Here is a 57,671-nt window from a genome sequence, read left to right as displayed (position 1 = left end):
GATGAGCTTGCGCAGGCCCGGATCGGCCTGGAACGGCATGCGCCGCTTGATCACGCCAGCTTCGCCGAGCGTGCGGTCGAGATCGTTGCCGAGCGAGGCGCCGGTGATCAGCGTGATGCCGACCGGATCGTGGCGCGCGCGCTCGGCCAGCGCCATCGGCACGGCTTTGGCTTCACCTGCACGCGTGAAGCCGCTCATGCCCACGGTCATGCCGTCCTCGATGAGCCGGGCCGCGCTTTCGGCCGACACCACTTTGGCCCACAAGGAAGGATTCTTGATGCGATCGAGATACATGCCGGCTCCGGACGACAAAAACGAAGACCGCGATGTTCGGCCGCGCCCCCATGAGGTGCTAGCCCACTTTGGTCTAGGTCTTCATCGTTTCGCTTTGAGGCCTCGTTCGGTGTTTTGGATGCTGCTGCTCGCGCTCTGTTTTTCGAGCGCGTCTGCGGCGGGTTTCGTCTACCGACCCGTGGGCCTGAAGCTCTACCAGGCCGACGAGGTCGTGCGCGATCGGGTTCCGGGCGGCCCGATCAAGCTCGGCGGCTACGTGCACGGGCTGTCGCATGCGCTGCGCGAGGTGTTGTCGGCGCGAGCGGCCGGCGCCGGCTTCACGGGCGCGGCGGTGGTCATCGTCGAACCCGGGCAGCAGGCGCGCTGCTGGCTCGTGACGTCGGCCGAACTGCCGGCCGATTTGCGCAGCGCTCTTCTACAAGCGCTCGACAAAGTAGCGGCCCCAACCGTACAGAACGGCCCGCTGGCGCTCGCGATGAAGTTCGAAGCCTGGGGCGGCGCAGGAGCCCAGGGCGAGGCACTGCCGACGCCAGCGGAGTGGCTGCCCGTGCTCGGCGGGCCGGCGCAGTCGCCGCTGACGGACACGCAACTCGACAGGCTCTGGAACACGCCCCGGGCGCCCTGACCGTACAACTCGGAGCGCCGCCGGCCCGCTACTTGAAATACCGGCCTCGGACATTAGTGAGTTCCGACCAGCCCTCGCCCGTGGGTCAACGGGCGTAAACTATGTTTTTGCTTGAGCCGATAGCGAAAAGCCCATGAGCGTTCCCCCCAGCGACACCAGTGCCCCCGTCCGCCGTCCCGCCCCGGTCGTTGCGGGCGTCAAGCTGCGCGGCGCCGAGAAGATGGCCCGCATTCCGATCAAGGTCGAGGCCCCGGCCGACCTGCCGATGCGCAAGCCGGACTGGATTCGCGTGCGCATGGGCCAGTCGCAGCAGGTCGACCAGATCAAGTCGATCCTGCGCGAGCAGAAGCTGCACACGGTCTGCGAGGAAGCCAGCTGCCCGAACCTGTCGGAATGCTTCGGCAAGGGCACGGCCACCTTCATGATCATGGGCGACATCTGCACGCGCCGCTGCCCGTTCTGCGACGTCGGCCACGGCCGCCCGAAGCCGCTCGACACCGACGAACCCGCGCACCTGGCCCAGACCATCGCCGCGCTCAAGCTGCGCTACGTGGTGATCACGAGCGTCGACCGCGACGACCTGCTCGACGGCGGCGCCGGGCACTTCGCGGCCTGCATCCAGGAATCGCGCAAGCTCTCGCCGAACCTGGTCATCGAAGTGCTGGTTCCGGACTTCCGCGGCCGCATGGACCCGGCGCTCGAAATCTTCAAGGACAACCCGCCGGACGTCTTCAACCACAACCTCGAAACCGTGCCGCGCCTCTACAAGCAGGCGCGGCCGGGCTCGGACTACGAGTGGTCGCTCGACCTGCTCGAGCGCTTCAAGGGCTATCACCCGAAGGTGCCGACCAAGTCCGGCCTCATGCTCGGCCTCGGCGAGGAGATCGGCGAGATCGAGCAGGTGATGCTCGACCTGCGCGCGCACAAGGTCGACATGCTCACGCTCGGCCAGTACCTGGCGCCGTCCAAGCACCACCACCCGGTCATGCGCTACGTGCACCCCGACGAGTTCGAGCGCCTGCGCATCGTCGGCGAGAAGATGGGCTTTTCGCACGTGGCCAGCGGCCCGATGGTGCGTTCGAGCTACCACGCCGACCAGCAGGCCGAACACGTGCTCGCATGAGGGTTCGCGGCTTCGCCTGGGTCGCGTTGCCGCTGGGCTTCGCCTCGATCGGGGCGCAGGCCCAGCCCAGCGATCTCGAAACCGCTTACCGCCATTGCCGGACACTCGCCGACGCGAGTTCGCGGCTCAGCTGCTTCGACCGGCTGCTGCCGACGCCGACCACCGAAGGCATGAACGAGATGCCGCCGGCCCCGCCGCCAGTCGCCACCACCCCGGATCCCGCCATGCCGGCTCCGGTTCCGCCTGCACCGGACCCGGCCGCGTTCGGCGCAGGCGACCTCGCCAGGCCGGCGGCCAAAGCCCCCGAGCCCGACCAGATCGAGACGCGCGTGCTCGGGCCGCTCGACCGCATCGTCAAGGGCAACCGCTACACGCTCGAGAACGGCCAGGTCTGGCTCAACGTCGACGACCGCGATGTCGACGTCCAATTCAGCAGCCCGGCCGTGACGATCGAGAAGAACTTCCTCGGCAATTACTGGATGCGCTTCCACGATCGCAACCTGCGCATTCGGGTTCGTCGAATTCAATAGGGTGAAATCGACCCTTCCCTAGCGTCAATTGCTTTCCTACGTCCATCCGGGCGTTTCCCTATTGCCAAACGGCAAGGTCCCGCCGATCTTCCTGACAGCACAGTCGGGTCCGTTCCGAGGCCCGTCGTCCACGTGAGAAGGGAGACTCAATGAAACGCAACGCCATTCATGCCGCTCTGGCCGGCGCACTACTGCTGCTCACCGTCGGCGCCGCGGACGCCGCCACCATCGAACGCAAGGGCGTCAACGCGGTGCCCGACCAGTACATCGTGGTGCTCAAGAAGGATGCGGCCAGCCGGGCCACGCCGATCCGCACCCTCGCCCAGCGCCTCGTCGGCGCGGTGGGTGGCGGCGAAGTGCTGCAGAACTACGATCACACGGTGCGCGGCTTCAGCGTGCGCCTGCCCAAGGCCGCGATCGAAGCGCTCGCCAACAATCCGGCGGTCGAGCACATCGAAGAAGACCAGTTCATGGAACTCGTCGAAACCCAGTTCAACGCCCCGTACAACCTCGATCGCGTCGACCAGCGCGCCCTGCCGCTGAGCGGCAGCTACAGCTACCCGGTCGGAGCCGGCGGCGGCGTGCACGTCTACGTGATCGACACCGGCCTGCGCGCCTCGCATACCGATTTCGCGGGCCGGGTCGGCAACGGCCGCAATTTCGCCCCGAACAGCAGCCCGCTGCTATGCACCCTGCTCGGCCTCGGCTGTCCGGCACCGGTTCCGACCGACACCACCGATTGCAACGGCCACGGCACCCATGTCTCCGGCACCGCGGTCGGCAGCACCTATGGCGCCGCCAAGAGCGCGATCGTGCATCCGGTGCGTGTGTTCAGCTGCGGCGGCACCACGGCCACCTCCACGATCATCGCGGGCGTCGACTGGGTGGCCGCGAACCGCCAGCTACCCGCGGTGGCCAACCTGTCCCTCGGCGGCGGGGCTTCGGCCACGCTCGACCAGGCCGTGCAGGCGATGATCAATGCCGGCGTGGTCGCCGTGGTGGCCGCGGGCAACGACAACGCCGATGCCTGCAACTCCTCGCCGGCCCGCCTGCCCGCGGCGATCACCGTCGGCGCGACCACCAACACCGATGCGCGCGCCTCGTACTCCAACTACGGCACCTGCCTCGACATCTTCGCCCCGGGTTCCAACGTGGTCTCGGCGAGCTATCAGAACGACACCGGCACCTCGACGCTGAGCGGCACCTCGATGGCCAGCCCGCTGGTCGCCGGCGTCGTCGCCCGCTATCTCGCCACCTCCGGCGCGAGCGCGGCGCAGGCCGAAGCGGCCCTGGTCGCCGCATCGACTCCGAACGTCGTCACCTCGCCGGGTACGGGCTCGCCGAACCGGCTGCTGTACGTGGCGCCGAACTGATGCGCCGATAGCGGCCGTTCGGCAATCCCCGGCCCCGAAGCGCGCAGCTCTTCGGGGTTTTCTTTGACCCTCGCTGAAGCCGGAGCATCAAGCGGCATACGAACCGGCATACGTTGATCGATAAAATGGAATAGTATCTATTCCAATCAATCGATTAACACGGCATTTTAACCGGCATATGTTGCCTGCCACCCGCCTGTCTTTCTACGCACTGGAAGGCCCTGAGCTGCGGGAGCGGGAAACTGCGATCGCGCGCATGTCCGGCGAGCTCGCTGGCCGGTTGCCGCCGCCGACGCGCACGGCGCTCGCAGAGTGCCTTGCCGGCATCAACAGCTACTACTCCAACCTGATCGAAGGCCAGAGCACGCGACCGATCGAAGCCGAACGGGCGCTAAAGCGCAGCCTCGCCGAGCGCCGTCCCGGGCGCGCGGACGAACTCGCCACGCTGGCGGTCGCCCACATCGAAACCGAGCGCTGGATGCGCTGGCGCCTTCGCGACGAGCCCGCGCTGGACCTAGCCGGCAGCGATTTCATCTGCGAACTGCATCGGCATTTCGTTTCGCAACTGCCCGAAAGCCTGCGCATCGTGACGGGCCGCGAGGGCGAGACCGCCGTCAACGAGCCAGGCGAGTTGCGCACGCGGCATGTCGATGTCGGCGCCCATCTGGCCCCGGTGCCCGAAGACCTGCCGGACCTGCTCAGCGCTTACGCCGACGCCTGGAAGCGCCTGCCCAAAACACCCGCGCATATCCTGCTCGCCCATCACCGCTTCGCCTGGATCCATCCGTTTCTCGACGGCAACGGCCGCATCGCCCGCCTGCTCACGACCGCGATGCTGTCCCGGCACGGCTTCGAAGCCGACGGTCTGTGGTCGCTCTCGCGCGGCCTGGCGAAGCAGCGCAGCCGCTACTACGAACACCTCGCCCTTGCCGACTCACCGCGCCAGGGTGATTTCGACGGCCGCGGCGCCTTGTCGCTCAAGAACGCGGTCCGCTTCGCCGACTTCATGCTCGACACCTGCGAAGACCAGATCGGCTTCATGGCTGCGCGCCTGCAGATCGAGCACGTGAAGGATCGCGTCCTGCGCTTCTGCGCCGAGCGCAGGCTCGTCACCGGCCACGACGAACGCGCCGCACCGCTGCTGATCGAAGCCATGTTCATGGGCCGGCTCGAACGCGGCGCTGCGAGTCGTCTGCTCGGTCTGGGCGAACGCGCGGCGCGAAACGTGGTGTCCGAATGCGTCGCGGACGGCCTGCTGACGGCCACGAGTTCAAGGGCCGATCTGCTGCCGGCATTTCCGGTCTACGCGGCGGCTTACCTGTTTCCGAACCTGTTCGAGATCGATGATCCGCAGGAAGCGATGCGCCAGACGCTGTCGATCGAGCCGCAGGGTGGCTTGGCGGCAAAGCCGTAAACCAACCTACGGCTTGCATCCATTACAACCGCCAGTTCACACCCGCAAATACCGCAAACCCATCGCCCGGCTCGTACAGCAGCGAAGCCGGCGTCGCGACCGCCGCGACGCTCGCGCTCGCGATGTAGCGCTCGTCGGTGAGATTGCGTGCGTCGACGTACACCGACCACCGCTGACCGTTGTCGTAGCCGGCACGTAGTCCGAGCAGTGCGTAGGCCTTGGTCTTCTGCGTGTTGGCGTTGTCGACGTAGTACGCCTCGGGCACCCATTCGAGCGACGGGCCGGCGTAGAAGCCGCGCGTGAGCTGATAGATCAGCTCGCTGCGCAGATAGTGCTTCGGCGCTCCAGGGAGATCGTTGTCGCCCCAGCTCGCATCGCCATCGAAGAAGAAATCATTGAGCGTGTAGGCGAGCTTGAGCGACAGCGCGTCGTCCGTGAGCAGCTGTCGCGCAAAGGTCCATTGGCCGGCGACTTCCAGGCCCTGATGCACGGTGTCGTCGGCGTTGGTGACCTGGTAGTTGCCATTGCCGTTGAGGTCGAAGTACTGGAACTCGTGCTCGATCTGCGCGCGGTAGATCGCGATGTCCCAGCGCAGCCCGCCGTGCTCGCCGCGTGTGCCGATTTCGAGCGTCGTCGCGCGCTGGGCCTTGGTGTCGGACAAGGCGGCGTTCGTGAAGTTGAGCTCGCCGAAGCTCGGCGCTTCCGCACTGCGCGACAGGTTGCCGAACACCTGCACGCGTGGCGCCGCCTGCCAGAGCAGGCCGACCTTGGGACTCACGAAATCGTAGTCCGCGCGTCCCGAGGTATCGGTCGCATCGTCGGTGATGTGATCGCTGCGCTCACGGCTTGCGTCGAGATATTGCAGGCCGCCGATCAGCGAAAATTCCGGCGACAACTGCAGCGCGTCCTCCGCGTACAGCGTGAAGTTCTTCGAGCGATCCGCCGAGGCGGACCTGACGTCGCCACGCTGCGCTCCGGGCAGATTCACGAACTGCCGGTTGTCGATGCGACCCCCGAACCAGTTCGTTCCCAAAGTCACGCGATTCGGCAGCCCTGCGACGCGGCCATCGTAGACCGCTCGCGCGAACGCGCCGCGATCGTTGTACTGGTAGTCGAGGTACTGGAAGATCGGATGGATCAGCTGCTTCTCGACGGCGAACACGCCGCCTTCGAGCGTCAATCCACCGATCTTGTACGTGGTCTTGTTCGCGACGCGCCAGGTCTGCATGTTGCGCTGGTAATCGAGCGTCAGATTGTTCGGCTGCGCCGCCTTCGGATCGTGCAAGGCCGCCTCGCGCGTGACCGAGCCCGGAATGCGCTGCTCGATGTCGGCGGCGATCAGATAGAAACGCGTTTCGAGCTGCGACGTGAATCGATAGCCGAGATTGCCGGCGACGCGCCTGGATTCGCCGTCGCTGTGATCGCGATAGCCATCCTGTTCGAGATACGAGGCACTCAGATAGCCGTCGAAATCGCCAAGCTGTCCGCCAGTCGATGCCTGCGCACGCCAGAAGCCGAAGCTGCCGCCGTCGACACGCGCCTGCAAGGCCGAAGCATCGAGCCCGGTCGGCGTGACGAAGTTGATCGCACCACCGAGCGAGTTCGCGCCGTAGCGCAGCGCGTTCGCGCCTTTGTAGACCTCGGTGTAGCGAAACGCGCTCGGATCGATCTCCTGAAAATCCGCGCTGCCGTCGGCCGCGTTGAGCGGAATGCCGTCGACGAGCAATTGCACGCCGCGCAGATGGAAGTTGCGCGACAGGCCCGACCCACGGATCGACAGCCGCGTGTCCTCGCCCCACTTGGGCTGCACGAAAACGCCCGCGCTGTAGTTCAGCACGTCCTTGATCGTGCGCGCCTGCGTGTGCTTCCAGACGTCGTCACCGATGACTTCGACCGCGCCCGGCGTACGCTCGATCTGCTCGCGCGCCTGTTCCGCGGTCAGAGAAGTCAGCGACGCTTCCGCGTTCGCATGGACTTCGATACTCGGCAGCTGCACGGCTTCGTCAGATGCAAAACCAGCGTTGGAAGCGAACAGCAGCGTTGCGGCCAGCGAGCGTCTCGCGGCCTGTGATTCCAGTTTCATGTGATCCCTAAGGTTTTTATGGTTGAACGAACGGCGATAGACCGGCATCGCCTGCTGGTTTCCGCTAGTCGATGCCGGCTCAAGGAGTTTTTTCGATCAACTTGAAACCGGAGGACCACGCGCCTCGAAGGCGAACCACTGCGACTGCGCGCGCAGCGCTTCGGCGAGCGCACGCACGAACTCATCACCACCAACCAAAGCAAATAGCGGCGGCGAAGCGGCAAGCCCGGCGGCGAGCTGCGCATGAACGCCGACGCAGAGATCGCAGAGCGCGTCGCTGCGATTCGCTTCGTTGCGGCGCTTCGCGAGCGCGGCGAGTAGTTCGCTCGGCGCATTCGCGCGAAACGAGCGCAGCGTCTCGTCGCTCGCGATGCCGCAGAACACATCGGCGACGCCGCGTCGCGGCATGAGCCGCTCGTGCAATACCGCGCCTGCGCTTTGCGCGAACCAGGCGACGCACAGCAACACCAGGGCGAATCGATCGCCCCAGGCGCTGCGTCGTCCGGCTCGCGCTTGGGTCATGCGGCGGCCTGCAGGCCGAGAAAGTGGCGCGCAGCGGGCATGCGCCGCAACACGCCGCGCTCGATCGCAAGCACGAGCAGCAGCGACAGGCCCATCAGCGGCAGCAGCAGGCCGAGCGCGATCACGAGCGCGAAGAACAGCAGGGCATAGCGCGGCTGCCCTTCCGGCACACGCGGAGGCAGCGGCGCACCGAGCGTTCCGCCGGGCCTGCGCTTCCACCACATCATCACCGCGCTCACGCACAGCAGCATGAGCCCGACCGTCGTCAGCGTGCCGAGCAGCTGGTTGATCCAGCCGAACAGCTGGCCCTCATGCGCAGCGATGCCGACGCCGACGATGCGATCGATCAAGGCGCGCTGGGCGAAGTCCTGGCGATTTACGATCGCGCCCGTGTCGCCATCGACCTGCAGCGTCACGCGCAGCGGCCGGTTCTGCGCATCCGAGCGCGCGGACCACAGTGCATCCTGCGTCGGCGGCGTGATGATCACGGGCGCCGCGAGCGACAGCGCCCGCACGCTCTCGACGACGCGCTCGTAGTCGGCCGCATTCGACGCCATCGGCTCGACGTGATGATGATGCCCTTGGTGATGCGCATGTTCGTCGGCGACGACCGGCTTGCCGCCGAGCGTCCAGTCGAGCCGCACTTCGCTGCTGCTGCCGAGCTCGCGCAGCGATTTCAGGCTGCTGCCCCAGAACTTCGCCCACGGCAGGCCGCTGAAGATCAGGAACAAGGCGAGCACCGAGATCCAGAATCCCGTCACCGCGTGCAGGTCGCGCAGCAACAGGCGGCGCGCCTGCAAGCGTGGCCACAACAGGCCGCCGAGCCGGAAACGGCCGCGTGGCCACCACAGGTAAAGGCCGCTCAGGATCATCACGATCGCCCAGCAGGCCGCGAGCTCGACGAGGTTCGAGCCGCGATCGCCGAGCCATAAAGTGCCGTGCAGCCTCGAGATGACTTTCATCGGCCGCTGCGCATCGTCGACGCGCTGCAAGACTTCGAGCGTCTGCGTATGCACGTAGACGCGCCAGCTGCGCGTGTCGTCGTCGACGAGCACGCGCGCGGCCGATCGCGGCGTCGCCGGCAGCTCGTAGCTCTTGAATCGCCCGTTCGGCACGGCCTGCACCGCGGCCTGCACCTGATCGAACACGCTCGCGCGCGTGCCGTCGATGCTCAGCTCGTCGTAGGGCGCATCGAGCCAGGCCTCGATCTGCGGCTTGAACAGGTACAGCGTGCCGGTGAACGCGAGCCAGAGCACGAACGGAATGCAGAACAGGCCGGCGTAGAAATGCCAGCGCCAGACCGTGCGGTAGTCGGGCCAGCGGCTGGCATGCGTCTGCTCTCGAGCGTGAGTCGTCATGGTGTTTTCCTCAAAACTTCAAGCGCAGGCCGGCGAAAACGCTGCGCGGAGTTCCCGCGTAGATCGAGCCCGTCGACGCGAGCAGCACATCGCGTCCGTTCTGCTCTCCAGTGCCCGCATTGAGCGTGTTCGAGACGTTCGAGGCCGAGGCGATGTAAGTCTTGTCGAGCAGGTTCTGCACGGCCGCGTAGGCGCTCAAGCGCGACCAGATGCCGTGGCCCTGCGGCGCCGCGTAATGCAGGTTCAGATTGACCAGGCTGTAGCCCGGCGCATCGAGCAGGTTCGCGTTGTCGAGCGTGGTGTCGTCGCGCCAGCTCAGCTCGAGGTAGCCGCCGAGCCCGGCCAGCGCGCCGCTGGCTTGGTCGTAGATCAGGCGAGCATTGAGCGTCTGCGGCGTCACGCCCGGAAGATCGTTGCCGTCGCGCTCGAAGGTCGCGGAGCGATCGCCTGCGCTGAGCCGCTCGGTGTAGCGCTCGTAGCGCTGGTCGTCGAGCAGATACGAGAGCGAGACGTGCGCACCCGGCAGGGCATTCGGCAGCGGGTGCCAGTCGAGCGCGGCTTCAATGCCGCGATGCTCGGAGCGCGGGGCATTGAACGTGTAGTTCTGCAGATTCGCGCCGGCGGACTGCGTCACGAGTTCGTTGCGGAAGAATTCGTGGAAGCCCGTGAGGCTCGCCTGGAGTTGACGCGCCACATTCCATTCGGCGCCGATGTCGAAACCGAGGTTGCGCTGCGCCTCGAGCTCGGTGTTGTTGCCCGCGACGCCGTCCGGCGTCACGAACAGGTTGCCGACCTGAGGCGTTCCGTAGCCCACCGCCGCGCGCGCATGCAAGGTCCATTGCTCGCTCGCAGCAAACCGCAGTCCCAGCTCGGGCGCGACGTTGACGAACTCGCGATCCGCATCGATGCGCGTGATCGTCGGCGGCGTGCTGTTGTAACCGTAGTTGCGCAGCTGCGCCTGCAGATGCGTGTATTCGACGCCGATACCGGCGACCACGGTACTGCGCGCGCTCAGCGTGAGTTCTTCGCGAACGCGGGCGCCCGCGTTCAGATGTTCGCCACCGAGTCCCTGCGTCTGCCCGCCCAGCGTCGCATGGCCTGCAAGCGTCAGGTTGAAGACGTTGTAGTTGAGCTCCTCGCGATTCGCATACACGCCGATGACGCTCTTGCTCGGCAGCCCGAACCAGGCGCCGCGATGCGTCAGATCGCTCATGAGATTGAACGACGGGTAGGTGCCGTTGAACGAGGTGTTGCCGGTCGGCTGGCGAATGTCGCGGTTGTCGAACACGAGCTGCGTGCGCAGATCGGTGCTCGCGTCGAAGGCGTGCTCCCAACGCGCGCCGACGATCGTGCGGCGGTCGTCGCGACCGATGCCGGCCTGCTCGGGACTCAGCGGCACGCGCGTGCCGTTGAAGCCGTTCGCGAACACACTCAGCGTGGCGCAGCCCTGGCCCGATTGATCGGCACAGCCGCGCTGATACGGGTTGAGCTCGTACTGGTTGCGCGAGAGCCGCAGCGACAGATCGGTATCGAGATCGTTGTGGATGAACTTGAAGGTCAGCCGATCGGCCGCGGTGGCCTGCCAGCTCGTCAGCAGGTTCAGCGTCGTCGTGCGATAGCGCGTGTGCTCGGTGGCCGGATCGTCTCCGCGCACGTGGCTCGCGAAAGCGCTGTATTCGAAGCGCTCGTCACCGCCGCCGGCCGTGAGGTACTCGTTCGAATAGCCATAGCTGCCGAGATCGATGCCGCCTTCGACGCCTTGCAGATCGCGGCCCGGGCGCGTGCGGAAGTCGATCGCACCGCCGGTCGCGTAGTTGCCGTAGCGCGCCGACGAGGGGCCGCGCATGACCTCGATGCTGCCGTATGCATGCGGATCGGTCAGGTCGGTGCGTGCCAGGCCGTCGGGCTGCGTGACCGCAAAGCCGTCCTCGAACACCTGCAGGTTGCGAACGCCGAAAGTCTGCCGCGCGTTGGAGCCGCGCACCGAGATCGACACGTCGCGCGGGCCGTTGCCCTGCACGAAAGTCACGCCCGGAACCAGCGCGAGCACTTCGCCGATGCTGGCCGAAGGCATGGTGGCGAACTGCTCGCGCGTGAGCGTGCTCGCGGTCTGCGCGATCGAAGCCTTTTCATCGTCGCGGCGCACACCGATGACCTCGATGGTTTCGGGCTCGATCGAATCGGCTGCGGCGACTTCGGTCGCCGCAGGGACTGCGGCAGTGGACACGGTGGCCGCATCGGCCAGGCACAACGTCGGCAGCGCGAGCGAGGCGCCGGCCAGCGCACGTAAGCGTGCATGCGAGAACAGCATGGGAACTCCTGATGGGGCGCCGACAAGAAGCCGGAAGCCGGACCAACGACAGTCGACGCGGGGCGCGTCGGGCGTGCGCTAGATCAGGAGTGGGAGGGAGGACCGCGTTGAGAAGGCTGCCGCGTCGATGCCGCCAGCGGCGCCGGCGCCTCGACCACGACGGCGAGGACCGGGCCGTTCGCCGCGAGTGCGAACGCCGGCGCCTGGCCGCCGAGCGCCGCGAACTGCAGCGCGGACAAGCCGGCGCACAGCGAGCAGGCCGAGGCGACCGCGCGCTGATGGGTCTGCTCGTCCGAGTCGGCCGCCGTGCCAGCCTTGGCCAACGCTCGCAGCAGTTCGGGCGGAGCGGTTTCGCGCAGCGTCTGCAGCGCCTGCGCCGAAGCCAGTCCGCAGAATGCCCGGTGCAGCGGATCGCCCGTGCCCGCGTGGCCCATCGCCGCCGCGTGCGTCGCGGGCAGCAGCAGCTGCGCGAGGATCGCGAGCAGGGCCAGCCAGCTGAAAGGGCGTGAACCGCGTAGGGCGTTCATGGGGCAGGTCGGAGAAGGCCGGCATTGTCCGGGCAAGCGCCGCGCCCGCACAAGCAACCACGGGCGCTATCGATATTCCCGGACGAGCGACTCGGTCAGGCGCCGAGTTCGCGTTCGAGTTCGGCGAGGCGCTGCGGGGTCCCGACATCGGACCAAAGGCCGTCGTAGCGCTCGGCGCTCACCGCACCGCGCCGGGCCGCGGCCCGCAGCAGCGGAGCGAGCGGGAAGCGTCCAGGCTCGCAGCCGTCGAACAGCGAATTCCGCAGCACCGACAGGCCGCTGAAAGTGGCGGTCGGCGCGGCATCGGGCGCCGGCTCGACGACGCGCCCGTCCACCAGCGCGAAATCGCCCTGCGGCCGATGCGCCGGATTCGGCACGAGCACGAGGTGGGCCTCGACGTCATCCGGCAGCGCGGCCGCGCGCTCGATCAGCGCCGCCCACGGGTAATGCGTGTAGACATCCGCATTGGCGACGATGAACGGGCCGCCGCCGAGCAGCGGCAAGGCCTTGTGCAGGCCGCCGCCGGTTTCGAGCGCCGGATCGCCCTCGTCGGAGTAGTCGATGCGCACGCCGAAACGGCTGCCGTCGCCGAGATGCTCGCGAATCTGCGCCCCGCGATAGCCGAGGTTGACGACGAACTCGCGCACCCCGGCCGCCGCGAGGGCGCGCAGCGGGTATTCGATCAGCGGCCGGCCGCGCAGCGTAACGAGCGGCTTGGGCCGGTCGTCGGTCAGCGGGCGCATGCGTTCGCCGCGGCCGGCGGCGAGGATCATCGCCTTCACGTTCGAGGTCCGGTTCGAACTCACGTCCGCGCTCACCGAGCCTGCAGGCCCAGTTCGTCGAACAGCTGCGTCAGCGGCGCGAGTTCGGCGTAGCGGCTCGCGGTCTCGCGCACGTAGCGGATGAAGCGCGGCGTGTCGGCCAGATAGTGCGGCTTGCCGTCGCGGTAGTTGATGCGCGCGAAAATGCCGAGCACTTTCAAGTGCCGCTGCACGCCCATCCATTCGAACTCACGCAAAAAGCGGCCGAAATCCTCCGCCACCGGCAGGCCCTCCGCCCTCGCCCGCTCCCAGTAGATCCGCGCCCAGGCCTCGACGCGCGCGGCCGGCCAGGACAGGAAGGCGTCCTTGAACAGGCAGACCGCGTCGTAGCTGATCGGCCCAAAGACCGCGTCCTGAAAGTCGAGCACGCCCGGATTGGGCTCGGAGATCATCAGGTTGCGCGGCATGTAGTCGCGGTGCACGAACACGCGTGCCTGCGCCAGCGCGGAATCGACGAGCAGGGTCTGCACCCGATCCCACAGTGCGGCCTGCGCGGGCGTGAACTCGCGCTGCAGATGGCGGGCGACGTACCAGTCCGGGAACAGTGACAGCTCGCGGCGCAGCAGGGCCTCGTCGTACGGCGGCAGCAGGCCTTCGGTCGAGGACCGCTGCCAGCGCACGAGCGCCTCAATCGCCGCATCGAACAACGCATCGGCATTGTGCTCGTCGATGACGTGCAGATAGGTCTGCCGGCCGAGATCGCTGAGCAGCAGGTAACCGCGCCGCAGATCCTGCGCGAGGATGCGCGGGCCGTTGAGGCCGGCCTGCTCGATCAGCCCGGCGACGTGGATGAACGGGCCGCAGTCCTCGCGCTCGGGCGGCGCATCCATGACCACCCAGCTGCGCCCCTCGCTGACGATGCGGAAGTAGCGCCGGAAGCTCGCGTCGGCCGAGGCCGGAGCGAACTCCGCGTGATCGAGCCCAAGGGCCTCGAGGGCGAAACGGCGGGCCTCGTCCATGCGCGGATCGAGTGGAGCGTCGGGCTGGGTCGAAGTCATGAAGGAACGCGGCGGCCAAGGGTGACGGCGGAGAAGCGAAATCATATCGGCATCGCCGCCACGCACCACAAGCAACACCAAGGGCGCGACGGCGCGCAAGAGATTGCGGAGCCGGCGACCGAACCCGGATACTGAGCGCTCGCATGCGACCCAATCGTCCTCTTCTGCTGGCAGCGCTCTGCCTACCGGCCTACCTGCTCACAGGCCCGCTGGCGCGCGCCGAAAACGGCGTCTGCGCCCAGCCCGATTATTCGGTGGGCCTGCGCGTCGACGGCGGCGGCGAAGGCCTGGGGCTCGACCAGAAGATCACCGTCGAGGCCGATTCGGCCCAGCTCACGCGCGACGGCATCTCGCAGCTCACCGGCAGCGTGCACCTGCGCCAGGGCGACAAGGAATTCAACGCCGAGAACGTCGATTACGAGGACAGCACGCAGCGCATCACCGTCAACACCGAATCGGTGTTCACCAATCCGCAGCTGATCATCCGCAGCCAGCAGGCCGAATACAGCCTGGCCGACGACAGCGGCTCGTTCAGCGACAGCGACTACGTGCTGCCGACGCGCAAGGCGCGCGGCAGATCCAGCCGCATCGTCGTCGACGCCGACGGCAAGGCCCGGCTCTATTCGTCGGCCTACACGACCTGCGCCCCGGATTCCGATGCCTGGTACATCGAGGCCAGCGAAATCCGGCTCGACCAGGAGGAAGGCCTCGGCACCGCCCGCCACGCCCGCCTGCGCTTCGGCGGCGTGCCGATCCTGTATTCGCCGTGGGTGCAGTTCCCGATCGACGACCGCCGCCGCACCGGCCTGCTCTATCCGACCATCGGCAACTCGGATCGCACCGGCTTCGACATGCGCTGGCCGGTGTACCTGAACCTTGGGCCGAACTACGACGCCACCGTCACGCCACGCTACATGTCCAGGCGCGGCCTGCAGATCGGCACCACCGGCCGCTACCTGCTCAGGCACAGCGAGGGCGTGGTGTCCTACGACTACCTGCCCGATGACCGCGTCTACCACGACGAGAACAACGGGGTCGGCGGCAGCGACCGCAGCCTGCTGCGCTTCGACCACGTGGGCCTGCTGAGCTCGCGCCTGGGGCTCGAGGCGACCTATTCGGAGGCCAGCGACACGCGCTACTTCGAAGACCTCGGCGGCACCTTCGCGAGCGCCTCGACGATCTACCTGGAGCGCAGCGCCCGGCTGACCTACCAGGCGCCCGATTCGTACCGCATCCAGGCGCTCGTGCAGGGCTACCAGACCATCGAGAACCGCTTCGTCGCGGTCGACGATCCGTACAAGCGGCTGCCGCAGGTGAAGTTCGACGCGCTCACGCGCAACGCCTTCCTCGATACGCGCGCCGGCCTCAACGCCGAGTACGTGAATTTCGTGCGCGAGGATTCGGTGCAGGGCCAGCGCATCAACCTGCAGCCCTACCTGCGCTATCTGCACGACGAGAACGCCTGGTACCTCACCTCGCAGCTCGACTGGGACTACACCCAGTACCTGCTCACCGACACCGCCGCCGACCAGAAGGACGATCCGTCGCGCTCGCTGCCGGTGGCCTCCGCCGAGGCCGGGCTGCGCTTCGAGCGCATGGCCAGCGGCGGCGACGCGATCCAGACCCTGGAGCCGCGCGCCTTCGGGCTCTACGTACCGTACAAGAACCAGGACGAGCTGCCGGTGTTCGATACCGGCGAGCCGGACTTCGACTTCGTGCAGCTGTTCGCCCGCAACCGCTTCTACGGCGAAGACCGCGTCGCCGACGCGGCCAACGTCGCCGGGGCCCTGACCACGCGCTGGATCGACGCGGCGAGCGGTGAAACGCGGTGGACCGCGAGCATCGGCCAGCTCTACCGCATCGAAAGCCCGCGCGTGGAGCTGGTGACGCAGAACCCCGACGGCTCGCAGGGCCTGAACTTCCCGGCGCCCGAGCGCGGCGCGACCAACTTCATCGGCGAAGTGACCTACAACTTCCTGACCCGCTGGAGCGCCGCCGCGGTTTCGCAGTGGTCGCCCGAGGATTCGGAGTTCCAGCGCGCCAACCTGGGCCTGCGCTACCGCGACCTTGAGCGCGGCAAGCGCCTGGACCTGGCCTACCGCTACCGCCGCGACCTGCTCGAGCAGGCCGACGTCATCGTCGCCTGGCCCGTCAGCAGCAGCTGGCGCGTGGCCGGCCGCACGCGCTACTCGATCCGCGACGAAAAGACGCTCGAGAACTTCGTCGGCCTGACCTACGAAACCTGCTGCTGGGCGCTCAGCGGCGCCTGGCGGCGCTACATCGCCACGCGCGATGGCAACCTCGACAGCGGCATCTACTTCCAGCTCGAACTCAAGGGTCTCACGCGCATCGGCACCGGCTACAGCGCCCTGTTCCCGAAGGACGACGGCGACGACGACGAGAGCGCCGGCGGCATCAGCAACAGCAGCCGGCTGAGTTCGGGCAACCGGCTCACCAGCGGCTCGCCGACCACTCCATAGGCGGACGGCCAGGTGAGCGCGGCCGCGGGCACTGCGGAATTTTTGCCCGTGGCCGCAGTCTGAGGCTGGCGCCGGACCACCATGCTAATCTTCCGCGCCCCCGTGCCCCTTGACTCGGCCGCTTTCGATCCGATCCACCGGGGTTCATCTTTCTCCCACCCGTACGCTCCCGCCGATGGCCTTGCCGAAGACCTTAGCCGCCTCGCTGCTCACTCTTTCAGCGCTGCTGACCCAGCCGGCCCGGGCCGAGGTTCTCGACCGCATCGTCGCCGTGGTCAACGACGGCGTGGTGCTGCAGAGCGAGCTCGACACCGCCATGGAGTCGACCAAGGCGCAGATCAAGTCGCGTGGCGTGCAGCTGCCGCCGGACGACGTGCTGCGCCCGCAGGTGCTCGAACGCGTGATCGTCACCCGCCTGCAGACGCAGCGCGCGACGCAGGCCGGCATCCGCATCGATGACCGCGAGCTCAACGACATCCTCAACAACATCGCGCGCCAGAACAACATGACGCTGGCTCAGCTCGCCGAATCGGTGAAGGCCGACGGCATCGACTTCCTGACCCTGCGCGAGCAGGTTCGCGAGGAAGTGCTGGTGGCCCGGCTGCGCCAGCGCGAAGTCGATGGCCGCGTGGTGGTGACCGACCAGGACATCGACCTCTACCTCGCCAACCAGGGCGCCAACGCCAACACCGAATACCACCTGGGCCACATCCTCGTGAGCATTCCGGACGGCGCCAGCAGCGACGAGCGCGACAAGCGCCGCGCCAAGGCCAACGACCTGCTCAAGCGGCTGCGCGCCGGCGAAGACTTCGCCCAGCTTGCGATCAGCTCCTCCGACGGCCAGCAGGCCCTGCAGGGCGGCGACCTCGACTGGCGCAAGGCGGCCGACCTGCCGTCGCTGTTCTCGACCGCGGCGGCGCGGCTCAAGGACGGCGAAGTCAGCGACGTGATCGAAACCGGCACCGGCTTCCACATCATCAAGCTGCTCGGCACGCGTGGCGGCGAAGAGCGCCTGACCACGGTCGAAACCCATGCGCAGCACATCCTGCTGATGGCCAACGCCTTGCGCACCGAAGACCAGGCGCGCGTGCAGATCCAGGAGCTGTCCGATCGCCTCAAGAAGGGCGAGGACTTCGCCAAGCTCGCCAAGCAGTTCTCCGACGATCCGGGTTCGAAGAATTCGGGCGGCGATCTCGACTGGCAGCCGCCCGGCGTGTTCGCGCCGGACTTCCAGAAGGCGCTCGACGCGCTGCAGCCCGGCGAAGTCAGCGCCCCGTTCCACACCCAGTTCGGCTGGCACATCGCCAAGGTGCTCGACCGCCGCACGCGCGACACCACCGAGGAAGCCAAGCGCGCCAAGGTTCGCCAGGCCATCGCGCAGCGCAAGTCCGCCGAAGAGTACGAAACCTGGGTTCGCCGCCTGCGTGACGAGGCCTACATCGACTATCGCCTGGCCGGAACCGGCGGGGCCGACAAGTCGTCCTGACGGACGCGACGCGGTTGGCCGCCCTGCGTCTGCTCCTGACACCGGGAGAACCGGCCGGCATCGGGCCCGACCTCGTCGTCGAGCTGGCCCAGCTGGCCCACGCGGCCGAACTCGTCGCGGTCGCCGACGGCGGCCTGCTGCAGCGGCGGGCGCGCGTGCTCGGGCTCAAGCTCGATCTCGTCGCGATCGATCCGGCCGCCAGGCCGGCGCCGCTGCCGGCCGGCAGCCTCGGCATCATCGAGGTTCCGCTGCGCCGGCCCGAGCGTCTCGGCGTGCTCGACGTGGCCAACGCGCCCTACGTGCTCGAGACGCTGGAACGCGCGACCGACCTCTGCCTCGCCGGCCAGGCCCAGGCCATCGTCACCGCGCCGGTGCAGAAGAGCGTCATCAACGATGCCGGCATTCCGTTTTCGGGCCACACCGAATTCCTAGCCGAACGCGCCGGATCGAAGCTGCCGGTGATGATGCTGACCGCCGGCCAGCTGCGCGTCGCGCTCGCCACCACGCACCTGCCGCTGCGCGCGGTACCCGACGCGATCACACCCGCGCTGCTGCGCCAGGTGATCCGCATCATCGATCACGACCTGCGCGAGCACTTCGGCATCGATCGCCCTCGCCTGCTGGTCTGCGGGCTCAACCCGCACGCGGGCGAATCCGGGCATCTCGGGCGCGAGGAGATCGAGGTCATCATCCCGGTCCTGCAGGCCCTGCGCGCCGAAGGCCTGCGCATCGAAGGCCCGCTGCCGGCCGATACCGTCTTCACGCCGCGCGTGCTCGAACGCGGCGACGCCGTGCTCGCGCTCTATCACGACCAGGGACTCACCGCGCTCAAGTACGCCGGCTTCGGCCAGGCCGTGAACGTCACGCTGGGACTGCCGATCGTGCGCACCTCGGTCGACCACGGCACCGCGCTCGACCTCGCCGGCAGCGGGCGCGCCGAGAGCGGCTCGCTGCACGCCGCGCTGGAGCTCGCGATGGAACTCGCCCTCGACAAGTCACAACGAAACAGCCGCACATGAAATTTCCGGCAGCACCCGCAGCATGAGCGCACCCGTCGCCAAGAAACGCTTTGGCCAGCACTTCCTGCACGATCCCTACGTCATCGACCGCATCCTGCGCTCGGTGAATCCGCAGGCCGGCGAGGCGATCATCGAGATCGGCCCGGGCCCGGGCGCGCTGACCGCTCCGCTGCTCAAGCGCGTCGACAAGCTCACCGTCGTCGAACTCGATCGCGACGTGATTCCGCACCTGCGCGCAGCCTGCGGCCACTCGGACGCGCTCGAGATCGTCATGGCCGATGCGCTCAAGATCGACTACGCGGCGCTCGCTCCGAGCGGCGCGCCGCTGCGGCTGGTCGGCAACCTGCCGTACAACATCTCGACGCCGCTGCTGTTCCACCTGCTGAGCTTCGCCGAACGCGTGCAGGACATGCATTTCATGCTGCAGAAGGAAGTGGTCGATCGCATGTGCGCGGGCCCCGACGACGACGCCTACGGCCGTCTGAGCGTCGCGCTCGCCGCGCGTGCGGAAGTGGTGCATCTGTTCGATGTCGGGCCCGGTGCGTTCAAGCCGCCGCCCAAAGTCGAGTCGGCCGTCGTGCGGATGGTTCCGCGCAAGCCCGACTTCGAGGTTCGCGAGTGGGCGATGTTCGATCGCGTCGTCACCGCCGCGTTCCTGCAGCGCCGCAAAACACTCTCGAACAGCCTGCGCCCGTTCTTCAGTGCCGACGAAATCCGCGCCGCCGGCATCGATCCGCAATGGCGGGCCGAGCGCCTGTCGGCCGCGCAGTTCGCGACGCTGGCGAACCGGGTGTCGGAACGCATCGCCTAGCGCCAGCGACAGGCTATCGAGGCGGCGGCGCGACTTCGAACGCGAGTTCAGCGGCCCCGATCGACAATCCCGCCACGAGATCGCGGCGCTGCCCGAGCCGCTCGATGAAGGCGCCCCGCTCTTCTTTGGCGATCTCGAGAAAGGCCAGGCTCGATTCCTGCTCGCGCGCGAGGGCCGCCATCTCGATCAGGGACTCGGGCGTCTGCTCGCGGCTGCGATCGACCACGAGCATGGCGAGCGGCGGCAAGCCGCCGCGGCGAATCCCATCGACGATCGCCGGCGCGGTGTCGTGGAGCGCCAGGCGCACGCCTTCGGAACAGAGCCGGTAGAGATTGTCCTGGGCCGAATTGCGCGCTTCGCGCAAGCCCGCCGCATCGCTCGCGATCGTGAGCTTCTGCGCGGGCAGCCCGAAGGCGCGTAGCAGGTCGATCACGCGGCTACCGAATTCCGGATGCTGCCAATGCCATCCGGCGATCGGCACGATCATGTCGACGCCGCGATCGGCCATCGCGCTCGCCGCGAACACGGCCGCGCGCAGGCGCCAGAGTTCGATGTCGCCGACCAGGCCGGCGCGCCCGGCGCTGACGATCGCTTCGGCCGGCTCGATGCGACCGTGCTCCGGGTGGCTCCAGTAGAAGCCGGCGAGCAGCGCGCTGGTATCGTGGGGCGGCTCGAGGCGCTGCAGCGGCGTCAGCAGGAGCCGGAACTGCCCGAGCGTGAGCCCGGCCTGCACATCGCGTTCGAGATCGAGACGGCGACGGCGCTCGGGCGAAACCTCGATGCGGTTGAGCGTGCAGCGCCCGCGCCCGGACTGCTTGGATCGATACATCGCCTGATCCGCGTGGCGCAGCAGGGTTTCGGCATCGCCTTCGTCGACCGGGCACAGCGCCACGCCGATGCTCAGGCGCACGTCGAGTTGCCGGCCTTCGATCGACATCGGCTCATTGAAGCGCTCGAGAATCTTGCGGGCGAGCGAGAGCGCATCGTCTTCTAGCCGCAGGCCCGGGGCGACGATCACGAACTCGTCGCCGCCGAGTCGCGCGACCGTGTCGCTCGCACGCAGCACGCGACGCAGGCGCTCGGCGATCTGGCGCAGCACTTCGTCGCCGGCCTGATGGCCGTGCTGATCGTTGATCGACTTGAAGTGATCGACGTCGAGATACAGCACGCCGATCTGCCGGTTGCTGCGCCTGGACGCGAGAATCGCCTGGCCGAGCCGGTCGAGCAGCGTGACGCGGTTCGGCAGGCCGGTGAGCGCATCGTGATGCGCCATGTGATGCAGGCGCTGCTCGACCTGCTCGCGTTCGGTGATGTCGACCGCGATCGCCATGAACACCGGCGGCTCCTCCTCGCGCGAGTAGTTGAGCCGCACCTCGACCGGATAGCGGCTGCCGTCCGCGCGCCGATGCAGGCAGCGGTAGGTCACGTGCTCGACCGCGCCTTCGCGCAGCCGGTCGAGATAGCCGTGCAGCGCCGTCGCGTCGAGCTGCTCGCTGATCACGAGCGGCGTCATGTGCGTCATTTCGCTCGGGTGATAGCCCAGGTTGCGCCGCGCCCCGCTGTTCACCTCGACGAAGCGCAGCGTCTGCGCGTCGAAGATGTAGACCTCGTCGGAAGCCGCGTCGAGCAGGCGGCCGAGACGCTGCGACAGATTGTCCGAGCGCAGCCGCTCGGTGATGTCGCGCACGATCACGAGCAGGCCCTGCGCATGTTCGATCGTGAGGTTTTGCACCACCAGCTCGGCCGGAAACGTCGTCGCGTCCTTGCGCCAGCCGACCACTTTCGGCAGCCCGACCGCGCGTTCGGAGCCGATGTAGTCGGTCAAGCGCACAGACGGTGAATTCAGGAACGGCACCGGCATGAGCTTGGCGACGCTGGCGCCTTCGATGTCCTCCCAGACGTAGCCGAACATGCGCAGCGCGCGTGCGTTGGCGAAGCGGATGACGCCGACCGGATCGGTGGTCAGCACGCCTTCGCTCAGGTGATCGAGCACGCCCTGCGTGAGCCGCGCCTGGCGTCGCCATTGATCGATGCGTTTCTCGCGTTCGCTGATCTCCGAAAAGATCATCATCGCCCCATCGGGCTGACCCGACGGCCGCTTGAGCGGCAGGGCCATCACTTCGATCGGGCTTTGCGTGCCGTCGCGTGCGCGCAGGCGCAGCTCGGTCGGCGGATACGGGCGCTCGTCGCGCATGCAGACCTCGGCCGGCGTGAGCATCGGCGAATAGCGCGCGTCGAGCGGATGAAAAACCGAATAGACGAGCCGGCCCTGCACGTCGGCCGAAGTCCAGCCGGTCAGCTGCCTCGCGGTGTCGTTGAGATAGCGAATGCAGGCTTCGTTGTCGACGACGATCAGTGCGCTGCCGAGCGCGTCGAGCTGCGCGCCGAGGCGCTCGGGCATCTGCTCGTGCAGCTTGTCGTCGAGATCGACATAGCTCGGGGCGGCCGGCGCCTTGAGCTCGGGCGCGAGGCGCTCGGCCCATTGCGCCGGATTGATCAGCATGCGCCGCCACGTGAAGATCGAGGCGATGCCGGTGATCGAGGCGAACAGGAACGCGATCACGCCCGACCAGGCCAGATGCAGCACCGCGCGATCGCTGACCTGTCCGGCGACGCCCGGCGCGATCACGTACAGGGCTTCGGCGAACGGCGTGAGCGGATCGCCGGCGGACATCGGCTCGCCGAGCGGATTGCGCAGTTGCTGGCGCAGAAAACGGCCGGTCCAGCGATAGGCCCATAGCCGCAGCGACCGCGTCATCGCCAGCGGAGCACCGGGCAGCTGCCAGCGCTCGTAGCGGCCGGCATACGCGAGCACTTCACCGCGTGGTCCGGTGATGGCGATGTAGACGAGCCCGAGAGCGTCGGATTCGATCAGCGCATCGAGCTGCGCCTGCAACTCGTCGTGGCGACCCGCCGCGATCGCGGACGACAGCTTTTGCTGAAAGATGGGCTCGACCGCGGCGCGCTTCTGGGCGACCGCGAGGCCTTCGGCCATGCTGAGCTGCCAGAGGCCGAACACCGCCATGCAGGCGGCCGCCGCGCTGATCGCAAGCGAGGCCAGCCACCAGGGAGCGATACGTCTGGGCATATCGCGAAGTATCTCTCAAAGCCGCGGCGCACTGGCAGCGCCGCGGCCATCACCGCACTACGCCTGCGGATTACTGCCCGCCCGCACCGCTACCGCCGCTGTTCGAGAACTTCTCGCGCTCGAAGCTCTCGGGAATCGGGTGCGAGAAGCTTTTCACGTAGCGCGAATAAACCTGGTCGGCGACTTCGCCGGGCATCGGGCGTGCGGTGCCGAGCGCGGCGTTGTTGCTGACCTGCAGGTCGACCAGGGCCCGCGTGTCGCTGCCGAACGCGGGCTCGCTGGCGTCTTGCGCGTACGCGACGCCCGGGGCGACCAAGGCCAGAGCCAGGATTCCGATCAAGTTCTTGTGCATCGTGCTTCTCCAGCTCGGCTGTCAGTTCGTACCACGAATTCGTCTCGACATCGGTGTCGACGCTTGTACCGCGATCCGCGCCCGGCTCACGAAGCCTTCTTCGCAGCGGCAGCCTGCGGCGGCTGAACGGCGGGCCTCGGCGCCGCGGCGGCGGCCATGCTGCTCGCGCGCTTGCGCAGATCGGCCAGTGTCGCCGCATCGATACGCGATTCGCGCACGATGCGCTGCACCGAAGCCTCGTCGCGCATGAGCATCATCAGAATGAGCAGATTGTTGCGGCTCTTGCCGTTGCCCGGTTCGAGCTCGACCGCGGTCGCGAGCTGCGGCAGGGCATCCGGATAGCGGCGCGCGAGCATCAGCGCGTAGCCCAGATCGTTGCGCATCTCCACGTTGGTCGGCATCAGCCGCACCGCGCGCTGCAGGTAGTCGAGCGAGACGGTGGGATTGCTGCGCGCCGCGATCAGGCCGAGGCCGTGGTACGCCTGCGCGGAATAGCTCGTGTTGAGCAGCGCCGTGTAGAGCTGCTGGGCCTGCGGATACTGGCCGAGCTTGCGCCGCGTGTCGGCCTCGAGCAGGCGCAGCTGAGTGTCGTTGCCCTTGCGCTGCAGGGTTTCGATGTGCGCGAGCGCGGCGTAGTTCTGGTCCTGATCGAGCATGCGCTGGATCAGGTCGAGATGAACCTGGCGATCGCGCGTCGGATCGGGAGTGGGCAGGTCTTCGCCGCTGTCGATGCGGCGCTCGACCTGGCGCGTACCGCCCGAGGCGCAGGCGCCCAGCACCGTCGCGAGCGCGACGCAGCACAGCACCAGCGCCGGTCTCATTTGGCCGCGGCCCCGCCGAGCGCGCCGATCAGCGAGATATAGGCCGGCCCGGCGACGAAGATCAGCAGCGCCGGGAAGAAGAACAGCACCATGACCACGGTCATCTTGCCGGAGATCAGGTTGACCTTTTCGCGCAGCTCCATTTCGCGGCGATCTTCGATCACCTGCAAGGTATCGAGCAGCGGTTCCTTGACCTCGCCGCCATAGCGCTCGACCTGGCGCAGCAAGGCGAGAACGGTGGTCAGGTCCGGAACGTCGAGCGCCTCGGCGGTGCGCGTGAGCACGTCGGAGATTTCGGCGCCCGCCTCGACCTGGCGCAGCACGAGTTCGATTTCCTTGCCGAGTTCGCTGAGCACGCCGCGTCCCTCGCGCACCATGCTCGCGAAGGCCTGGCGCGTCGACAGGCTCGATTCGAACAGCAGCACGAGCACGTGGATGAACAGCGGCACCTCGGCGTTCATGCGCTTCTGCCGCGCTTCGGCGACGCGCGTGCGCACGATCGAGGGCAGCAGCAGGCCGATGATCAGTGCCATCGCGCCGATCAGCACGAGCATCAGCGTGGTCTTGAGCTTGATCGGCAGCAGCGGAATCAGCAGGAAGAAGCCCCCGACGAACAGCAGCGGCGACAGGAACCACAGCGTGTAGAAGATCAGCCGGCTGCTCGAACTGCGCCAGCCCGCGCGGATCATCAGCTTGTCGCTCGATACGCCTTCGGTGTCGAGCGCGCGTTCGATCGCCTTGCCCTGCTGGGCGATGCCCTGCAGCAAGGGGTTGGGGTTGGTGTTGCTGTCGCCGAAATCGTTCGGTGTTTCGCCACCCGGTTGCAGGCGGCGCTGCAGGTGGCGGCTCTGGCTCGCGGCCAGCGCCCACCAGATCAGCGCAATGATGCACAGGCCGCCCATCATGATGGCCGCAGCGACCACCGCCGCGAAGATCGCCGGGCTCATCAGCCGTTCTCCTGCGTGGACTTCATCATTCGCCAGATCACCAGCACGCCGGCCACCTGCAGCGCGGCTGCGAAGATCAAGGTGTAGGTGCCGCTGGTGGTCGCGAGCATGTCGGCGTAGAAGCCACGGTTGCGCCAGAACAGGAATACCGACAGGCCCATCGGAATCGCCGCGAGCACCAGCGCCGAGAAGCGCGTTTCGGCGGTCAGCGCACGCAGCTCGCGCGCCGCGGCCTCACGCATGCGGATGGCCTGGATCAGGCTGCGGAACACGTTGCGCAAGGTGCCGCCGTAGCGGCGGTTGATGTTGGCGGCGAGCGCGATCACGCGCAGATCCTTGATCTGGTGAATGTCGGCGGCCTCGGCCAGCACGACGTCGACCGGCGCACCGAGACGCACCTGCCGGCTCACCGACAGGAACACCGAGCGCGAAGGCTCGGCCGCTTCCTTGGCGGCGGAGCCCAGCGCCTCTTCGAGCGTATTGCCCGCCGCGAGCACGCGAATCACCGCTTCGAGATAAGCCGGCAGCTGCGAGACGATCTGGGTTCGGCGGCGAGCCGCGAGCGTGCTGAGCACCAGGCTCACGATCATCGTGACGCCGAAGATGATCAGCAATCCGCCGATCCAGTCCGCGGCGAGTATCGCCAGCGGCATCAGCGCGATCGCGATGATCATCATGAGCACGACCGACGACGGCCTGACGTCGAAACCCGAGCGCCACAGCAAGTGGCAGCCCCAGCGCACGATCGCATTGTCGATTTTCTTGCGCTCGGCCTGCGCGGCGACCGCGATCGCCTCGTCGCCAGCGCGCAGACGCATCTGCACGTCCTCGGCGCGTTCCTGGCGGTTCGCGTAGAAAAACAGGCCGATCGCGATGCCCGCCGTGCAAAGCGACAGCAGGACCAGAATCCACGTCATGCAGCGCCTCCCCGCAAATCGAGATGCCGGCCGGCCTCGACGTCGTAACGAAACAGATCGCGAAAGCTCAGCTCATCGGCATTGGCGCCGGTGAGCTCGGTGATCGACATCACGCGGCGCTCGCCGGTCGGCAGGCGGCTCACGTGAACCAGCAGCTGGATCGCCGACATCACCTGGCCCTTAAATGTGTTCTCGCTGCCCGAATAGCCGGCGAAACCGGCGAGCAGCTCGAGACGATGCAGCGCATCCTTCGGCGCGTTCGCGTGCAGCGTGGTCATCGAGCCGTCGTGACCGGTGTTCATCGCCTGCAGCATGTCGAGCACTTCGTCGCCGCGAACCTCGCCGACGATGATGCGATCGGGGCGCATGCGCAGCGCGTTGCGGACCAGATCGCGCGCGGTGACCGCACGCTGGCCCTCGAGATTCGGCGGACGCGTCTCGAGCCGCACGACGTGCTCGTGATGCAGCCGGAGTTCGGCCGCGTCTTCGACCGTGATGATGCGTTCGCTGGCCGGAATCCACTGCGAGAGCAGGTTCAGGAAGGTGGTCTTGCCCGAGCCGGTGCCGCCAATGACGATCAGGTTGGTACGGCCGTGCACGCGCTGCCTGAGATATTCGACCTGCGAGGCGGTGATGCTGCCGCGCTCGATGAGGTTCTCGGCCGACAGCGGCTGCTTGCGGAACTTGCGGATCGACAGGCAGGGGCCATCGAGCGCGATCGGCGGCACGATGGCGTTGACGCGCGAACCATCGGCCAGGCGCGCGTCGACCATCGGCGTCGACTCGTCGACGCGGCGACCGATCGGCGCAAGGATGCGCTGGATCACGCGAATGACGTGGCCGTCGTTGACGAAGCGAACCGGCGCAACCGACAGACGCCCTTCGCGTTCGACGAAGACCCGGTTCGGGCCGTTGACGACGATGTCGTTGACGGTGTCGTCGTCGACCAGCGACTGGATCGGGCCAAAGCCCATGAGTTCGTCGCGTGCGTCCTGCGCCAGCGCATCGCTCTCGCGCTGGTTCACCGGCAGGCGCTGCTGCATCACGTACAGGCGCACCTGCTCGTTGACGAAACGTTCGACGCGGATCGGCTCCCACTGATCGATATCGAGATTGCGCTCCTCGATCAGGCTGATCAGATGGCGATGCAGCGCGCTCTTGAGCTGCTGGTATTGGTCCGTGAGCCGGAACCTCGCCATCGGATCGTTCGCGGGCGCGCTCATGTCGGCACTCAGCGGAACAGGCGACCGAGCAGGCCCTTGTTGGCGGGCTCGTCCGCGGGCGCGACCGGGGCGCCGGCGACCAGCGTCGCCGCGATCCGGCGCATCTCGGTCACGTAGCTGTCCTTGGGCGCGATCTTGAACAGCGACTCGCCCGCGTTCATCGCCTGGATGCGCGCCGACGCGTTCGCACTCAGCGTGGCCTGCAGCGGAACCGCGAGCAGTTCGGCGAGGCTTTCGGGCTCCAGGCCCAGCCGGCTGCGGTAGTTGTCGATCACCAGCCCGAGATTGTCGAGCGGCGCGTCCTCCGACCGCAGCGCGCGCAGCAGATACTTGTTGTGGCGCGATTTGAGGATCGACTGGTCGGTGACGAGCAGGCTGCGCTCGGATTGCGCGAGCAGCCCGCGCAGCAGGCCGAGCGGCGCGAAGCCGTCGACCGAAAGCACCACGCAGGCGAACAGGCCGCGCAGCACGCCGACCAGGCGCAGCGCGGCGTCGGTGTCGATCTGCGGACGGCCGATGAACTCTTCGGGCAGGCTCAGGATGTACAGGCCGCTGTCGTGCTTCGGAAACGCGGTTTCGACGAGCGTCGCATCGCAGCGATGCACGTCGTTGAGCGCGTCGAGAATGCCGTAGGTCGGCGACAGATTCAGGAACACCGACGAAGCGCCGGCCGGCGTCGCGAGATCGAGCAGCAGCACGCGCTCCTTGAGCCGCAGCCGCTCCTGGCAGGCGTAGGCCAAGTGCTCGGCGAGGAACGCGATGCCGTCGTAGGGATGCGCCGACAGCACCGTGGCGAGCACGCCCTGCTTGCCGCGGGCTGCCGGAGCCGGAGCGCTCGAGCGGCGCAGGATCTTGCCGATCAGCGCCGCGATGTTGGCCTCGTCGCGACGCAGCACGAAGAAATCGCGGGCCCCCGCGCGCATCGCCGCGAGCACGAGCGCCGGATTGTTGTCGACGCCGAGCCCGACGATGCTGATCTCGGGCATGCGCTCGGACACCGCTTCGACCATCGCCGCGCGGGCATCGGCGTTGTCCGGATGAAACTCGATGAACAGCATTTCGGGCCGGCCAGCGAATTCGAGCCGGCTCAGGAGGTCTTCGGGATCGGTTGAGCGCACCAGCGAGAAATCAGCGGCCGAAACGGCGGTCTGCAGCCAGTTGGCGTAGACCGGGTCATCGGCAACGACTAGAGCCTGTGTCTTCACTTCTCGTCCGTGAATATGAGCGGTGAGTCAGCTTAGCGACCGAAGCCGTAGTCCGCAGGCTTGAAATCGCCCTTCTCTTCGAATACGAGGCGCCCATAGTCCGGTGTCGTGCTGTCGTAGGCCTGACCGGGCAGCGCCGGCAGCTTGGCCGCGCGCGCGAGCGGGCGCACCAGGTGCGGGGTCACGATCATCACGAGTTCGCGATTGGTGCGGTCGGTCGAGGCGCTCTTGAAGAAGGCGCCGAGGATCGGCACGTCGCCGAGCCACGGCACCTTGTCGACGTTCTGCACGAGGTTGCTGCTGACCAGGCCCGAAATCACGAAGCTCTCGCCGTCACCGAGTTCGACCGTGGTGTCGGTGCGGCGCACCGAGAGCGCCGGAACCGCCACGCCGTTGAGCTGGATCGCCGCGGTGAAATCGAGATCGCTGACCTCGGGCGCCACCTTGAGCGCGATGCGGTCGCGCGAGAGCACGGTCGGCGTGAGGTTCACGCGCACGCCGAACTCCTTGTAGGTGATCGTGATCGCCCCGCTCGTGTTGCCGCCGCCCTGGGCGACCGGAATCGGGAACTCGCCGCCGGCCAGGAAGCTCGCGGTCTGGCCGCTCATCGCGGTCAGGCTCGGCTCGGCGAGCACGCGCGCCATGCCCTTGCCTTCGAGCACGCTCAGCACGCCGAGCAGGCCGTCGGCGGCGCTGCCGAAGACAAGGCTGAAGGCATCCTGCAGCGGGACGAAGCCGGAGCCGCTCCGCAGCACGATCTGATTGCGATCCGTCGTCGGATTGACCTCAATACCGGACAACCCGCCTGGGCCGGCGATGCCGCCCGTGGTGTTGCCGACATTCTTGAAGAAGTTGAAGCCGTAGCGCTGGGCCACCGTGCGGTTGACCTCGGCGATCTTGATCTGCGTGAGCACCTGCGTATCGAGATCGACCACGCTGCTGTCGGGCGCCTGATCCTTGCCGTTGGCGGCCGCGATCTGCGCCCGGCGATGGGCGACCAGGTTCGGCAGCTTGCCCTGCAGGCTATAGCCCTTCTCGACCACGGCCTCGCGCAGCTCAGGGTCGTTGGTCGCCGGCTGCACCGGATCCTTGATCGCGCCGACGCGGATGCGGTACTCGATCGGGTTCGGGCCGGTCCAGACCATCAGGCTGGTGATGCCGAGCTTCTTGCCGCTGACGAGCACTTCGCGCCCGTTGATCACGTTGACGTCGGCCACCGCCGGGTCACCGACGGCCACGCGCTTGATGACCGCGCTTTCACGCACCAGCGTGTGCGTGCCGGCCTCCACCTGCACCACGCGCTGCGGCGGAATGTCCGCAGCCTGCACTCCCTGCGCGCCGAGTACGAGCACCGAACCGAGCGCCGCTCCGCGTGCGAACCGAGTCCATCCGTAGCCAAGCTTCATTCGAGCATTCACCGTTGTCCCCACCTTGTCCGATTGCAACGGCCCGGGCGTCCTGGTCCGTTTCGCGCCCGCACTCGCGGGCGCCTGATGATGCATCCCCAATCAACTCGTCCCGATGCGTCCGCTAGGGACGAACCGATACCGTTTCGACCTTGTCCGCGCGATACACCGGCACCTGCACCGGGGCGCTGCCACGCTTGGACGGCGGCGGCTTGATGCGGGCGAGCTGCTCGAGCGACAGCGCCTTGTCGGGCACCTTGTTCGATTCGATCGTCGCGAGCGTCTTGTCGTTGGCCGGCAGGCCGCCGGCGACCACCGTCTCGGGCGCGGCCACGTCTTCGGTTCCGGGCGGGCGCTGGCCGTAGAGGGCCAGGCGCAGCTCGCCCTGGCTCGCGCCGAGCATCAGGCGCGTGGTCTCGAGCTCCGGCACCGCGAGCACCGCGGTGCGGGTACGGCGCGCGGCGCTCGAATTGTTGCGCGCGTTCGCCGAGCCGCTGCCTTTCTTCTCGTCTTCCTTGAGGCCCTCGGGGCGTTCGACCAGCGCGTCGTCGTAAGCCAGCACGCGCACGTTGCGCAGCAGCACGCGGGACTGCGGCTCCACGTCCTGGCCGTTGCGCAGATAGAGCAGCACGTCGACGGTATCGCCCGGGCGGATGAAGCCGCCGACCGCGACGACGTCGTTGACCTCGACCGAGATCGCCTGATGTCCCGGCGGAATCGCGCGGGCCAGGATGTTGCCCTGGCCGAAGTAGCGCTTGGTCAGCGGCGCACCGCCGTCGATGTCGATGATCGGCTGCTTGCCGATCACGTCGTTGACGTTGGCGTAATAATCCGTCGGCGCCACCGCGAACTCGACCAGGGTGACGTCTTCCTTGGTGATGGGCTGGTAGGCGGCGAGCGGCTTGAGCGCAGCCACCGCGAGCGTCTTCGGGATGGCCGGCTGTGCCGTCCCCGAAGCGCCCGGCGCCGTCTTGGCGACCGCTGGCTGATTGGTCTGCGCGTACTCGCGGCTCAGCCGGTAACCGGCGAAGGCCAGCGCGGCCGTCAGAATGACTGCAATGATCGCGACTACCTTGGCGGCAGAACTGCTCATCCCCATACCCCTGTTGAGATCGTCCAAACGACCTTGATCGCCAACCCCTGGCTTACTAAGAGCCGGCGCCTATGGCAGCACCGCGACGCCGACACCGGAAATGGTGGCGGGCAGCGGCGGAATGGTACCGACTCCAGGCAGAGTCAGGACCGGAAAAATGGAAGTGATCGGAAAATTGATGCGAACCACGAGGGCTTGGCCACCGGTATCCTGCAAGGGACAGCCGGGGGCTCCACCGCCACCTTGATTACAGAAATTGACCTCGACGCTCGAACCGTTGGCTCCGATCGACATTGCGCGCTGCTGTGCCGGCATCCAACCCAGGGCACCCGCAACGGTGTTCCGAACGTTGGTCGTGACGTTTCCGAAATAGCTGCTGGTGCCGCCGCCGCTGTCCGCCAGACTCGGATCGACCGAGACTGCGGACTCGGCGCCCTGCTGCGCCGCGTAGTTGATCGACTCGAACACGATATAGGTGTACGAGTAGACGACGATGGCGTAACTCAACGCCAGCAATAGCGGCAGCACCAGCGCGAACTCGACCGCCGAAGCCCCGCTCTGCCGGTGCAGGCGAGCCCCCCAAACTGCGTAATCCTTGTTCAAGCTACCCATCGGAATCCCCTACGCAGTTTGGAGGCTCCCGCTTTTCCGCGGGAGGACGGCTGCCCGGCCAGCACGCCGATTACGGCGTCGAAGCGCCCTGCACCTGCGTGTTGACGTTGCCGAACAGCGTGTCGAGGTTGCCACTCAACAGCCCCAGCGTCACGGCGATCGCGAGGACGATCAGGCCGGCGATCAGCGCATATTCGATGGCGGTGGCGCCTTCCTGCTTGGCGCGCGAGACAGCTTTCAGATAGTGCTTCATTTGGTCGACTCCAAGTATTCCCTGACCCCAGCGTCAGTGGAGCTACTATGCTGGCGGGTCCGTTCAGAATCAAAGCTCCCGGGCGCGTCATTCTGTACCGCTCGTCGGGCTCGATGTAATGCCTGTTATCTACCCTACCGGACAGACCGTTCATGTCGACTTTCGCCATCGGCGACCTGCAAGGCTGCAACGACGATTTCCGCAAGCTGCTGGCCCTGATCCGCTTCGATGAAACGCAGGACCGGCTGCTGCTCGTCGGCGACCTGGTCAACCGTGGCCCCGCTTCGCTCGATACCCTGCGCACGGTCCGTTCGCTCGGGACAGCCTGCATCTCCGTGCTCGGCAATCACGACCTGCATCTGCTCGCCGCGGCGCAGGATCGCAGCCGGCTCAAGCCCGGCGATACGCTCGACGAGATTCTCGATGCGCCCGACGCCGACGCCTTGCTCGACTGGCTCGCCGAACGCCCGCTGGCCTGGCGCGATCCGGCGAGCGGCGTCTTGCTGCTGCACGCGGGCGTGGCCCCGCAGTGGACAACCGAGCAGACGCTGACGCTTGCCGACGAAGCCGCTCAGGTGCTGCGCGAATCGCGCGGCAGGGCTTTCTTCGAGCAGATGTACGGCGACCAGCCCGATCGCTGGAGCGAGGATCTGCGCGGTACCGAGCGCACGCGCTTCGTGATCAACTGCCTCACGCGCCTGCGCTACTGCACGCCGGACGGCCAGCTGCGCCTGCGCGACAAGGGATCGCCGGGCTCGCAGTCCGATGGCGCCCTGCCCTGGTTCGAAGTGCCCGGCCGCCGGACCGCCGGAACGCCGATCGTCTTCGGGCACTGGTCGGCGCTCGGCCGCGTCGAATGGCCCGATCACCAGGTCTACGGCCTCGACACCGGCTGCGTCTGGGGCGGTCAGCTGACCGCGCTGAACCTCGATACGGGTGAACTCACGCGCCTGCCCTGCGCCGGACATCGGAGTCCGGGCGGCGGCGATTGAGCCGACCGGGTCCGAAGCCCCGTTTTTTGACCGGCGTGCGCGAGGCAGTCCCAACGGTCCGCTGCGCGGCCCGGCGCTGACGCGCGACACCAGGGTCCCCCGCTAAGTCAGGGGGCCCTCCACGCCGCTCGCAGCGCTAGTGCTTCGAGACCAGCTTCGGCTTTTCGCCCGGAGCCAGTTCGCGCTCCTTGAGCAGGAACGAGGCGATCGCCGGCAGCACCAGGATCGCGCCGAACATGTTCGCGGTGAACATGAAGACCAGCAGCAGGCCCATGTCGCGCTGGAACTGCAGGCCCGACCACAGCCAGGTCGCCACGCCGAGGCCCAGCGTGATGCCCGTGAAGATCACCGCCTTGCCGGTCATCTTGAGCGTCTTGTAGTAGGCCTCCTGCATCTTGTAGCCGCCGGCGACGGCGTCCTTGAGCGTGGCGTAGACGTAGATGCCGTAGTCCACGCCGATACCGACCGCGAGCGAGACGATCGGCAGGGTCGCCACCTTCATGCCGATGCCGGCGAGCGACATCACCGCATAGGCCATCCACGACACGAGCGACAACGGCAGCAGGATCGAAGCCAGGCTCTTCCACTCGAAGAACGACAGGTACACGCAGACGATGATCGCGATGTAGACGTAGAGCAGCGTGAGCTTTTCGAGGCGATGCACTTCCTCGTTGGTCGCGGCCATCACGCCGACGTTGCCGGTGGCGAGCGCGAAGTTGACCGGGCATGCCTTGTCCATGCCTTCGAGCTTGGCCTGGGCCTCGCCGACCTTGCCGTTGGCCTTCACGACCGCATCGTTCTTCGCAAGGTCTTCGTCGGAAATGCCCGGATTGCGCGCCTTGATGCGCTCGGTGGTCTTCTGCAGATCCGTGCGCGCGATGCCGACATCGCGGCGCGCTTCGAGCTTGGCGTCGCAATACTTGTGGTCGACGTCCTTGTGCGTGTCGAAGAAGTCGGTCGCGTTTTCCTTGTTGAAGGCCTTCACTTCGTCGACGACACGGTTGACCGTGGTCGCCTTGTGATCGCGCATGAACGTGAACACCGCCATCGCCGAACAGTTCGGGCTCAGCAGGCCCGTCGAGGTCGGGATCGGCGTGATCGCCTGCGCCATCACGTATTGATTGCGCGGCAGCACCAGATATTTGGGATTGGCTTCGGAGAACGCCGAATTCACGAGCTTGGCGGCCTGCGGCAGCGACAGCGTCGACTGCACGCCGGGCAGATTGTCGAGGCGCCAGGCGAAGCGGTCGATCTGGTCCATCACGTCGAACTTCACACAGGCTTCCGGATCGGTCTCGGCGATGATCTTGAGGATGTCGACGCCGATCGCGAAGTTCTCGTTGACCGCGCGGAAATCCTGGTTGAAGCGCGAATCCGGCAGCAGCTCGGGCACGCCGGTCTGGCTGTCGCCGATCTGCAGGCCCTTGCCCTCCCAGAGCGCCCAGCCGAACAGCACGGCCGAGATCAGAATCGCGGTCACCGCGGGCACCGGCTTGACCATGTTCGACAGCAGATGCCACAGGCCGTCGAAGATCGAATCGCGCTTCTCCTGCTTGGCCGCGAAGGCCTTCGGATCGCCGACGCTGACCCAGGTCAGCCAGATCGGCATCATCACCTTGTTGGTGATGATGATCGCGGCCATGCCGAAACAGGCGTTGATCGCCATCTCGCGGATGATGTCGATCGGGATCAGGTAGATCGTCGCGAAGCCGGCGACGTCGGTCAGGATCGCGAAGGTGCCGTAGATCGCCAGACGGCGCCAGGTGAACAGCGAGGCGTCGAAAGCGTTGCGGCCGTTTTCGGCGATCTCGCCGACCCAGGCGTTGACGTATTGCACGCCGTGCGACACCGAGACCGCGAGGATCAGGAACGGCACCAGGATCGCGAACGGATCGAGTCCGTAGCCGAACAGGCGCAGCAGGCCGAACTCCCAGATCACCGCGGTGATCGAACACACCAGCGGCAGCAGCGCGAGCTTGAAGCTGCCCAGATAAAGCCACAGCAGGACGAAGGTCATCACCAGCGTGACGACGAAGAAGATCACGACTTCCTCGGTGGCCTCGATGACGTCGCCGACCACCTTGGCGAAGCCGACGACATGCACCTTGATGTCGTCGTCCTCGTACTTCTGGCGAATTTCCTCTAGCTTCTGCGCCATCTGGCCGTAATCGAGTTTTTCGCCCGTGACCGGATCGACTTCGAGCAGTTCGGCGAAGATCATCGCCCCGCGCTGATCGTTGGAGACGTAGCGGCCGATATGCCCGCCCTTGGTGACGTTGCCGCGGATCAGGTCGAACATCTCCTGCGTCGGCTGGTATTCGGCCGGAATGACGTTGCCGCCCTTGAAGCCGCCTTCGACGACCTCGATGAAGCGCACGTCGGGCGTGAAGATCGACGACACACGCGAGCGGTCGACGCCCTTGAGGAAGAACACGTCGTCGGTGACGCCCTTGAGGCGCGTCAGGAACTTCTCGTTGTAGATGTCGCCGTCCTTCTGGATCAGCGCGATCAGCACCGTGTTCGCGCCGCCGAAGTCGGTCTGGTACTGCTTGAGCACCTGCATGTACGGGTGTTCGAGCGGAATCGACTTGTCGAAGCCCGCATCGGTGCGGATCAGCGTCATCTGCCAGAAGAACAGGGCCGTCATCACGAGCAGGATGCCCATCGACAGCGCGCGCTTGGCGTAGATCAGCGGCTCGATCGCGCGAAGAACCTTGTCGCTCACGCTCAGTTTGGAGTTGTCGCTCATGTCGGTTCTGGTTCTTTAGTTGAGCTGGGCGGCGATCAGATGCGGGCCGCGCTCGCCCGAGACGAGCACGCCGTTCTTGAACTGAAGGCCACTGGTCAGCGAGAACGACAGGCCGGTGGCGATCGCTTTGGCCGTCTTCGCCGCCGGGTCGATCAGGTAGGCCGCGCCCGAAGAGCCGACCAGCAAGGCGCGGCCATCGGCGAGCAGGCTGCCGCCGAAGAACGAGGCGATGGTGTTGGTTTCGAGCTTCTGCCAGTTGCCGGCGTTGACGTCGTCCGACACGTAGACGTTGCCGCGCAGGCCGAACACGATCGCGCCTTTCTCCTTATAAGGAAGCGCGCCGAAGAAAGTGCCTTCGTACGGCGAGGTCAATCGCTTGAAGCTCGAGCGATCGGGCGTCGAGACGCCGAGCATGCCGGTTTCGCCCGCGACGAGCAGGCTGCCGTCGCCGAGCTTGGCGATGCTGTGGAAGTAGAGTTCCTCTTCGCGAACGGCCGGCGCTTCGACCTCCGCCCAGTTGTCACCGCCATCGGTGGTGCCGTAGAACAGGCCGAAAGCACCGACCGCGTAGCCGTTCTGCGCATCGACGAACAGCACGTCGAGAAATGCCTGCTCCTTCTCGGGCTCGAAGTTCTGCAGGCGCCAGGTCTTGCCACCGTCGCTCGTGTGCAGAATGGTGGCGTCGTGCCCGACCGCCCAGCCGTTCTGCTCGTCGATGAAGGTCAGCGCGGTGAGCGTCGCACGTACCGGCACCGCGACCTGCGCCCAGTCGACGCCATTGTTCGAAACCAGGATGTGCCCGCGCTCGCCGACGGCGACCAGGTGTTTGCCGGTGTTGACCATGTCGAGCGCCGCCCGCAGCGGAGCGCGGACGAGCAGTTCGGAAGGCCGCGGCTTGACCGGAGCGGCGGGCGCCGAACTTTCCTCGCCGGAGGAGGCGCCGCCGGAATCGTCCTGCGCCTGCACGAACAAAGTGTGCAGACCCAGCGACAACGCGGCCGACACGGCCAACGCCTTGAGCTTCGGACTCATCAACATCCCCTCTCAAGCACAGCTCCTCGACGGAGCCTAATTAGGATTCTGACGGCCCGAAGCGAAGGTCGAGCCGGCGGTGAGCGGCGAGCATAAGACTATTCGGGCACAGGGCCGATTGCCACAGAGACGCGACAATGCGTTTCCACGATCACCGGTGCCCGGCACCGCTCGCTCAGTCCTGCAACCAGATCAGGCTCGCCATGCGCCCGCAGCGGGCGTCGCGGCGAAACGAGAAGAAGTGCTCGGCTTCCGAGTGCGTGCAGCGATCGCCGCCGCTCACGCGCCCGACGCCGGCGCGACGCAGGATCGCGCGGGCCAGCGCATAGAGATCGGCCATGTAGTGACCCGCGCGGGCCGAGGGCTCGAAAGCCGATTCGAGCGCCGCATCCTGATCGAGAAAACGCGCGCGCACTTCGGGGCCGACTTCGAAAGCGCTCGGTCCGATCGCGGGACCGAGCCAGGCCATGAGCTTGCGCGGCTCGGCCGGCAGTTGCGCGACGGTGGACTGCAGCACGCCGTCGGCCAGGCCGCGCCAGCCCGCATGCGCGGCCGCCACGCATCGGCCGTCCTCATCGCAAAACAGCACGGGCAGGCAATCGGCCGTCATCACCACGCAAACCGAACCGGTCCGATCAGTCCACGAGGCATCGGCCTTGCAGCCCGGCGAAGCTTGGTCCGCCGGCAAGGCCAGCGTGCCGTGCACCTGCTCGAGCCAGGCCGGCTCGCCCGGCAGGTTCAGGGCCTTTCGCAACAGAGCCCGGTTCGCCGCAACGGCCGCCGCATCGTCGCCGACGTGCTGCGCGAGGTTCAGGCCTGCATAGGGTCCGGCGCTAACGCCGCCGATGCGCAGCGTGCTGGCCGCGCGTACGCGCGGCGGCGCGTTCCAGTTCGGCCGAAGAAGCTGCAAGGCGCTCACCGCCGCGATCGATCAGCGACGGCGACGACCACCGCCGCCACCGCCACCCGAGCGACGCGGGCCACCACCGCCGGGCCGGCGCCCGCCGCCATACGACGACGAGCTGCGCTTCACGCGCACGAAATCCTGCGGCATCCACTCTTCGGGCGGCTGCTCGACCGGAATGCGGTTGCCGATGTACTTCTCGATTTCGGGCAGCGAATAGACGTAAGTCTCGCAGCAGAGCGAGATCGCATCGCCGCTCTGGCCGGCGCGCGCGGTGCGGCCGATGCGGTGCACGTAGTCTTCGGCGTCCTGCGGCAGGTCGTAATTGATGACGTGCGTGACGGCCGGAATGTGCAGGCCGCGCGCGGCGACGTCGGTGGCGACGAGGATCGGCAGCTTGCCTTCCTTGAACTCCTCGAGCAGCCGCAGGCGCTTGTTCTGCGGCACGTCGCCCGACAGCGTGCTGGCCTCGAAGCCGTTGGCCTTGAGCGTATTCTCGACCTCTTCGGCGCCACGCTTGGTGTTGACGAACACCAGGCTGCGCACCGGCGCGTGATGGCGCAGCAGGCCAACGAGCAGCGGCAGCTTGTCGTCGTTGGCCACGTGCATGAGCACCTGGCGCACGCGCTCGGCGGTGACCTGCTCGGGCTCGACCTCGACTTTGGTCGGCGTGTTCATGTGCTCGTAGGCGAGCTCGAGCACGCGGTGCGACAGCGTCGCCGAGAACAGGTAGTTCTTGCGCTGCGCCGGCGCCGGCATGCGCCGGAACAGGTAGCGGATGTCGGCGATGAAGCCGAGATCGAACATGCGGTCGGCCTCGTCGAGCACCACCACTTCGATGTACTTGAGCGTGTAGACGTCCTGCTTGTAGTAATCGATCAGCCGGCCGGGCGTGCCGATCAAAATGTCCACGCCATCGGCGATCGCCTGCCGCTGCGATTCGTAGCCGGTGCCACCGTAGCAGACCGCGAGCTTGAGTCCGGTGTCGGCGCCCAGGCCCATCGCATCGGTGTGGATCTGCACCGCGAGCTCGCGCGTCGGCGCGAGGATGAAGGCGCGCGGCTGTCCCTCGGGACCGACGCGCGGCTGCGTCAGCAGGCGCTGCATCGTCGCGAGCAGGAAGGCGGCCGACTTGCCGGTGCCGGTCTGCGCCTGGCCTGCGATGTCGGCACCGGCCAAGGCCAGCGGCAGCGTCTGCGCCTGGATCGGCGTGCAATAGTCGAAGCCGAGCTTGGCGAGGCTCGACAGCAACAGCGGATGAAGTTCCAACGAGGCGAAACTGGTGTCGGACAGATGATTGGGCTGCATTATGGGCTGGCGCTTTTTCGTAGTCGGCGACCGTTGCGGCGAAGCGCAGCATCGTGCCGGTTGGGCGCCCTCGTCTTAGACTTGCAAGGCCGCCGGGAATGGGATCAAATAACGCATCCCCGCACTGTGTTCACCGGCCATCAAGGCCTGGGCTTGCACAGTTCCGGTCGCGTTGCTTCCCCTGTCTTTCCGAATCATAACAATCGTCGTCTGTTCCTGCGCGGTGCCTGCACGGCAACCCGCTTGATCGATGCGTGATCGACCCCACTGTGTTGATTCCCGCAACGCATCCGGAACGTAGCTTCCGTCACGAGGTTATTGCCATGAGCGAACACATTTCCCCCGTCACCGACGCCTCCTTCGACAAGGACGTGCTCCAGTCCAACGTGCCCGTGCTGGTCGATTTCTGGGCGGAATGGTGCGGCCCCTGCCGCATGATCGCGCCGATCCTCGAGCAGGTTGCGGCCGAGAACGCGGGCAAGCTCAAGGTGGTCAAGCTCAATGTCGACGAGAACCCGGCCACGCCGCCCAAGTTCGGCATTCGCGGCATTCCGACCTTGATCCTGTTCAAGGACGGCAAGGCCGAAGCCACTCAGGTCGGCGCCGTGCACAAGGCTCAGCTCGCCGCCTTCGTCACCCCACATTTAAACGTCGCCTAAAACCTATCGCATGATGAAGCACCGCCGCCGCAGCTCGAAGGCTGCCCAACCCGCAAACCCTCCCGAAAACCAAGAGGGCTTGCCACTGGACGTCGTGCTGGACGAGCAGGGTCAATCGCCGCGCGTTTCGGGCGACGACGACTCCCAGCCGCCGGTGGTGGTGACGATCCAGCCGGAGGCGCCGTCCGGCGCCCCGACTGGCGATGAGCAGCCGACGCAAGAGCAGGAATCGCGGCCGCGGTTCGAGCGCTACCCACAGGAACGCCAGGAACGCGGCGACCAGGACGCCTCGGCCGAGCCGGTGATCGTCGATCTGTCCCAGTCCGGCGACGATTCTGGCGAAGATCCCGCCGAAGCCTCCGCTCCGCAGCCCGGCAACTACAACGGCCAGGGCAATCAGCACGGCGGCGGCCGGCATCAGAACCATCGCCAGGATCGCCACAACGAGCGCGGTGATCGCGGCGACCGCAATCACGATAGAAACGGCGATCGGAATGGCGATCGCAACAACCAGAACAATCAGCAGCGGCACCAGCAGCCCCAACAGCCGCAGCAACCGGCCGAGCCGCCCAAGCTCGTCTACATTCCCGAACTCAAGAAGAAGACCGCGGCCGAGCTGCTCGAACTCGCCGAGTCGCTCGGGCTCGAGAACATCGCCCGCACGCGCAAGCAGGATCTGGTGTTCGCCATCCTGCGCAACGCCGCCAAGCGTGGCGACCACATCATGGCCGACGGCGTACTCGAGATCATGCAGGACGGCTACGGCTTCCTGCGCGGCCCGGACTCCAGCTATCTGGCCGGCCCGGACGACGTCTATCTGTCGCCCTCGCAAATCCGCCGCTTCAACCTGCGCACGGGCGATTCGATTGCCGGCCGCGTTCGCAGTCCCAAGGACAACGAGCGCTACTTCGCGCTGCTCAAGGTCGACACGATCAACTTCGAGCCGCCGGAAGTCTCCAAGCGCAAGGTCAGCTTCGAGAACCTGACCCCGCTGTTCGCGGACAAGCAGTTCAAGATGGAACGCGGCAACGGCACCACCGAAGACATCACCGCGCGCGTCATCGACATCGTCGCCCCGTTCGGCAAGGGCCAGCGCGGCCTGCTCGTCGCGCCGCCCAAGGCCGGCAAGACGATCATGATGCAGAACATCGCGCAGTCGCTCGCGGCGAACTATCCGGACGTCTACCTGATCGTGCTGCTGATCGACGAGCGTCCCGAAGAAGTCACCGACATGCAGCGCACGGTGCGCGGCGAAGTGGTGGCCTCCACGTTCGACGAGCCCGCTTCGCGTCACGTGCAGGTGGCCGAAATGGTCATCGAAAAGGCCAAGCGCCTCGTCGAGCACAAGCGCGACGTGGTGATCCTGCTCGACTCGCTGACGCGTCTGGCCCGCGCCTACAACACGGTCGCGCCGAGCTCGGGCAAGGTGCTGTCGGGCGGCGTCGACGCCAACGCGCTGCAGAAGCCGAAGCGCTTCTTCGGCGCCGCGCGCAACATCGAGGAAGGCGGCTCGCTGACGATCATCGCCACGGCGCTGGTCGAAACCGGCTCCAAGATGGACGAAGTCATCTACGAAGAATTCAAGGGCACCGGCAACATGGAGCTCCATCTCGAGCGCCGCATCGCCGAGAAGCGCGTGTTCCCCGCGATCAACATCAACCGCTCGGGCACCCGCAAGGAAGAGCTCATGATGAACGATCGTGATCTCAACAAGGTCTGGATCCTGCGCAAGCTGCTGCATTCGATGGACGAGCTCGCGGCGATGGAGCTGCTGATCGACCGCATGAAGCAGAGCAAGACCAACGAGGCCTTCTTCGACTCGATGAAGCGGAACTAGCGTCGCGAGTCGACGCCGCGGCTCGCAAGCGCGCCACGTGAAAGGCCGGAGCCACAAGCTCCGGCCTTTTTGCTGGTGCTCCGTACCGATTACCGCTCCGACTTGATCCTTGCGACTCACCCGAAAGTCGCCGCAGCAACTCCACCGCACCGCCATCGGGCGCACACTGGGACGAGCTTTCATCCGGAGCCCGCCGTGAACGCCTTCAACGCCCCCGAGATCGTCCGCCGCGACCTGCACGTCGAATTCGACGAAGTGCCTCGCCACTGGCATGGCGGCGACTGCCATCGCACACGGCTGTTCGATGCACTGTCGCTGTTCTTCCCGGACGGCGAGCGCTTCTTCATCGAAAGCGTGCGCCACTTTCGCGAGCAGGTTCCGCCGCAGAGCGAACTCGCCAAGGAAGTGCGCGGCTTCATCGGCCAGGAGGCGATCCACTCGCGCGAGCACCACCGCTACAACGAGTGGCTCGACACCCAGGGCGTTCCGGCCATCGAGCTCGAAGCCTTCGTGCTCGCCCGGCTCGATTTCATCCGCCGCATCACCACGCCGGAGCACCGGCTCGCGATCACGCTGTGCCTCGAGCATTTCACCGCCCTGCTGGCCGACCAGCTGCTGCGCCACGACGAGGCGCTGGCCCCGGCGCATCCGCAGATGCGCCGGCTCTGGCGCTGGCATGCTATGGAAGAAACCGAACACAAGGCCGTGGCCTTCGACGTCTACCAGGCCGTGCTCGGCCGCGGCTGGAGGCCGACGCTGCGCCGCTGCCTGGCGATGCTCGACACCTCGTTCTTCTTCACCTGGTACAGCTGGCGCTACCTGATCAAGCTCGTGAAAGCCGACGGCCAGGGTCGCGACTGGGGCGGCTGGCTGCGCCTGCTGCGCTTCATGTTCGTCAAGCCGGGGCCGTTCCTGCGCATCCTGCCGGGCTGGCTGGCCTGGTTCCGGCCGAGCTTCCATCCGTGGCAGCACGACAATCGCCGCCTGCTCGACCGCGCGCATCGGCAATACGAGATGACGGGCGATTCGGCAGCTTGAGGCCATCGCGGCCACCGGCCGCATGCGGGTCAAGCGAATGTAACCGAAGTTTTCGGCAACCGACCGAAGGTAACGCGGTCGAATGGGGACTCAGTCCTCGGCCTATGCTTAGTTCATGACCAACGTGCGTCCCTCCATCATCGTCGTCGACGACGATCGCCAGATCCGCGAGCTGCTGGGCCAGGTGCTCGATCAGTACGGCTTCTCCACGCGCCTCGTCGCCGACGGCCGCGAACTCAAGCTGGCGCTGGCCCAGGCCCCGGCCGACCTCATCGTCCTCGACCTGATGCTGCCCGGAGACGATGGCCTGACCATCTGCCGCGAGCTGCGCTCGCGCTGCACCACGCCGGTGATCATGCTGACCGCGCGCGGCGAATCGATCGACCGCGTCGTCGGTCTCGAAGTCGGGGCCGACGATTACGTGCCCAAGCCCTTCGACCCGCGCGAACTCGTCGCCCGCATCCGCACGGTGCTGCGCCGGGCCAGCAGCGGGCCCGGCGCAGCGACCGCCCACAATGGCGTCTCGCCGGCCTCGCGTCCGCGCGGCTGGCGCTTCGACGGCTGGAGCTTCGACGCGGTGCGCCGCGAACTGCACAACCCGCAAGGGGCGATCGTGCCGCTGTCGAGCCTCGAATTCCGCCTGCTCGAGCTGCTGTTGCAGAACGCCAACCAGGTGCTCAGCCGCGATCGCATCATGGAAGCCACGGTCGGCCGCCCGGCCGATCCGTTCGAACGCCGCATCGATATCGCCATCTCGCGCCTGCGCGCCCGCCTGGCCGACGACGGCCGCGAACCGCGCCTGATCAAGACCGTGCGCAATCGCGGCTACGTGCTCACCGCCGAGGTCAGCATCGGCGCATGAAGCTTCTGCACTCGTTGCTGCGGCTGCCGCGCAAGCTGTATCAGCGCGTACCGCTGTCATTGCGCGTCGCGCTGCTGATCTCGCCGGTGATCGTCGTCGGCCAGATGATCACGATGGTGATCCTGCGCGACGCCCTGCCCGTTTCGGTGCTGCGCTCCGGACTCGATTTCGGCCCACCACGGCCGCCGCCGCGCTTCATGCCCGAACCGGGCTTCGATTACTCGCGACCGTTCGAGGACGAATTTCTCGGCCCGCGTCCCGAGGTACTGCGTCCCGATCTAAACAACGCCGGCGACAACGAAGGCGCGGGCTGGAGACGCGCGCGCGTCGAACGGACGGGAGACGGCCGCCTGACCTTCGGGCCGCAGCGCTGGATACCGCCGTGGCAGTACGTCATCGCCATCTTCGTCGTCACCGCGCTGATCGTCTGGGCGGCCGCCTGGTGGCTCATGCGGCCGCTCGCGCGATTGTCGAGCGCGGCCGAGCAGCTCGGCCGCAACGTCGAGAGCGAGCCGCTCGCCGAAAGCGGCTCGCCCGAAATACGTCGCGCCGCGGCGGCGTTCAATCGCATGCAGGATCGACTGCTGCGCTTCCTGCACGGACGCGCCGACGCGCTGCTCGCGATGTCGCACGATCTCAAGACGCCGATCACGCGCCTGCAGCTGCGCGTGGCCTTGCTGCCCGACGATCTGCAAGGGCCGATCGCCGAAGACGTCGGCACGCTGCAGAAGCGCGTCGAAGAGGCGCTGACCTTCATGCGCGGAACGCACAGCGGCGAGCCGTCGCAGGACGTCGATGTCAACGCGCTCGCGGCGCTCGTCGTCGAGCGCCTGCAGGACACCGGCGCCAACGTCTCGCTCGAAGGGCGCGCGCGCGCCTTGCGCTGTCGCCCCGGGCAACTCGAGCGCGCGCTCGCCAACGTGCTCGAGAACGCGGTGCGCTATGCGGGCTGCGCCGAACTCGCGGTGATCGACGGCAGCGACGCGCTGACGCTGCGCGTGCGCGACCATGGACCGGGCATTCCGGAGGCGCTGCTCAAGCGTGTCACCGAGCCATTCTTCCGTGTCGAAAGCAGCCGCAACCGCGACAGCGGCGGCACCGGACTGGGGCTCGCGATCACCAAGGATCTTGTCGAATCGATGGGCGGCGAATTGCGCTTGCGCAATCATCCGAACGGCGGTCTCGAAGTCGAGCTCATCGTGCCTCGCATCAGCTGACGCGCGGCACGTCGACGCAAGTCCGCGCCGCGCAGGCGCACTTGGATGCAGCGCCTTCGTATCAAGCCGTTACAGGGCGAGGCCGAGGCCACGCCACGCGCGCTTCGGCAGCGCCGTTACATTGATACAGCCTTGTCACTCGGCGCTCGAACAGCGTTACCGCAAGTTGCATAGGCGTAACCCTTGTTCAACCGGCACTCTCCTAGTCTGGCGTTCACCACCGGCTTGTCCGGTGACGATCCCAACATGAAGAGAGTTCCCTCGATGCCATCCGCTTTTCTGCGACTGTGTCGCGCCGCCACCGTTTTCTCGTGCCTGACATTCGCCTTGTCCGCTTGCGGCGGCGGCAGTTCCGACGAAGACAGCGACATGCCCGAGGCTTTCTCGGTGGTCGGCCAGGCCAGCTTCACGAGCTCCGCATCCAACGCCGGCAGCTCGGTCAATGCACTCGGTGTCGCGCAGCCGCTCGGCGGCATCGCGACCAACGGCAGCCTGTTCTACGTCGCCGACTACGGCAATCACCGCATCCTCGGCTGGAACAGCATTCCGAGCACGCTGTCGAAGGCGCCCGATTTCGTCATCGGCCAGAGCGATTTCACGAGCAATTCCTCCGGCACCACGGCGACCAGGCTCGCGTTGCCCGCGAGCGTTTCGATCACCGACACGCGCCTCGTCGTCGCCGATGCGGGCAACAATCGCGTGCTGATCTGGAACAGCCTGCCGACGTCGAACGTCGCGCCCGACGTGGTCGTCGGCCAGAGCGATTTCACGAGCGACGATCCGGGCACCACGGCGAGTCAGCTGAGCTTTCCGGTGTCGGCCAGCATCGCCAACAACAGGCTGTTCGTCGTCGATCAGTACAACAACCGCGTGCTGATCTGGAACTCGGTTCCGGATACGACCGGCGTCGCGGCGAGCGTCGTGCTCGGCCAGATCGATTTCACCAGCAGCACCGCCGGCGACGAAGAAGACGGCCTCACCAATCCGGCCAGCCTGTGGACCGACGGCATTCAATTGCTCGTCGCGGACAGCGGCAACAATCGCGTGATGTACTGGTCTTCGATTCCGCGCAGCAGCGGCGCCGATGCGACCTACGTGATCGGCCAGACCGACTTCTCGCGCACCAGCGCCGGCGTCGGCCAGAGCTCGCTGCGCACGCCTTACGGCATCACCTCGGACGGCACGCGCATCTACATCGCCGATGCGGGCAACAACCGCATCATCGAATTCGATTCGTTCCCGATCGCCAACGGTCCGAGCGCCTTGTCGATGTACGGACAGGACTCGTGGAGCGCGCGCACCGCGAACGACGACGATCAGGATGGCGCCACCGACGATACGCCGAGCGCGCGTACGCTGAGTTCACCGACCGGCGCCACGTATTACAACGGCGTGCTGTACGTGACCGATCGCAGCAATCACCGCGTGCTGTTCTTCCCGGATTGATCGGCACGAGGACCGCTTACAGAACGCACGTAGCCGATAGGCTCCAATGAAAATCAATCTTCGATTCGCGCCAGTCGCTCTGGCGCTGTCGGTGGCGGCTGCGCTGCTGTTCGGCTGCTCCAAGGACATCGTCGGTGAAGGCCAGAAACCCACGCGCATGTACCTCGGCACGAGCACCGAGGAAGAAGCCGCGCAGATGGCCGAGTGCACGAGCACGCAGATGAACGCATACGTCGTGTTCGACGGCGACAGCGGCGAGAGCATCGGCATCTACAACGATCGCGCGCAATGGTCGTCTGACAATCCGTCGGTGGTGCTGGTCAGCGACGGGACCACCCCGAGTCCCGACGGAACCGTCTACGCGGTCGGCACCATCGTGGCGCTGAGGCCCGGCGTCGCGACGATCTCGGCGAGCTATCTCGACTTCCATGCCGCGATCACGGTGGACGTCAGCGAGATGAGCGACCTGCGCATCGATTCCGACCTGACCGACATCGGCGCGAAGCTCGACCAGGCTTTCGTGCTCAAGGCCATTCTGAGCGAAGGCAGCCCGGAGCAGGACATCACCACCTCGGCTGCCTGGCGCTTCGATCCGGCGACATCGCAGGCTTACGTCGACAGCGCGACCGGGGTCGTGCACGCGAACTCGGAAACCGGCGGCCAGAACCTGCGCCTGGTCGCCCGCTTGCCCGAATGCGATCGCGAGGTCAGCACGAGTTTTCGCGTCTCGCCCGTGCAGGCGCTGCAGATCGATTACGAGCGCGGAGCCGATGTCGTCGCCTTGCCCGAGGGATTCTCCGAGTCGTTCACGGTCTACGCGAGCTTCGCCGACGCCGCGGCTCCGCGCCAGAACGTGACGACGCAGATGACGGTCGACGAGATCGACGACGATTACATCGCAGCCGCGCTCGGCGACGACGCGTATTACGTGACGGCGGACGATCGCGTCGGCAGCGGCAGGATCGAACTCTCGCTGGATCCGCTCGACCTGACGATCGCCACCAAGCGCTGGCAGGTGCAGGACACTTTGTTGATCGATCTGCAGCTGGCGCCCGACGATCTGCGCATCACCTACCCGGATACCGGACAGCTCACGGCCATCGGCACGTTCGACAACGGCCTCGTCATGCCGGTGACGCGCCACGTGGGCTTCACGAGCGCCGATACCGAGGTGCTCACGCTCGGTGGCAGCAACGACACCGCGGGTGAAGTCACCACGACCAATACCGACGCCAATGTCGAAGTCAGCGCGTCGATCACGGTCGACGACGACACCTACGAGGACAGCGTCACCGTGCGCTCCTATGCGAACCGTTATGCGAACTGAAAGATTCTGCGCACTGGCACTTGTCGGCGTTCTGCTGTGTGGCTGCGAAGCCTCCACGAGCATCGATTTCGCGAGTGCCGGCTACGCGCAGGCCGACCAGATCAAGCTCGCGGTCGAAGGTGTCGACCTGCTCGACGACGGCGGCAGCGAGCACGAGCTCGATTCGGATGCCGACGATGTCATCGATGCGCTCGACTACAGCAACGCCGACACGCTACAGCTCGTCGACGGCGCCGAAGTCGCGCAAGGCCGCTACACCGGGCTGCGGCTGCGCTTCTCGAGCGAAGGCTCGGCGCTGTATACGAGCGACGGCGCGGCGTATCCGATCGACATCGGCAGCAACCTGACGTTCGCCGATATGGACATGGAGCTCGACGACGGCGAGAGCGGCTCGCGCCTCGTCATCTTCGAACCGCGTTTCTCGCTGCAGGCTTCGACGACCACCGACGGGCACTACACGCTGACGCCGGTGCTGCGCGTGGTGCATCCCGATCACGCCGCGAGCATCACCGGAACCGTCGACGACGAGCTCGTGCGCTCCACCGCCTGCCGGCAGAGCCGCACGCTCGGCACCGGCGCGGCCGTGTATGCCTTCGTCGGCGCCAACGTCACGCCGCAGGACTATCAGCGCAATTCCGGTGCAAGCCCGGTGGCCGCGGCCGACGTCAAGACCGCGGACGACGGCGCGAGCTTCTACTACGACTTTCCGTACCTGAGTGCCGGCACCTACACGCTCGCGCTGACCTGCAACGCGGACAGCGAAAACCCGAGCAGCGACGATGGCCTGGCGTTCCTCGCGCAGAGTTCGGTGACGGTCGACGAAAACGAATCGCAGACGGTGAATCTGGCGGAGTAGGTTTCGCTACGGCGCGAGAGAATCGCGGCGCCCTGCGAAGCGGTCGGGTTGGCCGCACAGCGGCGTCACCCGCCGTTGCACCGGGCCCTCATCCCGCAAAGATTTCTTCGGCCATGCGATCTGCGATCACGGCCGTCGGCGCGCCTTCCGCATCCGAGCGCTCGAACACGCGCGCGAGCGTGTCGCCGATGCGATGCAGATGCGCATCGACGGCGCTCCAGTCGTAATTGGCGCCTTCGTAGTAGATGTCGATGATGCCGCCCGCGTTGATCACGTAATCGGGCGCATAGAGCACGCCCCGTTCGAACAAGGCCTGGCCGTGGTAGCGCGCCGCGAGCTGGTTGTTCGCCGCGCCCGCGACGATCGTGGCCTTGAGCTGCGGAATGCTGACGTCGTCGAGAATCGCTCCGAGCGCGCAAGGGGCGAACACGTCGACGTCGAGACCGTAGATCTGCTCCATGAGCACCGGATGGGCTCCGTAGGCGGCGATGCAGGCTTCGACCGCCGGCGCATAGCTGTCGGTCACCCAGATCTGGGCCCCGGCCGCGTGCAAGTGTCCGGCGAGCCGGAAGCCGACGTTGCCGACACCCTGGATCGCCACGCGCAGCCCCTTGAGGTCATCGCGCCCGAGCTTGTGCTTCACCGCCGCCTGGATGCCGTAGAACACGCCGAGCGCGGTCGCCGGCGACGGATCGCCGCTGCGTCCGGCCGCGGTCGCCGCCGCGTCGGCGAGCCCGCCGACATGGCGCGTGTGCTCGGCCATCAGGTGGATATCGGCGACGTTGGTGCCGGAATCCTCGGCCACCACGTACTTGCCACCGAGGGTTTCGACGAAATGGCCCATCGCCCGCATCATTTCGGGGGTCTTGGCGGCGCGCGGGTCGCCGATGATCACCGACTTGCCGCCGCCCTGCTTGAGCCCGGCCAGCGCCGCCTTGTAGGTCATGCCGCGCGACAGCCGCAGCACGTCGGTCAGCGCCGCATCGTCGCTCGCGTACGGATACATGCGGCAGCCGCCGAGCCCGTGGCCGAGCCGCGTGTTGTGAACCGCGATCAACGCCCTCAATCCGGTGTGGCGATCATGGTGGAAAGCCACGATCTCGTGGGCATCGAACTCGGGATGGTTGAAGACGGTCATCGGCGCTACTCCGGCTGGCGAATCCGCACCGGCCTGCGATGCGACGATTTTTGCTTATTGTACCCGTGGCTTACGGACCTCCCGAACGAGACGTCCGCCGATCCTGACCCCGGGGGAAACAACGATGCAGAGGCATTCCGTATGATGTCGGCCGCGAGCTTCGCCCGCGCCCTCCGCTCGCCCGGCCGCCCCGCCAGCCTTCTCTCCCCATGACCCTTCACGCAGCCCTGTTCCACCAGACGGTCTACCGCTACGACCGCCCCGTCACCTTGTCGCCGCAGATCATCCGTCTGCGGCCGGCTCCGCATTCGCGGACCAACGTGCTGAGCTACTCGCTGCGCATCGAGCCCGAGCCGCACTTCATCAACTGGCAGCAGGATTCCTTCGCCAACTGGCTCGCCCGCGTGGTGTTCCCGGAGGACGTCCGCGAATTCAAGGTCACGGTCGACCTGGTCGCCGACATGGCGATCTACAACCCGTTCGATTTCTTCGTCGAGCCGGACGCCGAGAACTTCCCGTTCGCGTATACCGATACGCAGAAGGAGGAGCTCAAGCTCTACCTGCGCACCGACGAACTCACGCCGCTGCTCGCCACCTTCGTCTCGTCGATCGACCTCACCGAGCAGCGTTCGGTGGATTTCGTCGTCGGCCTGAACCAGCGCATCCAGAACATGGTGCGCTACCTGATCCGCATGGAACCCGGCGTGCAGACGCCCGAGCAGACGCTGGAGCTCGCTTCGGGCTCCTGCCGCGACTCGGCCTGGCTGCTCGTGCAGACCCTGCGTCACCTGGGCCTGGCCGCGCGCTTCTGCTCGGGCTACCTGATCCAGCTCACGCCCGACGTCAAATCGCTCGATGGCCCGTCGGGCACCGAAGTCGATTTCACTGACCTGCACGCCTGGTGCGAGGTCTACCTGCCGGGCGCCGGCTGGATCGGCCTCGATCCGACCTCGGGCCTGCTGACCGGCGAAGGCCACATCCCGCTGTGCGCCACGCCCGAGCCCTCGAGCGCGGCCCCGATCACCGGCTCGATGTCCTACGCCACCAAGGGCGAGGACGATGAGCTCGAGACCGACTTCGGCCATGAGATGAAGATCACGCGCCTGCTCGAATCGGCGCGCGTGACCAAGCCTTACACCGAGCGGCAATGGGCCGACATCGATGCGCTCGGCCACGCGGTCGACGAGAAGATCGTCGCCGGCGACATCCGCCTGACCATGGGCGGCGAGCCCACTTTCATCTCGATCGACGATCGCCAGGGCGCCGAGTGGAACACCGCCGCGGTCGGCCCGATGAAGCAGGGCCTGGCCAATACGCTGATCAAGCGCCTGCGCGACCGCTTCGCCCCGAACGGCCTGCTGACCTACGGCCAGGGCAAGTGGTATCCGGGCGAGCAGCTGCCGCGCTGGGCCTATGCGCTGTACTGGCGCGGCGACGGCAAGCCGATCCTGCGCACCGACCTGGCCGAAGGCTCGGCCGCGCCGACGCCCGAACTCGCCGGCGCGCTGCTGCGCGGCATCGCCCGGCGTCTCGAAGTCGACCCCGACAACGCGCTGCCGGCCTACGAGGACGCCTTCTACTACCTGCACCGCGAAGGCCGCTTGCCCGAGAACGTCACGGCCGCCGACAACAAGATCAAGGACGCCGAGGAGCGCGCGCGCCTCGCCAAGACCTTCTCGCGCGGCCTCGACACCCCCAAAGGCTATGCGCTGCCGGTCCAGCGCTGGCAGTCGCGCGCCTGGATGTCCGAGCGCTGGACCTTCCGCTCGGGCCGCATGTACCTGATTCCGGGCGATTCGCCGGTGGGCTTCCGCCTGCCGCTCGACGCCCTGCCCTGGCTGCCGGCGAGCGTCTATCCGCATGTGATTCCGTACGATCCGATGCGGGTGACCGAGCCGCTGCCGGCGCAGGCCGATGCGCGTCGCCAGCCGTTCCTGCAGGCGCCGGTCACCGAGCAGGAGCAGCGCCGCCGCGAGCGCCAGCAGAAGCTCACGGCCGAGCGCGAGCAGCCGCAGCCCAAGCTGCGCGGCAGCTATCTGCAGGGCGGCAATGTGCGCACCGCGATGGCGGTCGAACCCAAGGACGGCTACCTGTGTGTCTTCATGCCGCCCACGAGCGGCATCGAGGACTATCTGGAACTCGTCAGCGCGGTCGAGGACACCGCCGCCGAGCTCGACGTGCCCGTTCGCATCGAAGGCTATTCGCCGCCGAACGATTCACGGCTCAACGTGCTCAAGGTCACGCCCGACCCGGGCGTGATCGAGGTGAACATCCACCCGGCGCACAGCTGGGAAGAACTGCGCGAAACCACGCTCGCGATCTACGAAGAGGCGCGGCTCTCGCGCCTCGACACCGAGAAATACCTGATCGACGGCCGTGCGGTCGGCAGCGGCGGCGGCAATCATTTCGTCGTCGGTGGCGCCACGCCGGCCGACTCGCCGTTCCTGCGCCGGCCCGACCTGCTCGGCTCGCTGGTGCGCTACTGGCAGAACCATCCGGCGCTTTCCTATCTGTTCAGCGGCCTGTTCATCGGCAGCACCTCGCAGCATCCGCGCATCGACGAGGCGCAGGATTCGCTGCTCTACGACGTCGAGATCGCGCTGTCCGAGCTGCCCGAACCGGGCCAGCAGGTGCCGCTCTGGCTGGTCGACCGCATCCTGCGCAACCTGCTCGTCGACGTCACCGGGAACACGCACCGCACCGAAATCTCGATCGACAAGCTGTACTCGCCCGACGGCCCGACCGGCCGCCTGGGCCTGGTCGAATTCCGCGCCTTCGAAATGCCGCCGCATCCGCGCATGAGCCTGGTGCAGCAGCTCATGCTGCGCGCGCTGATCGCCTGGTTCTGGGACAAGCCCTACACGCGTCCGCTGGTGCGCTGGGGCACGCGCCTGCACGACCAGTTCATGCTGCCGCATTACTGCTGGCAGGATTTCCGCGACGTGCTGTCCGACCTGCGCAACGCCGGCTTCAAGTTCAAGGACGAGTGGTTTCTGCCGCACTTCGAATTCCGCTTCCCGCTGCACGGCACGCTCGTGCACGAGGGCATCGAGATCGAGCTGCGCCACGCGCTCGAACCCTGGCCGGTGCTCGGCGAGGAAGCGGCCATCGGCGGCACCTCGCGCTTCGTCGATTCATCGCTCGAACGCATGCAGATCAAGGCGCGCGGACTCACACCGGGCCGTCATTTCGTCACCGTCGGCGGACGTCGTCTGCCGCTGCGCGAAACCTTGTCGTCCGGCGGCGCGCGCGACGAGTTCGTCGCTGGCCTGCGCTACCGCGCCTGGCAACCGGCGGCCTGCCTGCATCCGACCATCGGCGTGCACACGCCGCTGGTGTTCGACCTCTACGACGACTGGAACAAGCGCGCGGTCGCGGGCTGCACCTACCACGTCATGCATCCGGCCGGCCGCAATTACGAGACCTTCCCGGTCAACAGCTACGAAGCCGAGGCGCGGCGCCTGTCGCGCTTCGCTCCGTTCGGCCACACGCCGTCCGTTTACTGGCCGCCGCAGGAATCGCCGAATCCGGACTACCCTTGCACGCTCGATCTGCGGCGCAAGCCCGTGCGCTGAGCGTTCACCGACGAAGAGCGCGAATAAAGCCAATGTTCATTACGGCGATCTAACGTGCAGAAAAACTACCGCAGCCGCGAGGAGAAACACATGGACGTCGTCCGCATCCTGCTGGCCATTCTGCTTCCGCCGCTCGGCGTGTTCCTGCAGGTGGGCCTGGGCTTGCAGTTCTGGCTCAACATCCTGCTGACGCTGCTCGGCTACGTGCCGGGCATCATCCACGCGATCTACATCATCGTCACTCGCGACTGAGCCGCCGCCGACTTGCGCCGTTTGGGTCCGTGCGGGCGCAAGCGGTCCGGCTTCAGGCTCACATTTCGATCGTGAAGCCCGTATGCGCCTCGCGATTGACCGTCACGTCGACTTCATAAGCGCCGGCCTGCAGCGCGAGCGAACCATGCAATTGCTCGGGCCGCGATTGCGGATGGTGATCGCGGGCGAGCAGTAGCTCGCTTGGTTGCCAGTGGCTGGTCTGCGTTGCTTGCGCATGCAGCGGATGGAAGCCGACCGACACTTCCGCATCGAGCAGCGGCTCGCCATTGCAGGTGACGATGGCGCTGACACAGCGCAGATCCCGCCGCGAAGCCTTGACTGGCTGATCGGCAATCTCGAGCGCCACGGTGTAATGCGGACCGCTGGCTTCGTGGGTCTCTCCGACGAAAATGCGCGGCGTCGCGGCATTACGGATATTCGACATGACACAACCTCCATCTGCGACTGAGCCCAAGCGAGCTCGATGAGAGTGTTGTCGGCCGCGATCGCACGCGGCTTTAGTTTCACGATCGGCGGTACGGCCCGATCGCCGGAAGGTGATCAGGCGATTACTTCGACCGTATCGCCGAGGCGCAGGCGGCCGGCGCCTTTAGCGATGAGGTTCTGGCCGAAGATCACGCCCTTGTCGTGGCGACGGTAGCGGGCGAGTGTGCGCAGCGGCTCTCCGCTCGGGTCGAGCGTGCCGGTGTCCGGCATCACGGTCGTGAAGCCGCAGCGCGTGCACGGCTTGACGAGTTCGAATTCGATGCCGGCGACGCGAATGCGTCGCCAGCCGTCTTCGGCATGCTCGGGCACGCCGTCGATGACCAGGTTCGGACGAAAGCGCAGCATCGGCACCGGCTTGTGCAGCCTCGCGTTGAGGCCGTCGAGCGAGGCCTGCGAAATCAGCAGCAGCGGATAGGCATCGGCGAAGCTCACTTCGCCGGAATGCGCGCGCTGCGGGTCGATCGGACGATAGCTGCGCGCGTCCATGTGCACGAGCCGGGCATCGTATTGCAGGAAGCGCGAGACCCAGATGTCGACGTCGAGCCCGCTGAGCTGGGCCTCGACCGTGCTCTTCCAGACCGTCACCGACATCCGCGGCGCCGCTGGCGAGGGCCAGCCGACGATGATCTCGGGCATGCCCGGCGCCCGCAGGCGCAGACCTTGGGCGACGGGCTCGGCGCGAATCAGCACCAGGCGCGGCACTTCGCGCCCGGTGACGAAACGCCCCTGCGCATCGACGATCATCCAGCGGCGATCGTGTGCGAGGCCACGCGGCTCGACCGTCGCCTGCGACGGCGACAGGGCCGCGCAGGACTTGATCGGATACAGATGCAGGCCGGTCAGCGTGATCGACATCGGCGCCGGCTTTGCCGCGGTTGCGAGCGCTTAGATCAGCGCGCCGTGGCAGTTCTTGAACTTCTTGCCCGAACCACAGGGACAAGGATCGTTGCGCCCGACCTTGCGATCCTCGCGCACGAAGGTCTCGGGACGCGCGACCGGCGGAGGCGCCTCCTGCAGGCGGCGCGGAGCCGCGGCGGGCGGTGGCGGCGGCGCTTCGGGCTCGCCGAGCGCATCGGGCGCCTCGGCGTGCTGGAACTGCATCGGACGCGCTTCCTGCTGCTGGCGGCGCTGCTCTTCGATCGCGGCGACTTCTTCCTCGGTCTGCAGTTGCACGCGCGCGAGTGTCGAAATCACCTCGTGCTTGAAGCGCGCGAGCACGTCGTTGAACATCGTGAAGGCTTCGCGCTTGTACTCCTGCTTGGGATCCTTCTGCGCATAGCCACGCAGGTGGATGCCCTGGCGCAGATAGTCCATCGCGGCCAGATGCTCGCGCCAGAAGTTGTCGAGCACCTGCAGCGAGATCGCCTTCTCGAAATGCTCGAGCGGCGCGGCGCCGATCTTCTCTTTCTTCTCGCTGTAGGCGCTCGCCACCGCATCGACGATACGTTGACGCAGGCCGCGTTCGTCGAGATTCTTTTCGTCTTCGAGCCATTTGCCGACCGGCAGGCTCAACGCGAAATCCTTGCGCAGCGCTTCCTCGAGGCCCGGAACGTTCCACTGGTCCTCGATCGATTGCGCCGGGATGTAGGCGTCGATGACCGCGGCGACGACGTCCTCGCGAATCTCGTCGATCATCGGCGTCACGCGCTCGGCGCCCATGAGTTCGTCGCGCAGTTCGTAGACGGCCTTGCGCTGGTCGTTGGCGACGTTGTCGTATTCGAGCAGGTTCTTGCGGATGTCGAAGTTGTGCGCTTCGACCTTGCGCTGCGCGGTTTCGATCGCGCGCGTGACCCAGCGATGCTCGATCGCCTCGCCCTTCTCCATGCCCATGCCCTTGAGCATCTGGCGCATGCGCGGCGGCGTGAAGATGCGCATGAGCTGGTCGTCGAGCGACAGATAGAAGCGCGTCGCGCCCGGGTCGCCCTGACGGCCCGAACGGCCGCGCAGCTGGTTGTCGATGCGACGTGATTCATGGCGCTCGGAGCCGATCACGAGCAGGCCACCGGCGGCGAGCACCTCGTCGTGCGCCTGCTGCCATTCGGCCTTCGCGGCGGCGCGTGCAGCGCTGTCTTCGGGCGCGATCGCATGCAGCGCGGCTTCGAGCGAACCGCCGAGCACGATGTCGGTACCACGACCGGCCATGTTGGTCGCGATCGTCACCGCGCCGCGGCGACCCGCCTGTGCGACGATGTCGGCCTCGCGCTCGTGCTGCTTGGCGTTGAGCACCTCGTGCGCGATGTTCTCTTTCTGCAGCAGGCCGGACAGCAACTCCGAGGTCTCGATGCTCGCGGTGCCGACCAGCACCGGCTGGCCCTTGGCGTGCGCTTCCTTGATGTCGTGGATGACCGCCGCGAACTTCTCTTCGGCGGTCATGAACACCTGGTCGCCGCGGTCGATGCGCACCATCGGGCGATTGGTCGGAATCACCACGACTTCGAGGTTGTAGATGCTCTGGAACTCGAAGGCCTCGGTGTCGGCCGTGCCGGTCATGCCGGACAGCTTGTTGTAGAGGCGGAAATAATTCTGGAAGGTGATGCTGGCGAGCGTCTGGTTCTCTTGCTGGATCTGCACGCCTTCCTTGGCCTCGATGGCCTGGTGCAGGCCATCGCTCCAGCGCCGGCCCGGCATCATGCGGCCGGTGAATTCGTCGACGATCACCACCTGCCCGCCGCGCACGATGTACTCGACGTCCTTGCGATAGAGGTTGTGCGCGCGCAGCAGCGCATTGAGGTGATGCACGAGGATGATGTTGGAGGCGTCGTAGAGGCTGTCCTCGTCGGACAGCAGCCCGGCCTGGCGCATCGCCTGCTCGACGTGCTCGTGCCCTTCTTCGGACAGGTGCACCTGCTTGGATTTCTCGTCGGCCCAGAAATCGCCCGGGCCGTCTTCTTCTTCCTGGCGCTTGAGGCGCGTGACGAAAGCGTTGATCTTGCGATACAGCTCGGGATCGTCGTCGGTCGGGCCCGAGATGATCAGCGGCGTACGCGCCTCGTCGATCAGGATCGAGTCGACTTCGTCGACGATCGCGTAGTACTGGCCACGCTGCACCTTGTCGCCGAGCGCGAACGCCATGTTGTCGCGCAGGTAGTCGAAGCCGAGTTCGTTGTTGGTCGCGTAGGTGATGTCGGCCGCATAGGCCGCGCGCTTCTCGGCGGTCGACTGGCCCGAGGTGATCACGCCGGTCGAAAGACCGAGGAAGCGGAAGATGCGGCCCATCCACTCGGCGTCTCGGCGTGCGAGGTAATCGTTGACGGTGACCACGTGCACGCCCTTGCCGGGCAGCGCATTGAGGTAGGCCGGCAACGTCGCCATCAGCGTCTTGCCTTCGCCGGTGCGCATTTCGGCGATCTTGCCGTCGTGCAGTACCGCGCCGCCGATCAGCTGCACGTCGAAGTGGCGCATGCCCATGACGCGCTTGCCGGCCTCGCGCACGGTGGCGAAAGCTTCGGCGCGGATGGCGTCGAGCGATTCGCCCTTGGCCAGGCGCTCGCGGAACAGCACGGTCTGGTTGGCCAGGGCGTCGTCGCTGAGCGCGGCGATCTTGGTTTCGAGCGCGCCGACGGATTTCACCAGGCCCTGCAGGCTGCTGACGATGCGTTGATTGCGGCTCCCGAAAATGCGAGCCAGCCAGCTGTTCACCATAAGTGTCTGATCCGTGAGGCCGCGTCTAGCGGCGGCATGAGATTGCGTCGGGGCGGTCCCGAAGCCGCCTATTATGCACTGGCATGGGGCCGGCGGCGGTTCATTCAAGGCTGGCCCCGCGCCTCGCCGCCCCCAAACGAAGCGACCGCCCGAAGGCGGTCGCTGGCGACATTCGCAAGGGCTCAGCGAGCCGCTTCGATGTAGCGAGCCGGGTTGACCGGCCTGCCGTTCAACGCGACCTCGAAGTGCACGTGCGGACCGGTCGAGCGTCCGGTGCTGCCAACCGCCGCGATCTGCTGGCCCTTGATCACGCGGTCGCCGACCTTGACGGTGATGCGCTCATTGTGGCCGTAGCGCGTGACATATCCGTTGCCGTGATTGATCTCGACGAGATTGCCGTAGCCGATCTTGGGCCCCGCGACGGTGACGATGCCGGTGGCCACCGCGACCACAGAGGAGCCCGAACGGCCGGCGAAATCGATGCCGTCGTGGCGCGACATGCGCCCCGTGAACGGGTCGGTGCGCACGCCGAACACCGAGGAGATGTAACCGTTCTCGATCGGCCAGCCCGACGGACGCACCTGCTTCTGCAGGCGGCTCGCGAGCAGCAGGTCTTCGAGCACGTGCATCTGGCGCTC

Annotated in this window: 48 protein-coding genes (2 of these 48 cut by a window edge); 20 read left to right on the top strand and 28 right to left on the bottom strand. The window is 66.8% G+C overall.

All coding sequences use genetic code 11. From position 1 onward, the window contains the following. Window positions 1-294 carry the 5' end (the start) of a succinyl-CoA:acetate CoA-transferase ScpC gene (gene scpC, locus AC3WUM_RS17880; protein WP_492411880.1) on the bottom strand. It extends 1,233 nt beyond the left edge of the window, so the window shows 294 of its 1,527 coding nt (coding positions 1-294); the start codon lies at window positions 292-294; its stop codon lies beyond the left edge, outside the window. 109 nt (window positions 295-403) lie between these two features. Between scpC and AC3WUM_RS17875 the strand changes: the two genes are divergently transcribed. The 5 genes from AC3WUM_RS17875 (at window position 404) to AC3WUM_RS17855 (ending at window position 5,359) form a co-directional block, all read left to right on the top strand. Further along, window positions 404-919 carry a hypothetical protein gene (locus tag AC3WUM_RS17875; protein ID WP_492411879.1) on the top strand — a complete coding sequence of 172 codons (516 nt, stop codon included), beginning with the start codon at window positions 404-406 and terminating at the stop codon, window positions 917-919. Between the two features lie 133 nt (window positions 920-1,052). Further along, the gene (gene lipA, locus AC3WUM_RS17870; protein ID WP_492411878.1) at window positions 1,053-2,042 is read left to right on the top strand and encodes a lipoyl synthase; all 990 of its coding nucleotides are present in this window, start codon (window positions 1,053-1,055) and stop codon (window positions 2,040-2,042) included. Then, on the top strand, window positions 2,039-2,572 hold the full coding sequence (locus tag AC3WUM_RS17865) for a hypothetical protein (protein WP_492411877.1): 534 nt from the start codon (window positions 2,039-2,041) through the stop codon (window positions 2,570-2,572). Before lipA ends, AC3WUM_RS17865 begins: the two co-directional genes overlap by 4 nt. A gap of 149 nt (window positions 2,573-2,721) precedes the next feature. Beyond that, window positions 2,722-3,945 (top strand): S8 family peptidase, encoded by a 1,224-nt coding sequence (locus tag AC3WUM_RS17860; protein ID WP_492411875.1) that lies wholly within the window; start codon window positions 2,722-2,724, stop codon window positions 3,943-3,945. Window positions 3,946-4,201: 256 nt separating this feature from the next. Next, on the top strand, window positions 4,202-5,359 hold the full coding sequence (locus tag AC3WUM_RS17855) for a Fic family protein (protein ID WP_492411874.1): 1,158 nt from the start codon (window positions 4,202-4,204) through the stop codon (window positions 5,357-5,359). A gap of 22 nt (window positions 5,360-5,381) precedes the next feature. Here the strand turns inward: AC3WUM_RS17855 and AC3WUM_RS17850 are convergent, their stop codons facing one another. The 7 genes from AC3WUM_RS17850 to AC3WUM_RS17820 all read right to left on the bottom strand — a co-directional run bounded on the left by AC3WUM_RS17850 (window position 5,382) and on the right by AC3WUM_RS17820 (window position 13,940). Continuing rightward, the gene (locus AC3WUM_RS17850) at window positions 5,382-7,442 is read right to left on the bottom strand and encodes a TonB-dependent receptor family protein (RefSeq protein WP_492411873.1); all 2,061 of its coding nucleotides are present in this window, start codon (window positions 7,440-7,442) and stop codon (window positions 5,382-5,384) included. A gap of 96 nt (window positions 7,443-7,538) precedes the next feature. Next, on the bottom strand, window positions 7,539-7,964 hold the full coding sequence (locus tag AC3WUM_RS17845) for a hypothetical protein (protein ID WP_492411871.1): 426 nt from the start codon (window positions 7,962-7,964) through the stop codon (window positions 7,539-7,541). Beyond that, complete coding sequence (locus AC3WUM_RS17840) at window positions 7,961-9,322, bottom strand: PepSY-associated TM helix domain-containing protein (RefSeq protein WP_492411870.1); 1,362 nt, start codon at window positions 9,320-9,322, stop codon at window positions 7,961-7,963. The genes AC3WUM_RS17845 and AC3WUM_RS17840 overlap by 4 nt, the downstream gene beginning before the upstream one ends. A 10-nt stretch (window positions 9,323-9,332) precedes the next feature. After that, entirely contained in the window at window positions 9,333-11,633 is a 2,301-nt protein-coding gene (locus tag AC3WUM_RS17835; RefSeq protein WP_492411868.1) for a TonB-dependent receptor family protein, read from the bottom strand. Window positions 11,634-11,716: 83 nt separating this feature from the next. Further along, window positions 11,717-12,160: a DUF2946 family protein gene (locus tag AC3WUM_RS17830; protein ID WP_492411866.1), complete on the bottom strand. Its 444-nt coding sequence runs from the start codon at window positions 12,158-12,160 to the stop codon at window positions 11,717-11,719. Between the two features lie 95 nt (window positions 12,161-12,255). Continuing rightward, on the bottom strand, window positions 12,256-12,942 hold the full coding sequence (gene murU, locus AC3WUM_RS17825; protein ID WP_492412018.1) for an N-acetylmuramate alpha-1-phosphate uridylyltransferase MurU: 687 nt from the start codon (window positions 12,940-12,942) through the stop codon (window positions 12,256-12,258). 32 nt (window positions 12,943-12,974) lie between these two features. Beyond that, a complete protein-coding gene (locus tag AC3WUM_RS17820; protein ID WP_492412016.1) occupies window positions 12,975-13,940 on the bottom strand; it encodes an aminoglycoside phosphotransferase family protein in 966 nt (321 codons plus the stop codon). A 182-nt stretch (window positions 13,941-14,122) separates the two neighbouring features. Here AC3WUM_RS17820 and AC3WUM_RS17815 point away from each other — a divergent pair, with 182 nt between their 5' ends. The 4 genes from AC3WUM_RS17815 (at window position 14,123) to rsmA (ending at window position 19,775) form a co-directional block, all read left to right on the top strand. Further along, window positions 14,123-16,459 (top strand): LPS-assembly protein LptD, encoded by a 2,337-nt coding sequence (locus AC3WUM_RS17815; protein WP_492411864.1) that lies wholly within the window; start codon window positions 14,123-14,125, stop codon window positions 16,457-16,459. Between the two features lie 175 nt (window positions 16,460-16,634). Then, window positions 16,635-17,945 (top strand): peptidylprolyl isomerase, encoded by a 1,311-nt coding sequence (locus AC3WUM_RS17810; RefSeq protein WP_492411862.1) that lies wholly within the window; start codon window positions 16,635-16,637, stop codon window positions 17,943-17,945. A gap of 14 nt (window positions 17,946-17,959) precedes the next feature. After that, window positions 17,960-18,964, top strand: coding sequence for a 4-hydroxythreonine-4-phosphate dehydrogenase PdxA (gene pdxA / locus AC3WUM_RS17805; protein WP_492411860.1), 1,005 nt, complete (start codon window positions 17,960-17,962; stop codon window positions 18,962-18,964). A gap of 22 nt (window positions 18,965-18,986) precedes the next feature. Further along, entirely contained in the window at window positions 18,987-19,775 is a 789-nt protein-coding gene (gene rsmA / locus AC3WUM_RS17800; RefSeq protein WP_492411858.1) for a 16S rRNA (adenine(1518)-N(6)/adenine(1519)-N(6))-dimethyltransferase RsmA, read from the top strand. A gap of 13 nt (window positions 19,776-19,788) precedes the next feature. Here rsmA and AC3WUM_RS17795 read toward each other — a convergent pair whose 3' ends face one another. The 11 genes from AC3WUM_RS17795 to AC3WUM_RS17745 form a co-directional block, all read right to left on the bottom strand. After that, window positions 19,789-22,863: a sensor domain-containing protein gene (locus AC3WUM_RS17795; protein ID WP_492411856.1), complete on the bottom strand. Its 3,075-nt coding sequence runs from the start codon at window positions 22,861-22,863 to the stop codon at window positions 19,789-19,791. A gap of 70 nt (window positions 22,864-22,933) precedes the next feature. Continuing rightward, entirely contained in the window at window positions 22,934-23,215 is a 282-nt protein-coding gene (locus AC3WUM_RS17790) for a DUF3613 domain-containing protein (protein WP_492411854.1), read from the bottom strand. 86 nt (window positions 23,216-23,301) lie between these two features. Continuing rightward, on the bottom strand, window positions 23,302-24,036 hold the full coding sequence (locus AC3WUM_RS17785; RefSeq protein WP_492411852.1) for a hypothetical protein: 735 nt from the start codon (window positions 24,034-24,036) through the stop codon (window positions 23,302-23,304). Then, complete coding sequence (locus tag AC3WUM_RS17780; RefSeq protein WP_492411850.1) at window positions 24,033-24,983, bottom strand: type II secretion system F family protein; 951 nt, start codon at window positions 24,981-24,983, stop codon at window positions 24,033-24,035. Before AC3WUM_RS17780 ends, AC3WUM_RS17785 begins: the two co-directional genes overlap by 4 nt. Then, window positions 24,983-25,900: a type II secretion system F family protein gene (locus AC3WUM_RS17775; protein ID WP_492411848.1), complete on the bottom strand. Its 918-nt coding sequence runs from the start codon at window positions 25,898-25,900 to the stop codon at window positions 24,983-24,985. Before AC3WUM_RS17775 ends, AC3WUM_RS17780 begins: the two co-directional genes overlap by 1 nt. Further along, entirely contained in the window at window positions 25,897-27,123 is a 1,227-nt protein-coding gene (locus AC3WUM_RS17770; protein ID WP_492411846.1) for a TadA family conjugal transfer-associated ATPase, read from the bottom strand. The genes AC3WUM_RS17775 and AC3WUM_RS17770 overlap by 4 nt, the downstream gene beginning before the upstream one ends. 8 nt (window positions 27,124-27,131) lie before the next feature. After that, window positions 27,132-28,328 carry a CpaE/TadZ family protein gene (locus AC3WUM_RS17765; RefSeq protein ID WP_492411844.1) on the bottom strand — a complete coding sequence of 399 codons (1,197 nt, stop codon included), beginning with the start codon at window positions 28,326-28,328 and terminating at the stop codon, window positions 27,132-27,134. Window positions 28,329-28,360: 32 nt separating this feature from the next. Then, entirely contained in the window at window positions 28,361-29,734 is a 1,374-nt protein-coding gene (locus AC3WUM_RS17760) for a type II and III secretion system protein family protein (RefSeq protein ID WP_492411843.1), read from the bottom strand. Between the two features lie 124 nt (window positions 29,735-29,858). After that, a complete protein-coding gene (gene cpaB, locus AC3WUM_RS17755) occupies window positions 29,859-30,827 on the bottom strand; it encodes a Flp pilus assembly protein CpaB (RefSeq protein WP_492411841.1) in 969 nt (322 codons plus the stop codon). A 69-nt stretch (window positions 30,828-30,896) separates the two neighbouring features. Then, window positions 30,897-31,430: a TadE/TadG family type IV pilus assembly protein gene (locus AC3WUM_RS17750; RefSeq protein WP_492411839.1), complete on the bottom strand. Its 534-nt coding sequence runs from the start codon at window positions 31,428-31,430 to the stop codon at window positions 30,897-30,899. Window positions 31,431-31,509: 79 nt separating this feature from the next. Further along, window positions 31,510-31,692 carry a Flp family type IVb pilin gene (locus tag AC3WUM_RS17745; protein WP_341917204.1) on the bottom strand — a complete coding sequence of 61 codons (183 nt, stop codon included), beginning with the start codon at window positions 31,690-31,692 and terminating at the stop codon, window positions 31,510-31,512. A 152-nt stretch (window positions 31,693-31,844) separates the two neighbouring features. Here AC3WUM_RS17745 and AC3WUM_RS17740 point away from each other — a divergent pair, with 152 nt between their 5' ends. Then, window positions 31,845-32,684: a symmetrical bis(5'-nucleosyl)-tetraphosphatase gene (locus AC3WUM_RS17740; RefSeq protein WP_492411837.1), complete on the top strand. Its 840-nt coding sequence runs from the start codon at window positions 31,845-31,847 to the stop codon at window positions 32,682-32,684. A 136-nt stretch (window positions 32,685-32,820) separates the two neighbouring features. Here AC3WUM_RS17740 and AC3WUM_RS17735 read toward each other — a convergent pair whose 3' ends face one another. The 4 genes from AC3WUM_RS17735 to AC3WUM_RS17720 all read right to left on the bottom strand — a co-directional run bounded on the left by AC3WUM_RS17735 (window position 32,821) and on the right by AC3WUM_RS17720 (window position 38,677). Beyond that, the gene (locus AC3WUM_RS17735; protein WP_492411835.1) at window positions 32,821-35,433 is read right to left on the bottom strand and encodes an efflux RND transporter permease subunit; all 2,613 of its coding nucleotides are present in this window, start codon (window positions 35,431-35,433) and stop codon (window positions 32,821-32,823) included. Between the two features lie 15 nt (window positions 35,434-35,448). Further along, window positions 35,449-36,465, bottom strand: a complete 1,017-nt coding sequence (locus AC3WUM_RS17730; protein ID WP_492411833.1) for a WD40/YVTN/BNR-like repeat-containing protein — start codon at window positions 36,463-36,465, stop codon at window positions 35,449-35,451. 175 nt (window positions 36,466-36,640) lie between these two features. Continuing rightward, window positions 36,641-37,375, bottom strand: coding sequence for a peptidoglycan editing factor PgeF (gene pgeF / locus AC3WUM_RS17725; RefSeq protein ID WP_492412014.1), 735 nt, complete (start codon window positions 37,373-37,375; stop codon window positions 36,641-36,643). A gap of 21 nt (window positions 37,376-37,396) precedes the next feature. Then, window positions 37,397-38,677 (bottom strand): DEAD/DEAH box helicase, encoded by a 1,281-nt coding sequence (locus AC3WUM_RS17720; protein WP_492411831.1) that lies wholly within the window; start codon window positions 38,675-38,677, stop codon window positions 37,397-37,399. A 323-nt stretch (window positions 38,678-39,000) separates the two neighbouring features. On the opposite strand from AC3WUM_RS17720, the gene trxA reads away from it, so the two are divergent. The 8 genes from trxA to AC3WUM_RS17680 all read left to right on the top strand — a co-directional run bounded on the left by trxA (window position 39,001) and on the right by AC3WUM_RS17680 (window position 47,919). Beyond that, entirely contained in the window at window positions 39,001-39,336 is a 336-nt protein-coding gene (gene trxA, locus AC3WUM_RS17715) for a thioredoxin TrxA (protein WP_492411830.1), read from the top strand. Between the two features lie 301 nt (window positions 39,337-39,637). After that, entirely contained in the window at window positions 39,638-41,173 is a 1,536-nt protein-coding gene (rho, locus tag AC3WUM_RS17710; protein ID WP_492412012.1) for a transcription termination factor Rho, read from the top strand. 195 nt (window positions 41,174-41,368) lie between these two features. Continuing rightward, window positions 41,369-42,211: a metal-dependent hydrolase gene (locus tag AC3WUM_RS17705; RefSeq protein WP_492411828.1), complete on the top strand. Its 843-nt coding sequence runs from the start codon at window positions 41,369-41,371 to the stop codon at window positions 42,209-42,211. Window positions 42,212-42,326: 115 nt separating this feature from the next. Next, window positions 42,327-43,073 carry a response regulator gene (locus AC3WUM_RS17700; RefSeq protein ID WP_492411826.1) on the top strand — a complete coding sequence of 249 codons (747 nt, stop codon included), beginning with the start codon at window positions 42,327-42,329 and terminating at the stop codon, window positions 43,071-43,073. After that, window positions 43,070-44,290 (top strand): ATP-binding protein, encoded by a 1,221-nt coding sequence (locus AC3WUM_RS17695; RefSeq protein ID WP_492411824.1) that lies wholly within the window; start codon window positions 43,070-43,072, stop codon window positions 44,288-44,290. Before AC3WUM_RS17700 ends, AC3WUM_RS17695 begins: the two co-directional genes overlap by 4 nt. A 246-nt stretch (window positions 44,291-44,536) precedes the next feature. Next, window positions 44,537-45,736 (top strand): NHL repeat-containing protein, encoded by a 1,200-nt coding sequence (locus AC3WUM_RS17690; protein WP_492411823.1) that lies wholly within the window; start codon window positions 44,537-44,539, stop codon window positions 45,734-45,736. 46 nt (window positions 45,737-45,782) lie between these two features. Further along, complete coding sequence (locus tag AC3WUM_RS17685; RefSeq protein ID WP_492411821.1) at window positions 45,783-47,063, top strand: hypothetical protein; 1,281 nt, start codon at window positions 45,783-45,785, stop codon at window positions 47,061-47,063. Further along, a complete protein-coding gene (locus tag AC3WUM_RS17680) occupies window positions 47,053-47,919 on the top strand; it encodes a DUF4382 domain-containing protein (RefSeq protein WP_492411820.1) in 867 nt (288 codons plus the stop codon). The genes AC3WUM_RS17685 and AC3WUM_RS17680 overlap by 11 nt, the downstream gene beginning before the upstream one ends. Window positions 47,920-48,007: 88 nt before the next feature. Here AC3WUM_RS17680 and AC3WUM_RS17675 read toward each other — a convergent pair whose 3' ends face one another. Beyond that, entirely contained in the window at window positions 48,008-49,057 is a 1,050-nt protein-coding gene (locus tag AC3WUM_RS17675; RefSeq protein ID WP_492411818.1) for a Glu/Leu/Phe/Val family dehydrogenase, read from the bottom strand. A 209-nt stretch (window positions 49,058-49,266) separates the two neighbouring features. On the opposite strand from AC3WUM_RS17675, the gene AC3WUM_RS17670 reads away from it, so the two are divergent. Both AC3WUM_RS17670 and AC3WUM_RS17665 read left to right on the top strand, forming a co-directional pair. Then, window positions 49,267-52,632: a transglutaminase family protein gene (locus AC3WUM_RS17670; RefSeq protein WP_492411817.1), complete on the top strand. Its 3,366-nt coding sequence runs from the start codon at window positions 49,267-49,269 to the stop codon at window positions 52,630-52,632. Window positions 52,633-52,722: 90 nt separating this feature from the next. Continuing rightward, on the top strand, window positions 52,723-52,884 hold the full coding sequence (locus AC3WUM_RS17665) for a YqaE/Pmp3 family membrane protein (protein WP_007185709.1): 162 nt from the start codon (window positions 52,723-52,725) through the stop codon (window positions 52,882-52,884). 58 nt (window positions 52,885-52,942) lie between these two features. Here AC3WUM_RS17665 and AC3WUM_RS17660 read toward each other — a convergent pair whose 3' ends face one another. The 4 genes from AC3WUM_RS17660 to AC3WUM_RS17645 form a co-directional block, all read right to left on the bottom strand. Next, complete coding sequence (locus AC3WUM_RS17660; protein WP_492411815.1) at window positions 52,943-53,329, bottom strand: hypothetical protein; 387 nt, start codon at window positions 53,327-53,329, stop codon at window positions 52,943-52,945. 116 nt (window positions 53,330-53,445) lie between these two features. Further along, complete coding sequence (locus AC3WUM_RS17655; RefSeq protein ID WP_492411813.1) at window positions 53,446-54,246, bottom strand: MOSC domain-containing protein; 801 nt, start codon at window positions 54,244-54,246, stop codon at window positions 53,446-53,448. A 30-nt stretch (window positions 54,247-54,276) separates the two neighbouring features. Further along, on the bottom strand, window positions 54,277-57,033 hold the full coding sequence (gene secA, locus AC3WUM_RS17650) for a preprotein translocase subunit SecA (RefSeq protein ID WP_492411811.1): 2,757 nt from the start codon (window positions 57,031-57,033) through the stop codon (window positions 54,277-54,279). A gap of 182 nt (window positions 57,034-57,215) precedes the next feature. Beyond that, on the bottom strand, window positions 57,216-57,671 hold the end of the coding sequence (locus tag AC3WUM_RS17645; protein ID WP_492411809.1) for a M23 family metallopeptidase. Its footprint extends 480 nt past the window's final position; the window shows 456 of its 936 coding nt (coding positions 481-936); its start codon lies off the right edge, out of view; its stop codon occupies window positions 57,216-57,218.

Source organism: Hydrocarboniphaga sp. FW305-C-57 (assembly GCF_058783045.1).
Note: the sequence above shows the minus strand (reverse complement) of the source record. Positions and strands in the feature narration are given on the sequence as shown.

Coding starts and splice junctions, on each gene's coding strand:
- lipA (WP_492411878.1), top strand. CDS start 1,053: ATGAGCGTTCCCCCCAGCGACACCAGTGCCCCCGTCCGCCGTCCCGCC.
- AC3WUM_RS17865 (WP_492411877.1), top strand. CDS start 2,039: ATGAGGGTTCGCGGCTTCGCCTGGGTCGCGTTGCCGCTGGGCTTCGCC.
- AC3WUM_RS17860 (WP_492411875.1), top strand. CDS start 2,722: ATGAAACGCAACGCCATTCATGCCGCTCTGGCCGGCGCACTACTGCTG.
- AC3WUM_RS17855 (WP_492411874.1), top strand. CDS start 4,202: ATGTCCGGCGAGCTCGCTGGCCGGTTGCCGCCGCCGACGCGCACGGCG.
- AC3WUM_RS17850 (WP_492411873.1), bottom strand. CDS start 7,442: ATGAAACTGGAATCACAGGCCGCGAGACGCTCGCTGGCCGCAACGCTG.
- AC3WUM_RS17845 (WP_492411871.1), bottom strand. CDS start 7,964: ATGACCCAAGCGCGAGCCGGACGACGCAGCGCCTGGGGCGATCGATTC.
- AC3WUM_RS17840 (WP_492411870.1), bottom strand. CDS start 9,322: ATGACGACTCACGCTCGAGAGCAGACGCATGCCAGCCGCTGGCCCGAC.
- AC3WUM_RS17835 (WP_492411868.1), bottom strand. CDS start 11,633: ATGCTGTTCTCGCATGCACGCTTACGTGCGCTGGCCGGCGCCTCGCTC.
- AC3WUM_RS17830 (WP_492411866.1), bottom strand. CDS start 12,160: ATGAACGCCCTACGCGGTTCACGCCCTTTCAGCTGGCTGGCCCTGCTC.
- AC3WUM_RS17820 (WP_492412016.1), bottom strand. CDS start 13,940: ATGGACGAGGCCCGCCGTTTCGCCCTCGAGGCCCTTGGGCTCGATCAC.
- AC3WUM_RS17815 (WP_492411864.1), top strand. CDS start 14,123: ATGCGACCCAATCGTCCTCTTCTGCTGGCAGCGCTCTGCCTACCGGCC.
- AC3WUM_RS17810 (WP_492411862.1), top strand. CDS start 16,635: ATGGCCTTGCCGAAGACCTTAGCCGCCTCGCTGCTCACTCTTTCAGCG.
- rsmA (WP_492411858.1), top strand. CDS start 18,987: ATGAGCGCACCCGTCGCCAAGAAACGCTTTGGCCAGCACTTCCTGCAC.
- AC3WUM_RS17795 (WP_492411856.1), bottom strand. CDS start 22,863: ATGCCCAGACGTATCGCTCCCTGGTGGCTGGCCTCGCTTGCGATCAGC.
- AC3WUM_RS17790 (WP_492411854.1), bottom strand. CDS start 23,215: ATGCACAAGAACTTGATCGGAATCCTGGCTCTGGCCTTGGTCGCCCCG.
- AC3WUM_RS17785 (WP_492411852.1), bottom strand. CDS start 24,036: ATGAGACCGGCGCTGGTGCTGTGCTGCGTCGCGCTCGCGACGGTGCTG.
- AC3WUM_RS17780 (WP_492411850.1), bottom strand. CDS start 24,983: ATGAGCCCGGCGATCTTCGCGGCGGTGGTCGCTGCGGCCATCATGATG.
- AC3WUM_RS17775 (WP_492411848.1), bottom strand. CDS start 25,900: ATGACGTGGATTCTGGTCCTGCTGTCGCTTTGCACGGCGGGCATCGCG.
- AC3WUM_RS17770 (WP_492411846.1), bottom strand. CDS start 27,123: ATGAGCGCGCCCGCGAACGATCCGATGGCGAGGTTCCGGCTCACGGAC.
- AC3WUM_RS17760 (WP_492411843.1), bottom strand. CDS start 29,734: ATGAAGCTTGGCTACGGATGGACTCGGTTCGCACGCGGAGCGGCGCTC.
- cpaB (WP_492411841.1), bottom strand. CDS start 30,827: ATGAGCAGTTCTGCCGCCAAGGTAGTCGCGATCATTGCAGTCATTCTG.
- AC3WUM_RS17745 (WP_341917204.1), bottom strand. CDS start 31,692: ATGAAGCACTATCTGAAAGCTGTCTCGCGCGCCAAGCAGGAAGGCGCC.
- AC3WUM_RS17740 (WP_492411837.1), top strand. CDS start 31,845: ATGTCGACTTTCGCCATCGGCGACCTGCAAGGCTGCAACGACGATTTC.
- AC3WUM_RS17735 (WP_492411835.1), bottom strand. CDS start 35,433: ATGAGCGACAACTCCAAACTGAGCGTGAGCGACAAGGTTCTTCGCGCG.
- AC3WUM_RS17730 (WP_492411833.1), bottom strand. CDS start 36,465: ATGAGTCCGAAGCTCAAGGCGTTGGCCGTGTCGGCCGCGTTGTCGCTG.
- AC3WUM_RS17720 (WP_492411831.1), bottom strand. CDS start 38,677: ATGCAGCCCAATCATCTGTCCGACACCAGTTTCGCCTCGTTGGAACTT.
- trxA (WP_492411830.1), top strand. CDS start 39,001: ATGAGCGAACACATTTCCCCCGTCACCGACGCCTCCTTCGACAAGGAC.
- AC3WUM_RS17700 (WP_492411826.1), top strand. CDS start 42,327: ATGACCAACGTGCGTCCCTCCATCATCGTCGTCGACGACGATCGCCAG.
- AC3WUM_RS17695 (WP_492411824.1), top strand. CDS start 43,070: ATGAAGCTTCTGCACTCGTTGCTGCGGCTGCCGCGCAAGCTGTATCAG.
- AC3WUM_RS17690 (WP_492411823.1), top strand. CDS start 44,537: ATGAAGAGAGTTCCCTCGATGCCATCCGCTTTTCTGCGACTGTGTCGC.
- AC3WUM_RS17685 (WP_492411821.1), top strand. CDS start 45,783: ATGAAAATCAATCTTCGATTCGCGCCAGTCGCTCTGGCGCTGTCGGTG.
- AC3WUM_RS17680 (WP_492411820.1), top strand. CDS start 47,053: ATGCGAACTGAAAGATTCTGCGCACTGGCACTTGTCGGCGTTCTGCTG.
- AC3WUM_RS17675 (WP_492411818.1), bottom strand. CDS start 49,057: ATGACCGTCTTCAACCATCCCGAGTTCGATGCCCACGAGATCGTGGCT.
- AC3WUM_RS17670 (WP_492411817.1), top strand. CDS start 49,267: ATGACCCTTCACGCAGCCCTGTTCCACCAGACGGTCTACCGCTACGAC.
- AC3WUM_RS17665 (WP_007185709.1), top strand. CDS start 52,723: ATGGACGTCGTCCGCATCCTGCTGGCCATTCTGCTTCCGCCGCTCGGC.
- AC3WUM_RS17660 (WP_492411815.1), bottom strand. CDS start 53,329: ATGTCGAATATCCGTAATGCCGCGACGCCGCGCATTTTCGTCGGAGAG.
- AC3WUM_RS17655 (WP_492411813.1), bottom strand. CDS start 54,246: ATGTCGATCACGCTGACCGGCCTGCATCTGTATCCGATCAAGTCCTGC.
- secA (WP_492411811.1), bottom strand. CDS start 57,033: ATGGTGAACAGCTGGCTGGCTCGCATTTTCGGGAGCCGCAATCAACGC.